The organism is Rhodococcus sp. T9N, assembly GCF_024436645.1.
In the GTDB taxonomy this organism is placed as follows: domain Bacteria; phylum Actinomycetota; class Actinomycetes; order Mycobacteriales; family Mycobacteriaceae; genus Rhodococcus_F; species Rhodococcus_F qingshengii.
Genome location: NZ_JAMSKS010000033.1, coordinates 1 through 42,841 on the forward strand (window position 1 = coordinate 1; position 42,841 = coordinate 42,841).

37 protein-coding genes and 1 riboswitch are annotated in these 42,841 nt (G+C 62.1%); of the genes, 16 read left to right on the forward strand and 21 right to left on the reverse strand.

What is annotated here, in order from left to right:
• The first annotated feature begins 146 nt into the window (after positions 1-146).
• The gene (locus M1L53_RS31310; protein ID WP_020906029.1) at positions 147-674 is read left to right on the forward strand and encodes a carboxymuconolactone decarboxylase family protein; all 528 of its coding nucleotides are present in this window, start codon (positions 147-149) and stop codon (positions 672-674) included.
• Entirely contained in the window at positions 658-1,980 is a 1,323-nt protein-coding gene (locus tag M1L53_RS31315) for an MFS transporter (protein WP_198165741.1), read from the forward strand. Before M1L53_RS31310 ends, M1L53_RS31315 begins: the two co-directional genes overlap by 17 nt.
• Positions 1,981-2,058: 78 nt before the next feature.
• Here the strand turns inward: M1L53_RS31315 and M1L53_RS31320 are convergent, their stop codons facing one another.
• Positions 2,059-2,337: a YHS domain-containing protein gene (locus tag M1L53_RS31320; protein WP_054187870.1), complete on the reverse strand. Its 279-nt coding sequence runs from the start codon at positions 2,335-2,337 to the stop codon at positions 2,059-2,061.
• A 273-nt stretch (positions 2,338-2,610) separates the two neighbouring features.
• Here M1L53_RS31320 and M1L53_RS31325 point away from each other — a divergent pair, with 273 nt between their 5' ends.
• The gene (locus M1L53_RS31325) at positions 2,611-3,570 is read left to right on the forward strand and encodes a DMT family transporter (protein ID WP_054187869.1); all 960 of its coding nucleotides are present in this window, start codon (positions 2,611-2,613) and stop codon (positions 3,568-3,570) included.
• Here the strand turns inward: M1L53_RS31325 and M1L53_RS31330 are convergent.
• Entirely contained in the window at positions 3,560-4,234 is a 675-nt protein-coding gene (locus M1L53_RS31330) for a TetR/AcrR family transcriptional regulator (RefSeq protein ID WP_054187928.1), read from the reverse strand. The genes M1L53_RS31325 and M1L53_RS31330 overlap by 11 nt on opposite strands.
• A 158-nt stretch (positions 4,235-4,392) precedes the next feature.
• Here M1L53_RS31330 and M1L53_RS31335 point away from each other — a divergent pair, with 158 nt between their 5' ends.
• On the forward strand, positions 4,393-5,895 hold the full coding sequence (locus M1L53_RS31335; protein WP_050655929.1) for an MFS transporter: 1,503 nt from the start codon (positions 4,393-4,395) through the stop codon (positions 5,893-5,895).
• Positions 5,896-6,250: 355 nt separating this feature from the next.
• Here M1L53_RS31335 and M1L53_RS31340 read toward each other — a convergent pair whose 3' ends face one another.
• Positions 6,251-7,858: an ABC transporter substrate-binding protein gene (locus M1L53_RS31340; RefSeq protein ID WP_042450529.1), complete on the reverse strand. Its 1,608-nt coding sequence runs from the start codon at positions 7,856-7,858 to the stop codon at positions 6,251-6,253.
• 134 nt (positions 7,859-7,992) lie between these two features.
• Positions 7,993-8,571, reverse strand: a complete 579-nt coding sequence (locus M1L53_RS31345; RefSeq protein WP_054187868.1) for a CGNR zinc finger domain-containing protein — start codon at positions 8,569-8,571, stop codon at positions 7,993-7,995.
• 63 nt (positions 8,572-8,634) lie between these two features.
• Here M1L53_RS31345 and M1L53_RS31350 point away from each other — a divergent pair, with 63 nt between their 5' ends.
• Both M1L53_RS31350 and M1L53_RS31355 read left to right on the forward strand, forming a co-directional pair.
• Complete coding sequence (locus tag M1L53_RS31350; RefSeq protein WP_050655926.1) at positions 8,635-9,012, forward strand: hypothetical protein; 378 nt, start codon at positions 8,635-8,637, stop codon at positions 9,010-9,012.
• 93 nt (positions 9,013-9,105) lie between these two features.
• Positions 9,106-9,450: a hypothetical protein gene (locus tag M1L53_RS31355; protein WP_042450522.1), complete on the forward strand. Its 345-nt coding sequence runs from the start codon at positions 9,106-9,108 to the stop codon at positions 9,448-9,450.
• Here M1L53_RS31355 and M1L53_RS31360 read toward each other — a convergent pair whose 3' ends face one another.
• Positions 9,451-10,662, reverse strand: a complete 1,212-nt coding sequence (locus M1L53_RS31360; RefSeq protein ID WP_054187867.1) for a saccharopine dehydrogenase family protein — start codon at positions 10,660-10,662, stop codon at positions 9,451-9,453.
• Entirely contained in the window at positions 10,655-11,653 is a 999-nt protein-coding gene (locus M1L53_RS31365; protein WP_029254370.1) for a S9 family peptidase, read from the reverse strand. The genes M1L53_RS31360 and M1L53_RS31365 overlap by 8 nt, the downstream gene beginning before the upstream one ends.
• A 143-nt stretch (positions 11,654-11,796) precedes the next feature.
• On the opposite strand from M1L53_RS31365, the gene M1L53_RS31370 reads away from it, so the two are divergent.
• Positions 11,797-12,675, forward strand: coding sequence for a DNA-binding transcriptional regulator (locus M1L53_RS31370; RefSeq protein WP_054187927.1), 879 nt, complete (start codon positions 11,797-11,799; stop codon positions 12,673-12,675).
• On the opposite strand, the gene M1L53_RS31375 is transcribed toward M1L53_RS31370, so the two are convergent.
• The 8 genes from M1L53_RS31375 to M1L53_RS31410 all read right to left on the reverse strand — a co-directional run bounded on the left by M1L53_RS31375 (position 12,654) and on the right by M1L53_RS31410 (position 22,597).
• Entirely contained in the window at positions 12,654-13,268 is a 615-nt protein-coding gene (locus tag M1L53_RS31375) for a hypothetical protein (RefSeq protein WP_054187866.1), read from the reverse strand. The genes M1L53_RS31370 and M1L53_RS31375 overlap by 22 nt on opposite strands.
• 210 nt (positions 13,269-13,478) lie before the next feature.
• Positions 13,479-14,804 carry an aminotransferase class V-fold PLP-dependent enzyme gene (locus M1L53_RS31380; RefSeq protein WP_054187865.1) on the reverse strand — a complete coding sequence of 442 codons (1,326 nt, stop codon included), beginning with the start codon at positions 14,802-14,804 and terminating at the stop codon, positions 13,479-13,481.
• Positions 14,805-14,857: 53 nt separating this feature from the next.
• A riboswitch (SAM riboswitch) is annotated at positions 14,858-14,972 on the reverse strand.
• Between the two features lie 60 nt (positions 14,973-15,032).
• Positions 15,033-16,568 (reverse strand): CdaR family transcriptional regulator, encoded by a 1,536-nt coding sequence (locus M1L53_RS31385; protein ID WP_054187864.1) that lies wholly within the window; start codon positions 16,566-16,568, stop codon positions 15,033-15,035.
• Positions 16,565-17,623 carry a DUF917 domain-containing protein gene (locus M1L53_RS31390; protein WP_054187863.1) on the reverse strand — a complete coding sequence of 353 codons (1,059 nt, stop codon included), beginning with the start codon at positions 17,621-17,623 and terminating at the stop codon, positions 16,565-16,567. The genes M1L53_RS31385 and M1L53_RS31390 overlap by 4 nt, the downstream gene beginning before the upstream one ends.
• A 6-nt stretch (positions 17,624-17,629) precedes the next feature.
• Positions 17,630-18,739 carry a DUF917 domain-containing protein gene (locus M1L53_RS31395; RefSeq protein WP_054187862.1) on the reverse strand — a complete coding sequence of 370 codons (1,110 nt, stop codon included), beginning with the start codon at positions 18,737-18,739 and terminating at the stop codon, positions 17,630-17,632.
• The gene (locus M1L53_RS31400; RefSeq protein ID WP_054187861.1) at positions 18,736-20,316 is read right to left on the reverse strand and encodes a hydantoinase/oxoprolinase N-terminal domain-containing protein; all 1,581 of its coding nucleotides are present in this window, start codon (positions 20,314-20,316) and stop codon (positions 18,736-18,738) included. Before M1L53_RS31400 ends, M1L53_RS31395 begins: the two co-directional genes overlap by 4 nt.
• Positions 20,317-20,346: 30 nt before the next feature.
• On the reverse strand, positions 20,347-21,714 hold the full coding sequence (locus M1L53_RS31405) for a cytosine permease (RefSeq protein WP_054187860.1): 1,368 nt from the start codon (positions 21,712-21,714) through the stop codon (positions 20,347-20,349).
• A gap of 151 nt (positions 21,715-21,865) precedes the next feature.
• The gene (locus M1L53_RS31410; protein WP_042922757.1) at positions 21,866-22,597 is read right to left on the reverse strand and encodes an SDR family oxidoreductase; all 732 of its coding nucleotides are present in this window, start codon (positions 22,595-22,597) and stop codon (positions 21,866-21,868) included.
• A 244-nt stretch (positions 22,598-22,841) separates the two neighbouring features.
• Here M1L53_RS31410 and M1L53_RS31415 point away from each other — a divergent pair, with 244 nt between their 5' ends.
• Positions 22,842-22,982 (forward strand): hypothetical protein, encoded by a 141-nt coding sequence (locus M1L53_RS31415; RefSeq protein ID WP_003941170.1) that lies wholly within the window; start codon positions 22,842-22,844, stop codon positions 22,980-22,982.
• Here M1L53_RS31415 and M1L53_RS31420 read toward each other — a convergent pair.
• On the reverse strand, positions 22,970-23,434 hold the full coding sequence (locus M1L53_RS31420; protein ID WP_372447551.1) for a hypothetical protein: 465 nt from the start codon (positions 23,432-23,434) through the stop codon (positions 22,970-22,972). The genes M1L53_RS31415 and M1L53_RS31420 overlap by 13 nt on opposite strands.
• Before the next feature lie 3 nt (positions 23,435-23,437).
• Between M1L53_RS31420 and M1L53_RS31425 the strand changes: the two genes are divergently transcribed.
• The 6 genes from M1L53_RS31425 to M1L53_RS31450 all read left to right on the forward strand — a co-directional run bounded on the left by M1L53_RS31425 (position 23,438) and on the right by M1L53_RS31450 (position 33,598).
• Positions 23,438-23,740: a ribosomal protein L7/L12 gene (locus M1L53_RS31425; RefSeq protein ID WP_232319041.1), complete on the forward strand. Its 303-nt coding sequence runs from the start codon at positions 23,438-23,440 to the stop codon at positions 23,738-23,740.
• 428 nt (positions 23,741-24,168) lie between these two features.
• Complete coding sequence (locus tag M1L53_RS31430) at positions 24,169-26,022, forward strand: BCCT family transporter (RefSeq protein WP_054187858.1); 1,854 nt, start codon at positions 24,169-24,171, stop codon at positions 26,020-26,022.
• 122 nt (positions 26,023-26,144) lie between these two features.
• On the forward strand, positions 26,145-30,038 hold the full coding sequence (locus M1L53_RS31435; RefSeq protein WP_054187857.1) for a Pls/PosA family non-ribosomal peptide synthetase: 3,894 nt from the start codon (positions 26,145-26,147) through the stop codon (positions 30,036-30,038).
• An 11-nt stretch (positions 30,039-30,049) separates the two neighbouring features.
• Complete coding sequence (locus M1L53_RS31440) at positions 30,050-31,351, forward strand: M1 family metallopeptidase (protein ID WP_054187926.1); 1,302 nt, start codon at positions 30,050-30,052, stop codon at positions 31,349-31,351.
• 148 nt (positions 31,352-31,499) lie between these two features.
• Positions 31,500-32,015: a DUF1449 family protein gene (locus M1L53_RS31445; protein ID WP_054187856.1), complete on the forward strand. Its 516-nt coding sequence runs from the start codon at positions 31,500-31,502 to the stop codon at positions 32,013-32,015.
• Positions 32,016-32,026: 11 nt separating this feature from the next.
• On the forward strand, positions 32,027-33,598 hold the full coding sequence (locus tag M1L53_RS31450) for a flotillin family protein (RefSeq protein WP_050655914.1): 1,572 nt from the start codon (positions 32,027-32,029) through the stop codon (positions 33,596-33,598).
• A 45-nt stretch (positions 33,599-33,643) separates the two neighbouring features.
• Here the strand turns inward: M1L53_RS31450 and M1L53_RS31455 are convergent, their stop codons facing one another.
• Positions 33,644-34,918, reverse strand: coding sequence for an MFS transporter (locus M1L53_RS31455; protein WP_054187855.1), 1,275 nt, complete (start codon positions 34,916-34,918; stop codon positions 33,644-33,646).
• Positions 34,918-35,562 carry a GntR family transcriptional regulator gene (locus M1L53_RS31460; protein WP_007727164.1) on the reverse strand — a complete coding sequence of 215 codons (645 nt, stop codon included), beginning with the start codon at positions 35,560-35,562 and terminating at the stop codon, positions 34,918-34,920. Before M1L53_RS31460 ends, M1L53_RS31455 begins: the two co-directional genes overlap by 1 nt.
• 175 nt (positions 35,563-35,737) lie before the next feature.
• Here M1L53_RS31460 and M1L53_RS31465 point away from each other — a divergent pair, with 175 nt between their 5' ends.
• A complete protein-coding gene (locus M1L53_RS31465; RefSeq protein ID WP_054187854.1) occupies positions 35,738-36,859 on the forward strand; it encodes a GGDEF domain-containing protein in 1,122 nt (373 codons plus the stop codon).
• Positions 36,860-36,873: 14 nt separating this feature from the next.
• On the opposite strand, the gene M1L53_RS31470 is transcribed toward M1L53_RS31465, so the two are convergent.
• From M1L53_RS31470 to M1L53_RS31485, 4 genes are all read right to left on the reverse strand, one after another.
• The gene (locus M1L53_RS31470) at positions 36,874-37,671 is read right to left on the reverse strand and encodes an SDR family NAD(P)-dependent oxidoreductase (RefSeq protein ID WP_054187853.1); all 798 of its coding nucleotides are present in this window, start codon (positions 37,669-37,671) and stop codon (positions 36,874-36,876) included.
• A 77-nt stretch (positions 37,672-37,748) separates the two neighbouring features.
• Positions 37,749-38,447, reverse strand: a complete 699-nt coding sequence (locus tag M1L53_RS31475) for a class F sortase (RefSeq protein WP_054187925.1) — start codon at positions 38,445-38,447, stop codon at positions 37,749-37,751.
• A 129-nt stretch (positions 38,448-38,576) separates the two neighbouring features.
• Positions 38,577-40,022, reverse strand: coding sequence for a hypothetical protein (locus M1L53_RS31480; protein ID WP_231782875.1), 1,446 nt, complete (start codon positions 40,020-40,022; stop codon positions 38,577-38,579).
• Between the two features lie 620 nt (positions 40,023-40,642).
• The gene (locus tag M1L53_RS31485) at positions 40,643-41,101 is read right to left on the reverse strand and encodes a carboxymuconolactone decarboxylase family protein (RefSeq protein WP_007727180.1); all 459 of its coding nucleotides are present in this window, start codon (positions 41,099-41,101) and stop codon (positions 40,643-40,645) included.
• A gap of 47 nt (positions 41,102-41,148) precedes the next feature.
• Here M1L53_RS31485 and M1L53_RS31490 point away from each other — a divergent pair, with 47 nt between their 5' ends.
• Entirely contained in the window at positions 41,149-42,543 is a 1,395-nt protein-coding gene (locus M1L53_RS31490) for a PLP-dependent aminotransferase family protein (protein ID WP_083471194.1), read from the forward strand.
• Positions 42,544-42,841: the final 298 nt, after the last annotated feature.

Here is a 42,841-nt window from a genome sequence, read left to right on the forward strand (position 1 = left end):
AAACCCCGGTTCGGGGTTGCGTGCCCCCCCGGCCCCCAAGCCTCCCCCTTACAAACCCACGAAAATTAGGCCCCCCCCCGGGGGGGGGGGGGGGGGGGGCCCCCCCCCCCCCCCCCCACCACCGGCGGAACCACTTAGGACTCGTTATGTCGCGCCTTGCTTCTCTCACGCCCACCACCGCTGTCGGTGCATCGAAAGACCTTCTCGCCGAACTCGTCAACCGTCACGGACAGGTCGGTGACATGGTCGCGGCGATGGCTCATTCGCCCGCTGTGCTGGGCGGCTATCTGCAACTCAGCCGAGCAATGAAGCGAGCGAAACTGAGCCGCAAGATCACCGAGCGAATCTCTATCGCTGTGCAGGTCCAGCAAGGTTGCGCTGTTTGCCTCGAAGCCCACGTGGCCGCCGCGCACGCCAACGGCGTCGAGGCGGACGAGATCGAGCGTGCCCGCGCGGGCACCTCGGCCGATCCCGCCATCGCGGCAATGATCGACCTCGGGCTTCGCGTCTATCGGGAGCCTGCCTCGATTTCAGACGAACACATCACGGGCCTTCGAGCGCACGGCTACGGTGATCGCGAGATCGCCGACGTAGTCGGAATCGTCGCCCTCAATGTCCTGACCGGAGCTTTCAATCTTGTCGCGGGAGTGAAACCAAATGAACCGGATCGCTAACTCCGCACCGGAACGGAACAGCCTGCGTCTGTTCTTGATTCGCGACTATCGCCTGCTCTTCAGCGCCCAGATCATCGCGCTGTTCGGCACCGGGTTGGCGACGGTTGCGCTGGGTCTACTCGCCTACGAACTCGCCGGACCGAGCGCCGGAGCTGTGCTGGCCACCGCGCTGACGATCAAGATGTCCCTGTACGTCGTGATCGCTCCACTCGCGGCGGCGTACGTAGACCGGTTGCCGAGACGGGCTTTCCTCGTTGCCCTCGACGCCATTCGTGCAGCAGTCGTGATCGCATTGCCCTTCGTCAGCGAGATCTGGCACATCTACGTGCTGGTGGGCGTTCTCCAAGCTGCGTCGGCAGCGTTCACTCCCACGTTCCAAGCGGTCATCCCTGACATCGTGACCGACGAGGCCGATTTCACCCGCGCACTGTCGGCATCGCAGGTCGCTTACACGATGGAAAGCCTGCTCAGCCCTGTTCTTGCCGCAGTCGCACTGTCCTTCATGACATTCAACCTGTTGTTCGTCGCCACCTCCGTGGGCTTTGCGGTCTCGGCACTGCTCGTGCTGGCCACCCGAATCCCCAACGCTCGCCGAAGTACTCACCGCAAGGCGTGGGATCGGATCGCGTCGGGGGTGCGGATCTTCGTGACCACGCCTCGACTGCGCGGCATCATGGCACTCAATCTCGTGGTGGCAGCAGCCGGATCGATCGTGGTGGTCAACACCGTCAACTACGTCCGCGACGAGCTCGGTGGAACCCAATCCGACGTGGCGTGGATGCTTGCCGCGTCAGGCACCGGCACGTTGGTGACCGCGCTTCTTCTTCCACGCGTTCTCGACAGAACCGCTGAACGTACTGTGATGACAGCAGGTTCCGTCGTCCTGGTCGTCAGCGCCGGCGCGGCAGCAGCCCTCGCCGTGGCCGGTGTATTCACGTGGATGCTCACTGCCGCAGTGTGGGCGCTCGTCGGCGCCGGGATGGCCATGATCGTCACTCCGACCGGAAAAGTACTTCGACGCTCCGTCGAACCCGCAGGTATACCGGAGGTGTTCGCAGCCCAGTTCTCCCTGTCGCACCTTGCCTGGCTTGTCACCTATCCGATCGCCGGATGGGTTGGTTCGAGCGCGGGATTTGCGGTCACCTGGAGCATCCTTGCAGCGCTTGCCGCAGTGGGAACCGTTGCAGGATTTGCACTTTGGCCTCGGGAGACGGTTGCTGAATTGCCCGTCCAAGCGACGTACGAAACCACGCGAGGCGAATGCACCTTGGCGGCTACCCAGTGCGCGTGCGCTCGCACCGTCTGATGTCGACGGTCCGACTGCCCCCGATTGGGCCTCAACGAAAGTGGTGGTGCAGCCATCGCCTGCACCACCACTTTTCGCTCAGCTCACGTCGGCATACTTCCTCGGATTTGCGTCGAACCGAGGACCACATCCCTTGCAGCAGAACCAGTACCGATTTCCTTCGAAGTCACGAAACAGGCCTTCCGCTTCGGCACGCACCTTCTCGATCACGCTGCCCGGCATGACCCGACATTCGACGAGTTCACTACTGCCAGCGGTGAGTAGGTCTTTCCCACCGGTCAGCATCGCCGAACCGACAGCGCCGACATCGCCTTTGGCGTCAGACTTCGGGGTGTTGCCACAGCCACAACTGCTCATTGGGATTCCTGTTCTTTTGCGGGACGGATGCGGCCCGCAAAGCGAGCCCGATACAACCGCCAATATACCCCCTATGGGTATATTTTACTGAGCCTGAGGGTGCGTTCAGTTGACACATCGCCGTATAAACCAGTGCGGGAGAAAGAATATACCGTCGCGAGATCCCCGCTCGCCTGCAGCATCATGACACAGCCAACCCTATACCTACTGGGGGTATAGGGTAGGTCTGGCATCGACCATCCATGTCCGCGAGGTCGTCGACGAAGAGGAGCAATGAAGAACTGGAAAGCAATCGGCAGCAGCCGATTCGCCGTAGTTGGAGCTTTGCTGTTGGTCGGCATGCTCTGGGGAAGCTCGTTCCCCCTGGTTGCTGTGGCAGCACCAACTCTCGGCGCCGTCGGCACGACGCACGGCCGCTTCATTGTTGCAGCGTTGGTTCTCGCGCTGATAACTGCTTCCAGCAGATCGACCTGGCGCGCGGTCCGTCATCGGTTTCCTGCATTCCTACTGCTGGCTGCCCTCAATGTCGCTGGGCCCCTGACACTTGTCGCAACTGCGATCGTCGGCCTCAACTCGTCGACGGCGTCGATCCTGAATGCCACGACTCCGATGTTCACAGTATTCGTCGCCGCTTTCCGGCTTCGACAAAAGATCACCTGGCGAAAACTCTCGGGGGTCGCGATCGGCATCGTCGGCGTCTCGGTGCTTGTCGGCGGAATTCCGTCAGCGATCGACAGTCGCGCAATGCTGGCCATTGGCGCATCTTTGACCGCGGCGCTGCTGTACGCAGTCGGAGGTGTCTACGCACGAAAGTCGTTCCAGGACACTCCACCCCTGACGCTGGCCCTCGGCCAGCAACTTGCCGCGGTTGCCCTCTTGGTGCCGGTGTCCGCCGTCGCTCCCCCACCGGGGCCCATAACCGTGGGTCCACTCATCGCCGTGGCAGCCCTGGGGCTGGGGGCTACCGCCGGTGGCTACCTGGTCTACTTCTGGGTAATTCGTCAGGCGGGTCCAGTCGCGGCATCGGCCGTCACTCTTCTCGTTCCGATTTCGGCATCAGCCATCGGAGTGCTGTGGTTGAACGAGCCTGTTACCTTCGCGCTCATTGGCGGTCTTGTCATCATTCTTGCCGGAGTGGGCTTGCTCCTGGATCTTCCGCCGACGCGAGATCCATCCCGCAGGGTTGCCCCGGGGCGGGCGGCTAGCGCGGACAAACGGCCGGTCAGCGGCTGATCGGAGCAGTCCAAAGTCCGACCAGCGCGTCGACGAGGTCGGTCGTGAAGTCCTCCCATGACGTGACCGCGTCCGGCCCCTCTTCGGCAAGCGTGCGCTCACGTTCGGCGAACATGTGCACGATCGCATTGCGTCCGATGTCCGCGCGGGCGCGTCGAACACTCATCGGCATGTCGGCCAGACAGTCAGAGAGTCCCCGAAGCGTCTCCTGCAGGGTGGGCGAGGCCAGTACCTCGTCGTAGACGATTTTCCGCAGGACCGGGTCGGTGAGAATCTGCGCGCTGAACCGCGCATACCAGGTCGGGCCACCCATTTCGGCGTAGTGATCGGTCGACGCCCGAACCAGACACGAAATCCAGTCACGAACATTTGTGGACCCTTCGATCTCACGCAGCAGTTCGCCACGGTTCTTCTCGACCTGCTGGGAATGCTTGTTCACGATCGCGCGGACCAGATCGGTCTTGGTTCCGAAGTGATATCCGACGGCAGCATTGTTGCCCTGACCTGCCGCGTCGCTCACCTGACGGTTCGAAACCGCGAAGACTCCATGTTCTGCGAACAACTGCTCGGCGACGGCGAGAATGCGGTCTCGGGTTGCAGCAGAGCGCGCGGAATTTGCGGCGCCGCCGACATCGGCCGACGCGTCCTCAGTCCTCGTAGTCATGGACACCATCATCCTCGACCATCCGAAGCTGCTCGGCACCGGAGATATTCGTCACGATCGGAGACACAGCCTTCCGTTAAGTCAGTCACTTGATTTAACTTTAGTTCAAGCAACTGACTTAAACCATTATTCGTTCTTCCTCCGATGGAGTTACCGCAATGTCGTCAACCACTTCACCACCACCGACAACGCCGCCACAGACAACGAAGTCGCCAGCCACCACCGCAGTGGTGGCTGTTCTGGCGTTTTCCGGCATCGTCGTCTCGCTCATGCAGACGCTGGTGATCCCGATCATCCCGCATCTGCCCGAGTACCTGAACGCGCCGGCGTCCGATACCGCGTGGGCTGTGACCGCCACGCTGCTCGCAGCTGCCGTCGCCGTCCCGACCATGGGCCGCTTGGGCGACATGTTCGGCAAACGGCGTCTACTCCTGATCAGCATGGCGCTGTTGGTAACCGGTTCGGTGGTCGGAGCACTCAGTTCGAGCGTTATCCCCCTCGTTGCCGGCCGAATCCTGCAGGGCCTTGCTGCCGGCGTCATTCCGCTGGGCATCAGTGTGATGCGCGACGTGCTTCCGCCCAAGAAGCTCGCCGGCGCTGTTGCGATGATGAGCGCTTCACTGGGAGTCGGTGGCGCTCTAGGTCTTCCGATCGCGGCTTTGATCGCCGAGTACGCCGACTGGCACGTCCTGTTCTGGGCGTCAGCCGTCCTCGGCGCTCTTGCGGCCGTTCTTGTTGTCGTCCTGGTCCCCGAATCGACGGTTCGCACAGGTGGCACGTTCGACTTCGGCGGGGCAATCTCGCTCTCAGCCGCCCTCATCGCTCTACTACTGGCCATTTCCAAGGGTGGCGACTGGGGTTGGACGAGCACGCTCACGCTTTCCCTGTTCGGCGCCGCGATCCTGATATTCGGATTCTGGGCTTGGTGGGAACTACGCACCCCCAAGCCGCTGGTGGATCTACGCGTATCCATCCGCCGCCAGGTGCTCTTCACCAACCTCGCATCGATCGTGTTCGGGTTCGCGATGTTCGCCGCCAGCATGGTCTTTCCCCAGGTAGTCCAGTTGCCTGAAGTCACTGGTTACGGCCTAGGCGGTTCGATGCTCACCGCGGGTCTGGTCATGGCTCCCTCCGGCATCATCATGATGCTGATCTCTCCGCTGTCCTCACGTATCACCAATTCGCACGGCCCCAAGGTGACGCTCATGCTCGGCGCCGTTGTCGTCGCAATCGGTTACGGCATCGGCATTTTCGCCATGCACTCGATTTGGGAACTGATCGTGATCGCCGTGATCATCGGCGCCGGTACCGGTATGGCTTACGGCGCGATGCCCGCTCTCATCATGGGGGCTGTTCCTCCGTCCGAGACCGGTGCAGCCAACAGCTTCAACACCCTGATGCGCTCCCTCGGTACATCATTCGCCAGCGCCATCGCGGGTGTCGTCATCGCCCAGATGACCATGTCCATCGGTGGGGCAACGCTGCCGTCGGAGAACGCTTTCCGCGTCGTCATGGCCCTCGCTGCCGGATCCGCCGTCGTCGCACTCGTCCTGGCCGGTTTCCTCCCTCGGTTCAAGGGCTCCAACTCCCGCAAGGAGATTGGTAGCCAGCACACCGATACGTCCCCGACCACGTCGAAGGAATCCGTTCCGACACACTGAGCCAGCGCGCAATACACACTGCGCTGTACACACAGCCCGGCCCCGGCGGAGTCCAACTCCGTCGGGGCCGACGCGTTTCACACATTTTGCTGTTGATACACCTGCGGACGACAGTTTCGTGACATGCTCCGTTGAGATGGGTGCTCGTTCGATACTCGGGGAAAGGATGCCGCGATCGCCGCTCCTCGTGCTGACGTAGCCCTTGCTGTCGCCGCCGCTGCCGTCCTGGGCATAGGCGTCGGTGTCCTTCTTGCCGATGTCGTCGCCGGCCTGGCTGCAGGTGCGGGTGCTGCGGTGGTATTTCGGTTTGCTCTTCGGATGATCAATACCCGAAAGTGAGCGTTTGCCGAGGGTCCTACTTCAGGACACGGATCGCCGAGCCCGGAAGGATTCCGCTCGATGGCGGATAGATCGACGTTGCCCCGTTGAAGAACATGTGAGCGGGAGTCGTGGATACCGGCAGCAGGTCGACGTCCTTGAACAATGCCCGCTCACTTTCCTCCCAGACCTTGCAGGACTCGTCACCGGGAAGAAGCGAAGCCTCAGTGGACAATTCGATGTACTTCTTGTTGTCGAGGGAAGCGAAGTTCACTCCTTCAGGCTTCGGTGGGCCGGTGAAGTACTTCGCAAAGATACTCGGCGTATCGCTCCCCAGCGTCAAACCGATGGAAACGTCCCACGACGACAGGTCGGTGGTGCTGAATGTGTTGGCGATGACAAAACTGTAGTCGCCGCCGGTCAGTTTCACTCTCGCGCCCAGTCCTTCCCACTGTGTTGCCACGTATTCCGCGGCGGCAGAGTTCGTATCGCGTGAGTTGTTGAAAATCACGTTGAGGGCAAGCGGTCGACCGTCCTTCGTCAGGATGCCGTCGGGACCCGCCTTCCAACCTGCGTCGGACAGCGTTTTCTTTGCTGCATCGACGTCGAAATCGGGGATCGTCCCTTCGACACTGTTGTAGTCGCAGGCAAGGGGTTCCGAAACCGCGAGGGCGCGTGCGCGGGTTCCTTTACCGCCGGTGGTGATCTCGGTGTAGTCGTCCAGGTCTACTGCCTGCACGAGGGCCTGCCGTACAGCACGGTCTGCCGTGGGTAGGGCCGCGAAATGATTGAAGATGAACTCGCCGGACAACGTGGTGTAAGTCTTCGAATCCAGACCCGCGGCCAAGACTCGTTCCTCGTCCGAACCGGTGACCGCTGCGGCATTCACTCCGCCGGTGAGAACAAGATTCGCCGTCGTACTGGGATCGGTGACAATCTTGATCGTCACTGTTTTCGGCACTCCGAGAGTGTCGGAAGTGGTCTCGCCGTTCGGACTCCAGGTGTAACCGTCGCGGCGTTCCATCGTGATGTGATCGTTCGGAACAACTTCGGTGACCTTGAACAGACCCGTTCCGTTGCTACTCGAACGGATGCTGGCCGGGTCTTCGAGCGTCGCAGCGCACGGAAGCCGCAACGCGCCGATTCGAGAGAGCAGGAAGGGCGCTGGTTCGGCGGTAGTCACCGTCAGTTCGTCACCGTCCGCTGAGGCCGAAGTCGACATCGGCACAGTGGATCCGCGTAGCGGTGAAGCGTTTTCAGGATCCATGACCCAGTTGATGTCATCGGCCGCGGTCTGTGCGGTGAAGGAAGTGCCGTCGGCACAAGTGATGCCCTTCTTGAGCACGAACTTCAGCGTGTTCCCTTCTTCACTCCAGCTCTCCGCCAGATAGGGACGCACAGTGCGTGTTTGCGCGTCGATGTCGATCAACGAATCGTACGAGTACGCGTTCACGATCTGAGTCGACGTAAGGTTGGTGATCAGAGGGTGCAGATTTCCGGGATCGGCGTTGATGACAGTCGTGAAACTGCCGTCCTTTGCATACTCACCGACTGAACCTTCGGGACTGGATGCGCCGCCACACCCGGCCAGGGTGAAAACGCCAACGCTGATAACTGCTGTCGCGGAGACAGAACGGGCTTTCATACGAGCCGCCATCTACTAGGAGTTGCCATGGCGACAATCGTGCGGGACTGACGTGGTCTGTATCTCGTTGAAGTTCCCCATACAGTCGGCCGTACTCTGTTCGATTGTCACTATCGACCGGGCAAGCGCAGACGCTAAGTACGACGCTGCCGTTGACGGTGATTCGCGACGTTGATTCGGTTGCCGCACAACGCCGGCATGCAGTATCGGCGTCGCCCTCCCCTGCTCGTATCGACAAACACCCCGTTGCACGTCGGCGATGCGCATGGACGGAATCGTTCGTACCCCAATGTGCGCAGAGTCCCCAGCAACGAGTATCCGATCAACAACGTGAGTTCACCCGCGAGATCGATTGTGTTGTCCGGTACTGCATTCCACCGATAGCCGTTCTGGGAATCTGGCGTAAGTCGAACGTGATGCGGGACGGCCTGGAGAAGTTGATGAGTGCGATCGACTAGTTCGCCGGCAGTCGGAGCATCGAGAACCGAACGAATTTCCTCTCTGAGCCCCTGAACGTCCGCAAGTTCACCGCTGGTCGGCCCGCGTCCGTTGCGGAGTGCGTCCGGCGAGAGTCCGTGTTCACTCAGTAGATCCTGAAGCGTCTGGGAGTCTGGCAACGCGTCACCAGCCTCCACCCACACTCGGGGTGAGGTGTTGACCAGGTCCGTCGCAAACGACGCACCGGCGACGTAATCGTCTAAAACTACTTGCATCCCTTACCTCCCTGCTTTACCGTAATTGAATAACCTAACTTTACACCTTACGGAGGCGGCGGGATGGAACACTGCGCAGACCACGGACTGCCCGAGATACTCCTCGACACCCACAACCGATTACGCCGCGCCGGCACCGTGGCGTCGGGGACACCCGTCGTTGCAGCCGATCTCTACTGGTCGATCGGAGCGCTCGCCCAATGCCTGACCGCGATGGACGAGGTCATTTCACAACTGGGAATCAACGCCCGAAAGCAGTTGCGAGCTGGAAAGTTCGATGTCGAGAGCGGACCGTTCGAAGGACAACCCGACGCTGCCCTGCTCACCGCAGTTCTTGCGCTCGCCCGAGCATCGAGCAGTTGTGAACCAGTTCAGACGGCAATCGGCAATGCCCAGATCGCGGTGAGCGATCTCGTCGTCTCAAGGCCCACCAGCGCTTGACGCCCGCGCTCGCAGCCTGTCCCAATAGAGACTGTATGGTTGGTTTTCAGGCAGCCATCGAGAGCATCGACCAGCAGGAACCGGGTTATCACTGTGAGTGCAGGAACATCGACAATCTACGAGGACCGAACCGTCCGGATCGACGATCAGGGCGTCACGATCCGCCACTACTACTTTCCGTTTGTCAGCAAGTTCGTCCTGTACTCGCAGATCGAATCCGTCGACCTCGGAGTCATGTCATGGCTGAGCGGACGCCTACGAATCTGGGGAACAACAGATTTCAGCTCGTGGTACAGCCTGGATCTTTCACGCCCGTGGAAGGAGACCGCGGTGGTACTCACTCTCGCCGGCCACGGATCGCCTTCGTTCAGCCCCAAGGACGCCGATCGCGTCGAGACCGAAATCCGCAGTCGCATCGGATCACACGCCGCGAACTGACTAGCGGAACTCGGATTCGACGGTGACGATCTCACTCCAGTCGGTTCGATCGAACAACCGCGCCAGCGCAGTGAACAGAACTTCCGGGTCGACGACGCTCTCGGGTGAGTGCACACCGATCCGATCCGAAATCGTTCCGTCGGCGAGCCGGGACACCACCTGAGCAAGGCCGAGCGCCAAGGGGATTCCGGTTGCACCGGCCATGTCCGACAGCAACTCCGACACCGGTGAATCGTCTGCAATCCGGGCCACGACGCGCATCGCTCTTCCGTCGAACATTCCTGTCGCCGAGGCGAAGAACAACGGCAGGGATCCGTGGCCGGCGCGCGTGAGCATTCGAGGCGCAGCACGGATCATCCGTCCGAGCGAAGGCTTGCCCAATTCTTCGGCGGCCGAGTCGAGATCGATTCTCCCCTTGTCGATGTCGGCGCGGAGAACGTCGAGAAACGCCACGGTTTCCGGTGTGATGACCATCAGATTTGCCGAATGCCCCGCAGGATTGATGGTCCGATGAAACATCACCGGCTCCGGATGCCCGACCACGTAAGCGTTCCCCCGACGTCCGCCGGGCAGTTCGAGTGCGATGGAACGCAACGGTTCTTCGTTGACGATTCGCCCCGCACGAACCACCGGAACCTGGCCGCTGATCTGTTGCATCCAGTGAACGGCGGCTGCACTCAATGTGTCCACCGACTCGTCCTCGCCCTCGACATCAACCGGCCAGGCTGTATACAGATCGTCGACCACGTCCAATCGCGAGACTGCCATCGCGGCCAGGAGGTTACTCATCCCGGGACTTGCGCCCATGCCGACTACCGCACAGATTCCGGCTCCCCTCGCGGCACAGTCCAGTTCCAGCATGTCGACGGCCGGCTCCCAGTCGTCGCAGATGTCGAGATAGTGAGTCCCGGTCTCGATCGCTGCCTGGAGAATGCCGACGCCGAAACGGAAGAACGGTCCGACCGTATTGACGACCACGTCTGCGCCGTCAAGCAATTCACGTAGCGTGCGACCGTCCGTGACGTCGATGCTGCGCGCCTCGACTTCCGCTGACGCCTGCGCCAGTTCAACTGAAAGACGCTTCGCAGCATCGATATCGCGATCCGCGACTACTACCTTGCCGATTCCCGGCAATGTTGCGGCCAGACGAACTGCTGCCGAGCCCATGGCACCGGCACCACCCAGTGCGACAACCGTGATTCCGTCAGCCATGAATTCCCTCCAAAAATGCAGTCTGATCCGCTAGATAGCCGGGAGCGAAGATCGAACGGGGAGCAAGAACGGCCACCAGAGCCGACATCAATTCCGAGTCTTCGAGGTCCTTCTCCACAATCGAGTGAGTGGCGTCGGGGTACTTCTTGACCACCAGTTGCCCTGGCGAGTCGAGTAATTCGCGGTACACCCTTTCGGTATCAGCCACGTCGACGTTGACGTCTTGTCCGCCGATGATCAAGAGCACCGGAACCTTCACGGTTTCGAGATCGGCTCGCGCATCCGAGAGGTAGTTCTTTCGGATGAAGTTCCACCGGTCTTCGGTGAGACCGTCGGCCTCGCCGGAGGCCACGAGATCGTCGAACGATGCATCACGGGCCAACTGATCCAAGTTCTTCGCACGATCGACCCGCGCTTTCTCGAACTCGTCGGCCGACGCATTTCTCTCGGAAAGTTCGGCTAGGGTATTGAATTCGCCTTGTTGGAGCCAGTTGATCGCGGGACCCACGGCAATGACGAACGCTACGTCCGGGTCGAGGTTCACCACCTTGGGCATCACCCACCCTGCCTGGCTTGCACCCCACAGACCGATCCGAGACGGATCGATATCCGAACGTCCCCGCGCCCACTCGATTGCCGCTTCCGTTTCTGCCGCGCGATCGTCCATGCTCTGGTCGAGCCAATTGCCCGGTGCCCCATTCACCCCCGGCTTGTCCCAGGAGAGTGACGCGTACCCCGCCTTTGCGAACGCCTCCCACACCGGTCGATAGAACGTCTCATGTGTTGCATCGACCGGGCCGTCTCCGTGGACGAAAACCACGAGCCCGAAGGGACCGTCACCGTGTTCGGGCAGTGCAAGGACTCCCTGGAGCGGCACCGATCCCCCGGTGATCGTCACTTTTTCCTCACGGATGTCATAGGTGTTCTGGTACAGCGTCCAGCCCACCAGAGTCGCGATCAGAACAACGACCACCGCCAGGGAAGTAACCATCCACCTGCGTAAACGAGGCTTACTCTTGCCCTCGCTCATCGATTCCGCTGCCATCTTCCCGCCCTAACGTACGAATTTGAAACGATCGTATTGCATTCGATAGTACAGTTGTGGGCGAAGATGTCGAGAAGCGAGGAAAGGACATGGCGATGACCGACAGGGACGTCGATGTACCCACGAGGATCTTGATCGAGGGACTACTGCGCACGGACGGAACTGTCGACGGGCACACCCTCTATGCCACCGCCGACGCCCTCGGCAAAACTGATCAACAGGTTCGGCTGTGCATCAAGCGGTTGGTCACCGAGGGGAAGTTCACTCAGGAAGGTCGCGGGCGACAGGCCACGCTACGAGCAACGCCGAAAGCCCTGCGCGAGATGGAACCCGACGTCGAATTCGTTCGGCTGGCCTATCGACAAGACCGCGACACTGTGACGCCGTGGGACGGGTACTGGCACCTGGCCGGATTCGCAATTCCGGAGTCGTCACGGAAAGGGCGAGATGCGCTGCGCACCAGGGTCGTTTACCTCGGCGGCGCGCTCGTCCAGGGCGGTCTGTACGTCTCGCCGCACGCCTGGGAACCGTATATTCGCGATGCGGCCGCCGAACTCGACGTCGAACAGCACCTGTCTTCTCTCACCACTCGAGATCTGAAAGTGGGCACTCTCGAAGACCCCGTGAAGATTGCCGCGCAGTTGTGGCCACTGGACCAGATCGCTGACGGATACGAACGGCTACTCGACGTAGCGACCGCACGCCTACACAAACTGCAGAACAGTCCGGGTACCGATGCTGTCACGATGACCATCGAACTCGCGGCGGAATTCACGCGAGCCATGGAACCGGATCCGCTGTTGCCGCCGGAACTACTGCCCACCAACTGGATCGGCACGAGGGCTCGGTCGATCACTGCGCAGTGCTGGACGCTTCTGGCACAGGTGGACGGTGCCGACGAATTACCGTCGCTGTTCCACCTGTACGCAGATGCAATCGGTGACGATCAGGACGCAAGCGTGCGCTGACGGGGCGGCAGTCCGAAACGCCCGAGAACCTCGTCGACTGCGGTGGACGGTGTGACAAGTCCGCGATCCTGAAGCCACGGAATGGTGCTGTCCACCAGATGCTCGAGCGCGCGAGGCAATGCGAGAGGCAGCAACGTAACGCCGTCGGCGACCTCCGCAGCTCGGATATCGGCGATCAAACTGCCGAGACCGGAAGGCGTTCCGACGTAATGAAGCGAAACGGGAACCCGCGGCGAGGTCAACGCGCTGTCCAACTGCGCAAGCTCCTTACGAGCGGAGCGAGCCTCCGGCGCGATCAGAATCTCGAGATCGACCAGCACTGCGACGCTGTCGGGATCGCGTCCTTCTTCGGCGACGGCAGCGCGTATCCGTGCGCGTTCGAGCTGTGCCTCACGCAGATCCGCAGCGCGAATCCGAACCACATTGGTAGGGAATGAAGCCAAATCGAGAGCCTTTTCACCCTCGGTGAGGTCCACCCAGTAGTCGCCGCCGATGATGGGCAGGTTGCCGGGTGCGCCCTCAGCGGCCGGATGGTGACCGGATCCGGTCAACTCGACCGCTACGTGCAGAGAATGCGAAGCGAGTGAAGACATGTGAGACCTCCGAAAATCAGAAAAGTATGGGATGAGCGAGACGAATCGTCAGCTCGAACACATTCCTGAAGAGGTGCGGCACAGATCGACATGGCGACGGCACCACTGACCGAGAGTGATGCTCACTCTCGAAGGGGTGGCGGGAAAATCCGCTGGTGCCATGGCTGCCATGCTAGTTGTCCGTTCGAGTTTTCGGGGACCGAGCTCAGCTCAGACGCACTCGGCTGCGCCGGCATTGTCGTCTGCGGCTCCGAGGAAGGGGCGGGTCTCGGGCACAGGGTTCCACGCACCTGCCGTCTTCGCGTACTTCCAATCACGCTGATTCGAAACCAGGATGTTCACGGCGTCGACCAACCGCGTCACGTCGTCCGAGCTGCTACCGAGGCCGAGGCTGGCGCGAACTGCACCGCCGGAAAGGCCGAGGCGCGCGAGAACCGGATGTGCGCAGAAGCGACCGTCGCGAACTCCGATGCCGTGCTCGGCGGAGAGGAATGCGGCGATCTCGCCCGCTTCGAATCCGTCGACGGTGAAGGTGACGATTCCGACGGCGTCGGGAGCGTCGTTCCACAGTCGCACGAGTGAGACGCCCTCGATGGCGGACAAGCCGTCAGTGAGCTGGGCGGTGAGCGCCTTCTCATGCTCGGCGATCACGTCGAAGTCCAGGGCGTGCAGGGTTTCGCAGGCGGTCGCGATGGCTGCCGCACCGAGCACGTTGGGGGAACCCGCCTCGTGGCGTGCGGGCGCGCAAGCCCACTCGGTGGATTCGACGGTCACCTCACGCACGGCGCCGCCGCCGGCGAGGTACGGCTGAGCTTCGTCGAGCCAGTCACGGCGGCCGACGAGAACGCCGGCGCCGAAGGGCGCGTACAGCTTGTGGCCCGAGAACGCTACGTAGTCGACGCCGCATTCCTGCAGGTCGATGCGACGGTGGGGAGCCAACTGAGCAGCGTCGACGAGGATACGTGCGCCGCAACGGTGAGCGATGTCAGCCAAACGTGCAATCGGCAGGATCTCACCGGTCACGTTGGAGGCCCCGGTGATTGCGAGCAGCGCGGCAGGCTTGGTGCACAGTTCACCGATCAGACGCTCGATCGTTTCTTCGATGGTGTCTGCGGCGGTGACGATACGAGCGTCGTTCCACGGCAACAGGTTTGCGTGATGCTCGACGTCGAGGACGACGGTGCTGCCGGGGACGCACTGCGCAAGCAGGTTCAGCGAATCGGTGGTGTTCCGGGTGAAGACGACAACCTGATCGTCGGCACAGTTCACGAAACGAGCAACGGATTCACGAGCGTTCTCGTAGGTGAGCGTGGAGATCCGGGACGCATAGCCGGCACCGCGGTGGACGCTGGCGTATGTCGGCAGCAACTCGGCGATACGGTCGGTGACCTGGGCCAATGCCGGCGCACTCGCGGCGTAGTCGAAGTTGGCGTAGGAGCATTCGCCACCCTGAACCAATGGAACCTGCAGGTCGGAACCCGAAACCTTGGCAATCGCGGTGGTGCAGCAGGTGTCGGCACTCAATACAGCAGTCATCGAAGACAATCCTCACGTTCAAGGACTCGTTCGTCGGGAGATGGCCCCGGAAGAGTCCGCGCTTGCCGCATTCGTTTTCGAACGCAGCCGGGTCGTCACCCGGAGCACCCCACCGCGGAGGAGGGTTGCCGACCAGCAAGCCGGGGCTGAACACTGGTACTCGTGACCTGGCAACGAGGATGGCAGGAACCTCCCGTGCTTGTCAAGACGAAGCCGCGAAGATCTCCGTCAGGGCGCGATGGTCCGGCAAGCAAGGTGGAGCGCGAGTCTCGTTTCCGGATCTGCGAGATCCACCGAGAGAAGGCGCTGAATTCTATCGATCCGACTCGATACGGTGTTGCGGTGCAACCCCATTCGGGTTGCGGTGTGAGCCAGAGACGATTCTTCGTCGAGGTACGTCGACAGAGTCTCGAGCAACTCTCCATTGGAATCGCGTAGCGGTGCGAGCAATGCGGCGGCCGCAGGCTGGAAGGTGTCGGTTCGCGTCCACGCCAGCAGCAACTGCGCCAGCCCGAGGCGGTCCACGTGCAGGAATCGACCTGTTTGAGATCGGGAACCGGCGAGCCGAGCGGCATCCCCGGCCTCCGACAGGGACGAACCGATTCCAGCCGGACCGTCGTGTGCGCGTCCCACACCTACCCAGGTCTCCATCGTGGGTTCCAACCTGGCCTGAGCTGCACGGATGCACTCGGCGATCCTGGTGATCGCCTCCGGTCGCGGCTCGCCTGGCAGAGTCGTCCACGCCGCCCAGCCGTCAGCCTGTTCCACGACATTGGCGTCGATTCCCTCGGCGGCGAGAGCATCTGCAACCTCGCTGCGTCTTGCCACCAGGTCGACCTCACCGACCGCCAGGACTTTGATGCCGATGTGCCATCCGTCCAGCATCCAACCCGCGTCGAGTGCGCGCCGGAGCAGTCCGGGTGTGGCGTCTGCTGACGTGTCGATCAGTTCACCGAGCAACGCGCTACGCCGGCGCGCTTCACGCTCGTCGACCATGCGCGCAACGGCCAGTCGGTGCCCGGCAGCCAACGAGGCCACGTCGAGAACCACTGAGAGAGAAGCCTCTTCGACGCTTTGACGCACCGGGAGTAGCACCGCCAGCCAGGGCTCTCGGGCTGCGCCGGACATCACCGGGCACGCAATCAGGACCCCGCCGGAGTCCAATTCGACCGTGGTGGGCGCCCCGCGACCCGACAACATACCGGCGGCTGCTCGATCAGTGTCTGACAACAGGTCTGCGCCGGTCATCGGACGTCCGGACGAGTCCAGGAGAAAGAATGAACGCTGAAAAGTGTTCAGTAGCACCGACAGAAGATTTTCGACGCTTCCTCCGGCTCGTTGGCCCGCGTGTGTCGCCCGCAGTACTGCGTCGGCCATCACCGCCCGCGAATTCGAGAGAAGATCACGAAGATCCACGCTGAACTGCCACGGGTCGGATACTCCGAGCACCACCAGTCCGAGCCGATCGGCAAGCAACGAGAGATTCGCATCCTCCGCCGCAGTGCTGTGCACAGCGACCACCTGGCAGCCGGTCGCCGCTGTGCGCCGAAGGAGAGCGTCGAATCTCCACTCCCCGATGTCGATACGATCGAGAATCACCAGAACTGATCCTGAACTCGCCGCATCCGACACGGCCTCGGCCGACTGTGCCGATTCCCCGGTGAGCGCTCCCACTGTCGTCACGACGGGATCACCCTCCCCGGCAAGTCGATACAGCCCGACAAAGGCCGGGTTGTTCAGCAACGCCGAAACACTCGCGCTCATCGCGCCTCCATCAGCACTGCGTCGTGGTCGATCCCGAATGCCCGCGGGCCGACAACTTTCAATCTGCCCACTTCTTCCGCCCACCACTGTGGACCGGGAAGAACCAACACGGCCACATCGTGCCCCTGGTGCACGGATTCACACGAGACGAAGGCGCCGGTCCGCACGTCGAGCAACGTCACGATGTCCGGGCACGTTGCAATCATCTCGCCGTCCAACGCGACGGTCAGGAACTCACTCTCGAATTCGACTCGTATCACCGCGGAATCGTGTTCGAGAATCACGCTGCCCCGACGATCGCCGGTGTCCGGACGACTACGACGGACCGCACGCACCCGGCCAGTCCCCATTACCAGGGCCCCGGAGCTCTCCGCGATCTCCTGCCAACTGCCCAGGGCCCCGATGTGCTGACCCAGTTCGTGTGCTCGGGAGAGAGTTCCCGGAATGCACGCCTCCTGCACCGTCCGCGCATCGATCGACGCGATCGCCAGAGCGCCCCAACCGCTGGTTCTCCCGATCAACGACCGCACTGCTACCTCGGCGCCGAGCACATCCACTCCGTCGACGACGGTAATGAGGCCGCCGGGCTGGGCGAGTGTGACCGGGCACAATTCCAACCCGGCTGCGGCGAGAGAGAAGTGATCGAGCCGCGGCATCGCTCGACCCAGCAGGTCCGCGTCGACCACGGGAATTCCCAACGCCAACGCCGCCGCAATTCCGGAGAGAGCGTTGAGCCCACCGCCTTCGAAAGTCATCACCGCGGTCGGACGCTTCCCGGTCCAGCGCGTCAAAGCTGCTGCAGTATCTGCAAACTCACGCCCGGAGGGCAATTGCTCCTCCAAGGCCAGGGCCGATCCGACGATTCCCACCGGCATCACCAATGCCTCCTCCGGCAACTGGTCCGGCGCGATGACCTCCACCGAAGTAGACGTCATCAGTGGACGCAGCATTTCCACGAACAGGCGTGGATCGCCGCCCCCGCCGCAGCCCAGGACCACCGCCCCCGCTGCGATCGCGTCGAGGTCGGCCTCCCGGACCGCGTGCAGCCTGCTCACGGCTCGCTATTCTGCCAGTACAGGTTGCTCGAGTGTCTCCACCGGCAGGAACGGGCGATCGAGCCCGAAGCTAGCCGGGCCGAAGACCGCCAGTGCCTCCGGGGTTCTCATGATGGGTGGGGTCGCGATCCCGATGACCGCAACGCGCTGCCCGTACCGCAAGCCCTCGGTGGTGATGGGTTCGGCGGTATCGGCCTCGACGATGCAGATCAGGTCTGGCACGATCGCCACCATCACTCCGGATTGGACGGCGATCAGATTTTCGTTCTGGAACTGAACTTCCAGCTCTTCGTCTCCGACGCCGGCGATCCGCACCGAACCGCGAGCGAACCCCTCATCGGTTCGCCGGTCGACATCGATCACCCTGCCGTGAAAGAGAACTCGCCCGTATCCGTAGAGCGTGTCGGCGAGACTGTCGACAAGCGCCTGCACCGGGTCCACCCGCTGCTCACGTGAAAGTCTGATGGACCGGCCGATGGTCAGGGCCAACGACAGAGTCCGTGGGATCGCCGTCCGCTTCACATCTGCACCCGTCATCGAGTACTGCGCGATGTGCGCCATCCCACCGAACCTCGACGTCACCCCGCGGGCGAGGCCCTCCAATCTGCTGTTGTCGCTGCGGGTGTCGAAGATCGCCACCTCGTCGTGCTCGTTCGCCATGGCGAGCGGACTCGCCGAAATCCCGTACACCGAGAAGGTTTCCATCTCGAGCTGAGGAAAGGCTCGTCCCATCCCGTCGGCGTCGACAACCGGCAGTCCGCGCCGCGCTGCCACCAGCAACGGAATCATCGAATTGATCCCGCCGCACTCCATCGGCATCGTGGCATCTGCAGTTCGCCCCGTGTGCTTCTCCAATGTGATCAGCGCCAGCTCGGGTTCGGTTCCGCGCGGCATCTTCTCGACCACGACGGTCGGTGCACCCATCTGCGCGACGGGGATCACCCACGCGTCGTCGTCGAGCTCCTCCGGATCCAGAATCGTGATTTCACCGGCCTCACCGAGCGCCTGCGTGACCAACATCTTGCCGACGAACGGATCTCCCCCGCCGCCGGTGCCCAACAAGGCTGCGCCCCTGGCGAGGTCGTCGAGATCCGCCGTTCGTAGTGTCCAACTCATCGTGAGCCCTCCTGACCGGTGGAGACCAAACCACTGTGAAGTGCCAAGTCACCGACTGCCTTCACTCGAATACGTGTTGCGTTGCCCGGCAGATACGGAATCGGGACCTCGTCGAACTCCACGATCTGCACCGACTCGGGCCGTGCGCCTGCGGCGACTGCCCGATCGATCGCCTCCTGGCGAGCATCGTCGGCAAAAACCTGCCGGTGCCCGTCCCGCACCGCTTCGACTCGATCTACCTCACCACTGACCTGCGCGATCGCAGCGCCGATCGCATTGGCAACATCGAAGCGCTCAGGACGAATCACCGTTCCCAGGCCCGGGAGTTCACGCTCCAGCAGTACCGATCCCCCGCCAACCGCCACAACGGGAAGTGGATCCGACGTGGTCCGCATCTGTTCCACGGCGTCGGCGACTCGGCGCGAGATCCGGTCGAGTGCCGTCGACACCAGGCCGCGGTCGAGGTGCGCCACCGCACTGCGATCTCCGACGTCGGCCAAGCCTGCCGCGACGGCTATGTCGGTGGCCGTCAACGTGTCACCGCCGAATACGAGTGCCCGTGAACCCAATTCGTATCCCACAGATTCGGGTCCGACTGTGAGTCCGTCTGCATCCACCAGCGAACCACCACCGATACCGATCGAGAAGACGTCCGGCATACGGAAATTGGTCCGTACCCCGGCGACCGTCACCTCCGTGGTGGCTTCTCGCGGGAAACCGTTGGTCAATACGCCCACGTCGGTAGTGGTACCTCCGATGTCGATCACCGCACAGCTGGCCAGACCGGACAGCACAGCGGCGCCTCGCATGGAGTTGGTCGGCCCCGAAGCGAAAGTCGCCACCGGATAACGCCTCGCGTACTCGATGTCCATCAAGGTTCCGTCGTTCTGGCTCAGGTACAGCGGCGCGACAATGCCGTGCTCGACCAAAGATCGGGCAAGACCGTCGACGATGTGATCGGCGAGCTCGCGCAGCGCAGCATTGATGATGGTCGCGTTCTCCCGCTGAAGTAGACCCACTCGACCGATCTCGTGCGAGAGCGAAATTGCGACGTCCGGGCCGAGTTCCTCACGCACGATCTCCGCGGCGGCCGCTTCGCATTCGAGATTGACCGGAGAGAACACCGAAGATATTGCGACCGAACGAGTACCGCTGCGAGCCATATCGGCGGCATGGCGGCGAATCTCGTCGGGGTCCAGCGACGAAATACGACGACCGTCGAACTCGTGCCCACCGTGAGCGAGGTAGCGCCTTCCTTGCACAGCGGAGACCAGGTCTCGCGGCCACCCCACCATCGGCGGAAGCGCCGCGGTCGCCGGAAGCCCCAATCGCAGAGCCGCTGTCGGTGCAAGTCCGCGTTGCTCGATGAGAGCGTTGAGAAAGTGCGTCGTGCCGATCATCACTGCTTGAACAGCGCTGGGAGAGAACGAGTACTGCTGCTGCAGCGCCGTCAGAGCTCCGCCGATTCCGCCGGTGATGTCCTTGCTGGTCGAGTGTTTGACATGCCCGATGACGGTGGTCCCGTCCATCAGGACCGCATCGGTGTTCGTACCACCGACGTCGATTCCGATTCGCATCGCGAACTCCCTTCTACAGTGTGTGCCGTGCTAGTGCGTGAGCGCAGATTTTCCCGAAGTCTCTTGCGGCGCTTCGGTGGCGGTGCGTCCGACTCCGCGAATCAGGCCGAGTCGACCCGCGACGACGTAGAGAACGAAGGCCGAGGCCACCGCGTTGATCGACGGCAGGCCGAAGGTGCTGTAATGACCGATCAGCGCCGAGACGATCCAGATCACCAGCGTGGCCGGTACCCAAGTGGGTGCCGAGTTCGGGAGGGTACCCGCAGCTCGACTCTCCTCCAGATCCTTGCGCCATGTCTTGACGATGAAGTATTCCGCCACCATGATCCCGGCGATCGGCGGGAATCCGACGCCCAACAGGATCAGGAAGTCGGTGAACGAGTTGAGGATTCCGGCAGCCGCGAGGACCGAACCGGTGATGCCGACCACAGCGGTGACGACGGCGCGATTGATCCGTCGACCGAACACGACGTCGATGAAGTTCACGACGCCGAGCCCCGAGCTGTACAGGTTCCAGTCGTTGATCTTGAAGGTGCCGAGAACGATGATCAGAACGCCGACCCAACCGACCGACGAGAGAATGATCGTGGCGATGTCGGAACTGCGAACGGCATGGGCAAGAAGAACACCGGTCAGCCCGATCACGTATTCGCCCAACGTTATTCCGACGAGCGTCTGCTTCACGACATCGCCTGCCGTGCGGTTGAAGCGCGTCATGTCAGGTGTGATCACTGCTCCGGCAATGAAACCGCCTGCGACGATGGTAGTTCCGGCGAGGAAGCTGAGCTCCGGCCCGGCTGGAGCAGATGTCATCAGATCTGACAGCGAGTGATTACGCAGTTCGGCGACGACGGCCCAACCGACCAGGATCAGGAACAGCGGAACGGTGATGTTGGCGATCAGTTGCATGGATCCGAACCCGCGAAGGACTATCGCGGTAATCAGGAGACCGAAGGCCAAAGCCCACGCCCACTGCGGCAGAAACGGCATGATTCCGTGCAAACCTGATGCAGAGACAGCAGATTGAATGCCGAACCAACCGATCAGGCTGACCCCGATCACCAAACCGATCACCGCGGAACCTGCGTGCCCGAATCCACACCAGCGTGCGACCACCGATGTGTTGAGCCCTTCACGAACCCCGATGATGCCGATGAAAATACAGACGACCTCGAGAATCACCGCCCCGACTGTCAATGCCCAGAAGGCATTCCAGAACGTCATACCGTAGCCGAGCGTCGCACCGAGCAAGAACTGTGCGAGTGCCGATACCTGACCGAATCGCTGTACTGCCACCGAGAACCACGAATATCGTGCTTCGTCGGGAACGCGGGTGAGCGCGTAGTCGTCACCGTCGGACACTTCACCGCCGGCGGCGGTCGCTGACGTGTTTTTCATGACGGACTCCTCGAATAGTTGGGAAGTGTTCTCGGAGAAGACGGTACGAATGTGGCAGGGGTCACGCCTATGGGCGAATTGGCGTTTCTTCGTGTTACGACAATGCATTTCGCACAGTCGTCATTTCACACAGTCGCCAAATGGCACGGGTCTAACGCAACGCGTACCCGCCGTCGGGGTACAGCGTGGAACCCGTTGTGTACGTGTTGGTGAAGAGATAGAACACCGCTTGTGCAATCTCGTCTTCGTTCCCGACGCGGCCGAGCACGTTGTTCTCGGCACTCCAGGTGAACGCGGCCTCCCGAACCTCCGCCGGGCGCTGAGCCCACAGATGCCCGTCGATGGTTCCGGGAGCGACAGTGTTGACGCGGATCGGCGACAGTTCGACCGCCAGCCCCCGCCCGAGCCCCTCGATTGCCGCGTTGGCTGCAACGTATGCCGCGGCAGCTGCGGGTGGCCGCACACTGGCAGCGCCGGACATGAGGACCACCGATGCGGTGGGTGTCAGCTTGTCGAGCGCAGCGTGCACGACGCGGTACTGCCCCCAGAACTTGGAGGTGAACGGCGACGCCGCTTCCTCGACGCTCTGTTCACGGAACGAGCCGACCTGGTAATCGGCAGCCGTGGTGAAGAGCGCATCGACGCTGGGGATGTTGGTGAAGAACGCTTTCACCGAGTCGTCGTCGGAGGTGTCGACGGTGAACCAGTGCGCCGCCTCACCCAGCTGCGCGGCCGCTGCTTCGAGCTTGGATGCGGTTCGGCCGCCGAGAACTACCTGCGCACCGGCGTCGACGGCAAGCTGCGCCACTCGCAGCCCGATGCCTGTTCCGCCGCCGATCAGTACGACGGTCTTGCCTGAGAGAGGAGAAGGTGTCGTTGTCATGCAGCGACTGTAGGGCTCACCGAATTGTCCCGACATGTGCAGAACGCACAGATTTCACTACGGCACAGTGCTAAGTATCGAGACTTAGCTGTTAGAGGACACCGCCCCCGGGGATCTCGCTTGACGACGTTTGCTGCGTCGAAACTGCCTTCACATGTACTCCTCCTTCGAGTTCGCCTGTAACAAAACAACTCCCACGACCGAAAATGTCGGTGAACCACAACAGCGAAGGGAAGTAACGACTATGGGATCAGCAGACGTCATGGCCTGGCTCGCCGAGGGTTACCTCGCCGGCGATCCGATTCGCTATCCGCTCTACGTCGGATCGATGTTCCTCGCGATGCCGTTCCAACTGATCGGCGTAATTCTGGGTCACCCCTTCTGAATCGTCACATCAGGCCAGGGCGGACGACGTAGAACGGCCAGAGTTGCGATCACTGCGGCTGCCAACCCGATGAACTCCCCCATCAAAGCCGCCCTGGTGTGATCGACGGCCGGTGACCACGACGGCTCACCCTCGTGGATCGAGAACACTCCCACTGGCACCGGTATCGGGTCGCGGCGCCACCGCCGGTGTAGACGCGAAACCGTGATGATCGTCGATCCGTCGCTGGTCTGGTGCGGTTCTCCGAAGATCGTCGAGGTCCCTGATTCCCCTCGAAATCGCTCCACCGCATCACGAATCTCCATGATCTCCATCGTCGCATCGAAACAGCAGCCCTGTGCGAGTATCGACCGATGGCCGAGTGGTGGGTACCGAGCAGGCGCGTCGAGCGATGGGGCCAGACGATTGGCCTCGTCCTGCTCGTAGTCGTAGTCGGTCCGAGCACCATCCATACAGTGGCCACGGAACCGACAACCGGTAATTGGGTTCGCCTGGCAATCTGGCTTTTCGCGACGGCCGGATTTGCCTACGGAACCGTCCAGGCCTGGCGAAACAGGAACAAACCTCAGTCGGTGTGGTGGGAAGGGACAACTGCCCCCACCGAAATCCCTGCCGACGACGTCCGTAGCGCACTCGCGTCGACTGACGACCGTATTCCGGCAATCAAGGCACTACGCGAACTGCATCCGGGCTTGGGTCTGAAGGATGCGATGGATCTGATCGACGCTCAGCGGGGCGAACAGGGCCCGCATCACTGATAGTTGCGACCATCACAATCACAGTTAGGTATCGACACCTGACCGCCACGATCGGGCAAGCACACCAGGAGTTAACCACCTGACAGACAGGCTGTTTCGCCGAGTTTGACAAATGTGGTCAATCGGTGAGCGTCGACTCGACCGATTCAACTCACCGTACCAATCGAATTCGCCGTTCAGCATTCCACTCATGGCCCAATGCCACTATTACCCAACGATTTACAACCGGAACTACGGTATCCAGTGAGAACTTTCGCGACAGTGCAGCATCTTTCGTCCAGTTGAGTTGACCGAAACTTGACGTTACGTTGAATTTCAAAGCAATAGCCCGGTCTTGACCTGCGATGGTGTGAGCGCAACGCCCACCTACGCGTGACACGTGGCTGCCCGTATGGGCGCTGTGAATGCCTGAACGTTCGAGGAGTGGAATGACTGCGGTCAAAACTGCGTGGCGTGAACTACGGAAACCCGTGTTCATCCCCGCGTCGATAGTGATCTTTGCCCTGATCGCCTTTGCCGTGATCTATGCGGGAACCGCTGCGGATGCTTTCGAAACTCTCAACAACGTGATCAGCGACGGCGTCGGCTGGTGGTACATCCTCTCGGCTACCGGTTTCGTGATCTTTGCGCTGTACTGCGGAATCAGCCGCATCGGCAACATCCGATTGGGGCGCGACGACGAGCAACCCGAGTTCGGCATGCTCTCGTGGTTCGCGATGCTCTTCAGCGCCGGCATGGGCATCGGGCTCGTGTTCTACGGAGTAGCCGAACCACTTTCGCACTACGTGACCCCACCTGTCGCCGGGCAGATCGCCGGATCCACGGACGCCGCAGCCAATCAAGCAATGGAACTGACGCTGTTCCACTGGGGCCTTCATGCATGGGCGATCTACGTCGTCGTCGGCCTTGGTCTGGCGTACATGACCTACCGCAAGGGTCGTCCGCTCTCGATCCGTTGGTTGCTCGAGCCGCTCCTCGGACGGGCTCGCATCGAAGGAAAGATCGGCCACGCCATCGACGTCGTCGCCATCGTCGGCACGCTGTTCGGTGTCGCGACGTCGCTGGGCTTCGGTGTCCAGCAGATCTCGGCCGGCCTCGACTACCTCGGCTGGGTGGAGACCGACAACTGGTTGGTCATCACCATCATCGTCATCGTGACGGGCATGGCCACCTTCTCGGTCGTCTCCGGCGTCACCAAGGGCCTCAAGTGGCTCTCCAACATCAACATGATGCTCGCTGCCGCGCTGGCCCTGTTCGTCCTGATTCTGGGACCGACGCTGTTCCTCATGCAGTCGTGGGTGCAGAACCTCGGCGGATACGTCCAGGCCTTGCCCGAACTGATGCTGCGCACGTCCCCGTTCGCCGAAGACGGCTGGCAGGGCGCATGGACCATCTTCTACTGGGGTTGGTGGATGAGCTGGGCACCGTTCGTCGGCATGTTCATCGCGCGCATCTCACGCGGCCGCACCATCCGCGAATTCGTCTTCGGTGTGCTGCTGGCTCCGACGCTGGTTGGTTCGTTGTGGTTCACGATCTTCGGTAACTCCGGCATTCTGCGTCAGCGCAACGAAGGCACGATGCTCGACGCATCCGGCGCAGTGGACACCAACACGTCGCTGTTCACGCTTCTCGACGGACTTCCGCTCGGAACGATTTCGAGTGTTCTCGCGATCGTCGTGATCGTCTTCTTCTTCGTCACGTCCGCGGATTCCGGCTCGATCGTCATCGACATCCTTGCGACCGGTGGCAGCTTGGAGACCTCCAAGATCACGCGTGTCTACTGGACGTTCCTCTCCGGTGCCGCGGCCGCAGTTCTCCTCATCGTGGGTGGCAGTGGATCGCTCACGGCGCTGCAAACCGTTGCCATCGCCACGGCGGTACCGTTCTCGGTCATCATGGTGCTGGCATGTCTGTCGATGCTGAAGGCGTTCCGATACGAGGTCGCTTCGGCACCGCGCTACCTGCGGGTTTCTACAAATACCTCGGCATCGACCGACGTTCCGCAACCCACCGAAAAGCGGCTCCGCGATCTGAAGATCTCGTCGACCTTCGCCGGGCTCACTCCGTCACAAAGCGGGATCATGACGGATCCCTCCGACGCCCACATGCTCGTCGCGGTCCACGAAGTTCCCGCCCATGCGGTCAACATCGACCCGGATACCGGCGCCGTCGACTTCTCCGAGGAATCGAAGGTCGTCGATCCGCTGGGCGGAGAGGTGTTCGACACACCCGAGTTCGCCGACTCGGCAGAAGGCCACGCGCAAGCTGCCAGTACGGACTGACCGGCACGTTCGGCATGTTGCATTAGGCATATCTGTTCACCAACTCGCAAACTTGTCATGAGACTTTCAACTCGACAGTTCGCAGGACTCTAAGTTTCGTGAGTAGAACAGGACCAACGGGTTTGCCACTCCAGTCGCAGTCGGAGACGGAACAATCTTTCGGGATTCCGTCCGTATTCCTACGGTCGGCGCATGCACCTGCGCCGCGCACGCTCATCGACATCGTGCGGGCCTCAGCCGAGGCCAACCCGGAAGCACCTGCCATCGACGACGGCGACACCACACTGTCGTACTCGGAGTTGCTCGACGAGATCGAGCTCGGTGCGCGCTGGCTCGGTGATGCCGGCGTCGGCGCAGGTGACCGCGTCGGAATCAGGATGCCGTCAGGTTCGCGTTCGCTGTACGTCGCGATCCTGTCGATCCTCGCGGCGGGCGCCGCCTACGTTCCCGTCGACGCCGACGATCCGGAAGAGCGCGCCGAGTTGGTGTTCGGCGAGGCGCAGGTAGCGGCGATCATCACCGGCGACGGAATCCAGCCGGGGACGGCGCCGAAGCGGCTCGAACATCCACCGGTTCGCGAACCCGAACCCGAGGACGACGCCTGGATCATCTTCACCTCAGGATCCACGGGCACCCCGAAGGGCGTCGCGGTCACTCACCTCAATGCCGCTGCCTTCGTCGACGCCGAGGCGCGCATGTTCCTCCAGGACGAGCCCATCGGGCCTGGTGACCGCGTCCTCGCGGGACTCTCCGTGGCATTCGACGCGTCCTGCGAGGAGATGTGGCTCGCGTGGCGCCACGGCGCCTGCCTCGTCCCGGCTCCTCGTTCGCTGGTTCGCAGCGGCATGGACCTCGGCCCGTGGCTGGTCTCGCGTGACGTCAGCATCGTCTCCACTGTGCCGACGCTTGCGTCTCTGTGGCCGGCCGAGGCCCTCGAAGCCGTTCGACTCCTGATCTTCGGCGGCGAAGCCTGCCCACCCGAACTGGCCGAACGCCTGGCCGTCGAGGGCCGCGAGGTCTGGAACACTTACGGCCCCACCGAGGCAACCGTCGTCGCCTGCGGCGCACTGATGGACGGCAAGAGCCCCGTCAGCATCGGCCTCCCCCTCGACGGCTGGGACCTTGCCGTCGTCGACGCCCAGAGCAATCCCGTCGCGGTCGGCGAGGTGGGCGAGCTGGTGATCGGCGGCGTCGGCCTCGCCCGTTACCTCGACCCCGCGAAGGACGCCGAGAAGTACGCGTCGATGCCCTCGCTCGGGTGGGAACGCGCCTACCGAAGCGGCGACCTGGTCCGGCTCGAGACCACCGGCCTGATGTTCCAGGGCCGCGCGGACGATCAGGTCAAGCTCGGCGGCAGGCGCATCGAACTCGGTGAGGTCGACAACGCCTTGCAGAACCTGCCGGGTGTGAGCGGCGCTGCCGCAGCCGTGAAGAAGACGGCAGCCGGCAACCAGCTCCTCGTCGGATACATCGCCAGCACGGATCCCGACTTCGATCTCAAGGCCGCTCATGCGCTGCTCAGCGAGCAGCTACCAGCAGCCCTCGTGCCGCGTCTGGCGTTGATGGACGAACTTCCGACGCGTACGTCAGGCAAGGTCGACCGCAATGCGCTGCCGTGGCCGTTGCCCGGCGCCGGTGAAGATGCGGGGGCCGCGTTGGGCCTCGACGGCACCGCTGCCTGGGTTGCCGGCCTGTGGGGATCGATCCTGGGCGCGCAGATCACCGGACTCGACGACGACTTCTTCGAAGTGGGCGGCGGATCCCTCTCTGCGGCTCAGCTGGTAACCGCCCTGCGCGAGCGGTTCCCCGAAGTGACCGTCGCACAGCTCTACGACCACCCACGGTTGGGATCGCTCGCCGAATATCTCGACGAATTGGCACCCACCGAAACTGTGGAGCCGCGCATCGTCGCTCCGACACCCTTGAAGACTCAGCTCGCGCAGATCGCCGTCACCGTTCCGCTCACGACGCTCACCGGACTGCAGTGGGTGACGTGGCTGGCGATCGCGAACAACGTCCTCGGCTGGTTCGTCGACGTCAGCTGGGCGCCCACGGTCTCGTGGTGGTGGATCCTGTTGGCATTCATCCTGTTCATCACACCGATCGGCCGTATGACCATCGCCGTCGTCGGGGCGCGCCTGCTCCTACGCAAGTTGGAGCCAGGAACGTACCCGCGAGGTGGTAGTGAACACCTGCGTCTGTGGATAGCGCTGCGACTCACCGAAGCCAGTGGCGCAGCCAACCTTTCGGGCGCACCGTGGATGCTCTACTACGCCCGCGCCCTCGGCGCCGACATCGGCAGCGGCGTCGATCTCCACACACTTCCTCCCATCACCGGCATGCTCGAACTCGGTGACGGCTGCTCCGTCGAACCCGAAGTCGACCTCTCGGGCCACTGGATCGACGGCGACGTCATCCACATCGGCGAGATCAAGATCGGCGACGGCGCCTCCGTCGGTTCACGCTCGACGCTTCTGCCCGGCGCGCGTATCGGTCGCGACGCCGTCGTCGAACCCGGATCTGCGGTGTTCGGCCGAGTGAAGGCAAACCAGCAGTGGGCCGGCTCCCCCGCCACCAAGGTCGGGAAAGCGAATCATCCTTGGCCGGCCGAACATCCGAAGCGCGCACCCGGCTGGGTGCCGGTATACGGCGTCACCTCGGTCTTCCTGGCCGGTATGCCGATCTTCGCTCTGATGGCCGGAATCGCCTTGATCGGTTGGTGGATCCGCGACACCGACACGCTCGCGAGTGCAGTGCTCCAATCGCTGATCATGCTTCCCGTCGCGACCATCCTGAGTTTGCTCGTCTTCGCAGTCATCACCCTTGTGGCCGTTCGTCTTCTCTCGATCGGGCTGACCCCCGGCTACCACCCTGTCCGCAGCCGCATCGGCTGGCAGGTGTGGGCGACCGAACGCCTGCTCGACTCGGCCAGAACCTTCCTCTTCCCGCTCTACGCGAGCCTGCTGACGCCGGGATGGCTCCGCCTCCTCGGCGCCAAGATCGGCAAGAACGTCGAAGCATCCACCGTGCTCCTCCTTCCCAAGTTCACGACGGTCGCCGACGGCGCATTCCTCGCCGACGACACCATGGTTGCGAGCTACGGCCTCGGCGGCGGCTGGATGCACATCGAACAGGCCAAGATCGGCAAGCGTGCGTTCCTCGGCAACTCCGGTATGACCGCCCCCGGTCGACGCGTCCCCAAGAACGGTCTCGTGGCGGTTCTGTCGGCCACCCCGTCCAAGGCCAAGTCCGGATCATCGTGGCTGGGTAGTCCACCGGTACGTCTGAGAAGGGCTGCCGGGGACACCGACGCCGCCCGCACGTTCAATCCGCCGATGCGACTCAAGATCGCCCGCGGAGTGGTCGAAACCTGCCGACTGATCCCCGTGATGGTCACGTTCGGCATCGGTCTCGGTGTTCTGTTTGCACTCGAAGCACTGGTCGGCGCCGTCGGATTCTGGTTCGCGGCTCTGTTGAGCGGCGTAATTCTGCTCGTCGCCGGAGCAGTGGCGGGCGCGATCACCATCGCCGCCAAGTGGATCGTCGTCGGGCGCATCGCCAAGGTCGAGCATCCGCTGTGGAGTTCGTTCGTCTGGCGCAACGAGGTAGCCGACGCGTTCGTCGAAACCGTCGCGGCGCCGTGGTTCGCTCGCGCAGCGACTGGTACTGCCGTACTGAACATCTTCTTGCGTGGGCTCGGGGCCAAGATCGGCAAGGGCGTTTGGTGTGAGTCGTACTGGCTACCCGAGGCAGATCTTGTGACTTTGGGCGACGGAGCGACAGTGGAACGGGGGTGCGTCGTGCAAACTCATCTCTTCCATGATCGGATCATGTCCATGGACACCGTCACCTTGGGAGCAGGAGCAACGCTGGGACCGCATTGCGTCGCGCTACCCGCAGCCGGCATCGGCGCGGGAGCGACGGTAGGGCCTGCATCTCTGGTGATGCGAGGTGACACCGTTCCGCCCTCCACCCGCTGGCAGGGCAATCCGATTGCACCGTGGGTGGCGTCGTGAAGCCGAACAGAATGCTCGAGGAGCCGCTCGATCCGTACCTGCCACACAACGGCAACCGCGGGTACCGCGTGTCTCGGTACGAACTGGAACTGACGTACAAGGTCTTCAGTAACCGTCTCGCCGGCAAGGCAGTCATCACCGCTGTCACCACCGAGAGCCGATCCAAGTTCAGCTTCGACCTCGCGCAGAACCTGCAGGTGTCCAAGGTGTCCGTCAACGGTGCCCGCGGCACCAAGTACGCGCACTTGAACAACAAGCTGATCATCACGCCGTCTACCAAGATCCCCGCGGGCGGTGCCCTGTCGGTCACCATCGCGTACAGCGGCAACCCCGAGCCGATCAAGAGCCTGTGGGGCGAAGTCGGCTGGGAGGAACTCGACGAAGGAACTTTGGTCGCAAGTCAGCCCAACGGCGCGGCGTCCTGGTTCCCGTGCGACGACCATCCGATTTCCAAAGCGTCGTACCGCGTCTCGATCACCACCGATTCCCCGTTCTATGCCCTCGCCAACGGCAAGCTGATCCGCAAGCAGACCCGTGCGAGTCAGACGACGTGGGTCTACGAGCAGACCGAACCGATGGCAACCTACCTGGCGACGATTCAGATCGGTCAGTACGAGCACCGACAGGTGAGCGCCGGGCCGGTACCGGTCTTCGCCGTTCACCCACCTCGGCTGCGCGCAGCGTTCGACGTCGACTTCGGGCGCCAACCCCAGATGCTGGAGGTCTTCGGAAAGCTGTTCGGCCCGTATCCCTTTGCCGACTACACCGCTGTGGTCACCGACGACGAACTCGAAATCCCCATCGAAGCGCAGGGACTCTCGATCTTCGGAGCCAACCACTGCACGGGTAGGCGCGGTTCCGAACGTCTTGTCGCACACGAGCTTGCCCATCAATGGTTCGGCAACAGCCTCACTCTCGGGCAGTGGTGCGACATCTGGCTACACGAAGGCTTTGCCTGTTACGCGGAGTGGATCTGGTCCGAGAATTCCGGTGGCCCATCCTCGAACCAACTCGCGACCAACGCCTATCAAGGGCTCGGGCGTAAATCTCAGGACTTGATCGTCGCCAATCCCGGGCCTGCCCTGATGTTCGACGATCGAATCTACAAGCGGGGCGCCTTGACTCTGCACGCCCTGCGCGGCGTTCTCGGAGACGAGAAATTCTTCGAACTGATCCGCCAGTGGACCACGAAGCATCGGCACAGCACGGTCAGCACCGAGCAATTCACCGATCTCGCTTCACGTTTCACCGACACCCCACTGCGCCCTCTCTGGGATGCATGGCTGAATCAACGCCCGCTACCTCGGCTTTGACGCTTTCCCCCAGCCGTAGCACCACGCCGAAACATTCCGAATGCGCCGATTATCTTTGTCTTACCTTTACTATAGAGGTGGGCCGAGGGACGACCCCGACAACACAATTCTCAGGGCACGCTTCCTCGACAGGTAGATCGGGGGATCGATGTTCGTTGTATTCACAATATGTTTCGTGATCGGGGTCGTCGCCCTGATCGGAGCCTTTGCCGTCGGCGAGGTTGCAGATCTGGGCGGCGGCCACGCAGACGGGCTGCCATTTCTGAGCCTGACAACCTTGGCCACAGCACTTTTCGGCTTCGGCGCCGGCGGCGTAGCTGCCACTCTCGCGGACGCTCCGACATTGGTAGCGGCGATTGCAGCACTCGCACTCGCCGCCGTTCTCGTTGTCGTCACGCGCGGCCTACTTCTCCCCTACCTCCTTGAGCAACAAGATAATTCGCACATCGGACGAGCTTCGTACTCCGGGCTATTGGGCACGGTCACCCTCACCATTGCAGCCGAAGGTTGGGGAGAAGTCTCGTTCGTCGACGCCGAAGGCAATCGCGTGCAGGCCAAGGCCGTCAGTGCACAGCCGATGGCGCTCACCACCGGCACCACCGTCTACATCGCCGATGTAGACGATCAATACCTTCACGTCGTCACGGTTGACGACGCGATCTAAGGACTCGATACATGCTGCCAATCATCATCATTGCGGTTGTAGTCGCAGTAATCATCTTCATCGTTCTCCCCGCGATCTACGTGAAGAACTACGTCAAGGTCCCGCCGAACGAAGTGGCGGTTTTCACCGGACGAGGCAAGCCGAAAGTCGTCCGCGGCGGAGCCCGGTTCAAGATTCCGGGAATCGAACGCGTCGACATCATGTCGCTCGAGCCGTTCAACGTCAGCATCAATCTCAAGAATGCACTCTCCAACGACGGTGTTCCGGTCAACGTCGAGGCAGTCGGCCTGGTACGAATCGGTTCCGCCGACGAAGCGGTTCAGACAGCGGTGCAACGATTCCTGACCTCCGACCTGGACGAACTCCAGCAGCAGATCAACGAAATCCTCGCCGGCAGTCTGCGCGGAATCACCGCGACCATGACGGTCGAGGATCTGAACTCCAACCGCGATTCGCTCGCACGCAGCGTGGTCGAGGAGGCAGGTGGCGACCTCGCACGCATCGGCATGGAAGTCGATGTCATCAAGATCGCGGGAATCTCCGACTTCAACGGCTACCTCGAATCGCTCGGTCAGCGCCGCATCGCCGAGGTCAAACGTGATGCCGCGATCGGAACTGCTGAAGCAGAGCGTGATTCGCAGATCCAGTCGGCAAAGGCGCGACAGGCAGGCTCCGTCGCACAGGCCGAGGCCGACACTGCGATCGCGAGTGCAAATCAGAAGCGCGACGTCGAACTCGCTCGCCTTCGAGCACAGACCGAAGCCGAGAACGCCGAAGCCGACCAGGCCGGACCACTCGCGCAGGCAACGGCCGAGAAGGCCGTCGGCATCGCACGTGAGCAGGCCGAGGCGGCCCGCGTCGAAGCTCGCACCGAGGTCGAGCGTCGTCGCGCCCAGCAATCGGAAGCGGCATTGCAGGCAGATGTCATTGCACCGGCCGAGGCCGAACGCCAAGCCTCCATCGCACGCGCAGAGGGTGAGCGACAGGCCGCGATCCTCCGCGCCCAGGCACAGGCCGAGTCAGCAAGGCAGGCCGGCGGGGCTCAGGCCGATGCACGAAAGCTCGTCGCCGACGCTGTTCGCTCCGAGCAGCAGGCTGATGCCGACGGCCTTCGAGCACGTCTGGAAGCCGAAGCTGACGGCCGCAAGGTAGCGGCCGACGCCGTTCGCGCCGAACAGCAGGCCGAAGCGGATGGTTTGCGCGCCAAGCTCGAAGCCGAAGCTGCCGGTAAGCGTCAGATCGCCGAGGCGCTCAATTCCTACACCCCGCAGGCCGCGCAGTTGCTCACTCTGCCTGACGTTCTGGCAGCACTGGTCGACGCCACCGCAGCAGCAGCGAAGCCGGTCGGCGACATCGATCGGATCTCCATCGTCGGCGGCAGCGACGGGGCGCAGGGTTCGATCGGCTCGATCCTGGGCATCAGTCCCCAGGTGATTGCCGGTGTCATCGAAACTCTCGAAAGCTCAGGCGTCGATATCACCGGTTTGCTCAACGGCCTGAACAAGACCGCATCGGTTCCGGCTGGTTCGGTACACAATTCGGTCCACAATTCGGAAAACGGTTCCGCAACCGTAGACGCGTGATTTCGCCCCGGTCCGCCGACTCTCGCAGGAGTCGGCGGACCGGCTTCACGCGCTCGGAAGGTGTGAACGCGACTTGAAGAGAATCAGAATCAAGCAGGCAGCGGCGGCGGCTGATCCGAACAGAAGAGTCACCGTGTAGCTCAGCGCCGGAATGCTTTCCGACAGCATCGCCAGCAACGCAGGCACCGCGAACCCGATGTAAGTGATCGAGTAGAACACCGCGGTCAATCCTGCCAGATCGTCCGGCCCCGCGATTCGCTGGATCTCCAGCAACCCGGACACCAGTGCCATGCCGTACCCGCAACCGAGGATCGCTGCAGCCACGATCGCGATCGCCACGGTCAGCGTCGACGCAACCAGAGCAGCACCGGCCATACCGACCACCAGAAACACCAGAGCCACAACGGCGCCACGAGCACTGCGGTCGGTGTCGATCTTGCGCCCCAACGACTGAATCGCGAATCCGCATGTCAGCGCGACCATGCACAGCAGAGCCGAAAAAGCCACGGGCGCATCGCCACTGTGCCCGGTCATGAGCGCCGGAATAACTGCATACGCGACACTGGCGGCACCGAACACCCACGGCGCCAACGGAACGACGACGTAGAGGAATCTGGGGTGACCTGCCGAGGGGATCTTGAGGTCGTCGATCAACCTGCGACGGTCGGATTTCGCCTGTGCCGGTCGTGTTTCGGGCGCACGCCACAGCGCCATGGCGGCGAGGACGGTGATCGCGATGTGCAACAAGTACGCCAACACACTCGGCATGGGCGCCCACTGCGCCAAGATTCCCGCAGCACCCGCTCCCAAGGCGAAGCCCGCGGTCAGACTCATCGCTGCTCGCCGAGCACCTGCGCCTTCCGACGCCGTCGGGTCCCAAGGTTGCGTGGACAACTCCTTGACCCAGGAGCCGCCGACGGCCATACCGATCCCCAAGGCAATGCCACAGAGGATTCTTCCCAGGATGAGAGCAGCGGCGGAGTCCGCCCCGAAAGCGAGCAGCGTCGAACCGGCGATCGCGATGATCGGCGCGGGGAGCATGATCGGGCGTCGACCCAATCGATCGGACAGCGGGCCGCCGAGCAGCAGGGCCGGCACAATTCCGACGACGTAGGCGAAGAGGAAGAAATCGACCATCACCGGCGAATAGCCGTGGTCGAGTCGGTACATCACCAGCAGTGGGGTGAATTCGTTTCCGCCCCAGGCAGCGGCGAACATACTGGCGGCAACGGTCAGCCACAGCCACTTTCCGCCGGAGAGGCGTTCACCCTCGAGACGAGTTTCGGCCGCGGTCCCAGCGCCGATCGTTTGGGTGCTCATCACAGAGTTCCTTCGAAGCCGAGGCCGTGGACCTGGCGCATGTGTGTGAGGACGGCAGTGTTGTATCCGTCGGCATCGCCTGTGTCGACGAGGTCGGTAAGCGCGGTGTGATCGGCAAGGATGCGCGAGAGTTGGCCGGGGTCGCGTGAGATCGACCGGGCTGTCATCCGTCGTTGCCTGTCGCGCAGACTCGCGTAGAACGAGTCGAGCAAAGGGTTCCCGCCGGCGGCAACGATCATCTTGTGGAAGTCTGCATCGATTGCGCTGAACGCGGCCACGTCCCCGCGATCAGCAATCTCACGTTGCTCGATCAGATTCGCGCGCAACGCTGCGACAAGCGCTTCCCGTGCGTGCGGTCGGACCGACACGACTCGAACGCTCTGAGTCTCGACGAGCTGTCTGGCACTGACTACGTGTTCCGCTTCCCCATCCGCGACCGGGACGATCAGCGCCCCCTTCTTCGGATAGAGGCGCATCCAACCTTCCGACTCGAGACGCAGAAACGCCTCACGCACCGGCGTTCGGCTCACATTGGTCCGTGCAGCGATGTCACCCTCACTGATCAGCTCCCCGCCGGCGAGCTCGCCGGAAAGGATCAGCTCCTTGACTTCGCGGAAGACGGTTTCGGAAGCGGAATACAACATAGACACAAGATGTATTTATACTCCACGCTGGCGCAACGCAGACATCCGGGTCGCCGATCCGAACATCTCGGTCCGATGCGGCATCGATCCAGTTAGCATTGCAAGGTGCCAGACAGAAGAGGAATCAGTTCGCGATGAATGGCGCACGCTCCAGCCTTCGAGGACTGATGCACTCATGACATCGCAGATGAAGTCGATGAGGACGCTGACCCGCGAGTGGTTGATTCTTCCCGATCAATACGACCGCTTCACTCGCTATCTCCGCGACAACGGCCTCACGACCGCCACCCGGCTATTACTTGGCATCATTGTCATCGGACTGGGAGTGTGCGCACTACTGAACAGATTCAGCCCTGCCGGTCCGACAAGCACGATTGCGCTGTTCTTCAATACTGTTGTCGTGATCTCGTGCTTCGTAGTCGGAGTCTCATGGTGGGTCTTCGGCCCCACAAAGCGTCGCTCGTTCGGTTTCGTGGTCTTCTGCGACATCGCGGTCACGATCTCCGTCGTTGGAGATTCCTCCCAGCTCGCACGATTGCTCACCTGTGTCATTTTTGCTCTGGTCGGCATCTACATCGCCTACTTCCACAACCCGAAGTTGCAGATCGCGCACATAGCTTTTTCGCTTCTTGTGATCGCGGTGGCTGCGCAGCCAATTCTGTTCGGGCCGGATCGCGATCCAGCCCTTGGTGTTTCGAAAGTACTGGTCGTCATCACCGCGTTGGTGGTCTGCGCATTCATCTCGCAGATCGTGCTGACGATGCTCAGCATGGATGCTTCCAGTTCCGACCTCGATCCTCTCACCGGCCTCTTGAACCGTCGTGGCCTCGACCGCCACGTCGAGAAGGTACTCGAGGGGTTCCAGCGTCAAGAATCTGCGGCTCTACTCGTGATCGCGATCGACATCGACCGGTTCAAGACGATCAACGACGTGCACGGCCACGACGTCGGCGATCGCATCATTCTCCGGGTATCGCAGCGGTTATCCGCCTGGGCACACGCTGATGCTGTCGTCGCGCGGGTCGGCGGCGACGAATTCATCCTCGTTCAAAGACTTTCCGTGCCAGCCATCGGACCGATGCTCAACTCGATCGGACCGGCAATGCACTCGAATTCCGACGAGATACCGTCGACTTCGAGCATCGGAATCGCCGTGCGTACCCACAAATTCGTCGCCGGAGAAGACCGCGCAGCAGCGTTCACGGACATGCAGAAAGTCGCCGATTCGGCGATGTACGAAAGCAAGAGACTCGGCGGCGGACGCGTTCACACGATCGTCACCACCGCCGGCAGGTAGCAGTACGCACAATTTCAGTAGTAGACCGGCCCTGGCACTCCTCCACCCGCTGCCACTGCGTCACCGGTGATCGCGATGCTTCGCGGCGATGCCAGGAAGGTCACGACGTCGGCTACTTCTTCGGCATCGATGATCCGATGTATCGAGTTCGTCGCGATACCACGCTCCACCTCTGCCTGCGAGCGGCCGGATTCTTCCGACTCGCGCGTAATCCGTGCGGTCAACCTCTCGGTCCTCGTCACGCCCGGATGGACGACGGTGACGTTGATTCCCTTGGGGCCCAGCTCGTCCGCAAGATTCTTGGTCAGTGCAGACACACTGACGTTGCGGATCGTGTGGGCGATCGAAGTGGCCTGTCTGGCACCCAAACCGCTGATGTTGATGATCCGACCCCAACCCTGATCAATCAGATACGGCGCCACAGCGCGCGCAGTTCGCAGGTACCCCAGCACTTTCACTTCGACTTCGTCTCGCACGACGTCGTCGGTGGTCGCCTCGAAATCCGTCGGCTTTCCGGCGCTGAACGGCGTCGCTGCCGAATTGACCAGAATGTCGACACCGCCGAACTCCATTACCACTTGCCGCACCGACGCCTGAACCGCGTCGTCGTCTCGCGTATCCGTCACGACTCCGATCGCACGAATTCCGAACTCCGAAACCAAATCTCGTGCAACGCTTACGACGGTTCGCTCAGTGCGCGCGAGTATCGCGATGTCGACCCCTTCAGCGGCCAGACCTCTGGCGATTGCCAGACCGATCCCCTTGCTACCACCGGCAACGATCGCACGCTTTCCAGACAAGTGAAGATCCATACCTGCGACACTATCCAACAGGCGGTCCCCGATCTCTACGAAGAGGGATCGGGGACCGTCGGAATCATTCCTGTGTCTCAGACCATCAGATCCGCGTACAGGTAGACGTTGTCGGCGTAGTTGCCCACACCGTCCTCGAATTGCAGTTCGCCGCCGCAGGTTACGACTGCCAACTTACGAGGGCCTTCCGGGCCGGCCAGCACGCTTTCCTCCACACCATCGGCCTTCGGGCGCGTCGTCACCGCAGTCACCTTCCACGACGTGCTCTTACCCGTCGCGTCGGATGTACGGATCACTTCACCCGGCTCGATCGTGCCCAGGTCGAACAGCGCGCCGTTACCCTGGCCGGTCAGATTGACGTGTCCGGCAATCAAGGTCGTGCCGGTGGCGGAATCGAGAGATGCACCGTCGAGCCAGATTCCGACGTTCTTGACGTTCTCCGGCGGAGTGAGAACTCCTTCCGGCACGGTGGCGTCCACGATCGGCGCCTGAACACCGACCGGGTCGAGCGAAAGGGTGTTGGGAGTCATCAACGCATCCGTAGGCGTTGCCGGATTCGCGGAGTGCGACATGACAACTCCCGGACTCGGCGGGATCGCAGCATCGCCATCGGAGGATCGCAGGCCGTCGAAGGCCATGGAAGCACCGGCGGCCAACACCGCGATGAGAGCCAGAATGAACGCGACACGACGCCCTTTGCCTGGACTCGCGGGCTGATCGTGGTTGGGATCGTCGTATGGATTGGATGGATTGGGATCCGACTCGTACATGGTCATCGAACTGTCTCCTGCGGGATGAGGCGCCCCCGGCACCTCGTGCGAATTGACGCCCCCTGCGTCTGATCAATGTCGGCACCGATCACACGAAGCGTGATCGGTGCCGACGTCTACTACACGTGCCTGGTGTCAGGATCGCTTGCGGCGGAGAGCAACTGCTCCGGCAGCAGCCATTCCGACAAGCCCGAGGCCCGTCACTGCGACGGCGACGTTGCGGCCTGAATTCTGTTCAGCAGCACCACCGTCGATGGCAACCGGGCGGGGGCCAGTGGCCGGCTTCGGAGCCGACGGCGCCGGAGTTGCGGGAGTTGCAACCGGCTGCGACGGAACAGGTGCACCCGGAACTACAGGCACAATCGGCACGATGGGCACGATCGGAACAATCGGCACGATCGGAACGACCGGGGTTGCAGGCGTCGTGGTGGCCGGTGTGGTCGTTGCCGGTGTCGTTGTTGCCGGCGTGCTCGTTGCCGGTGTCGTCGTGGGTGCTGCTGCATATCCGACGCTGGCAGATGCATTCATCGAAGCCGGCCGAACGGTGTCGAACGACGCGAAGATCTGGCACTGTGCGCCTGCCGTGTTCCAGTGCAGGTTCTCGACCGAATCCGGAATGACGCTTGCAGTCACCGAGTAGTCCCCGCCGGCCGCAGCGGTGAGGCAAAGATCAACAGCAGTCGGTGCGTCGCCGCGGCCGTCGACCGTCAGTTGGTTTGCAGTCAACGTCGCCTTGGCGTTGTCACCACAGACGGTCAGTTCGGTGCCCGCCGAGGACTGAACAGTGATCGGCTTCCGGTACATATTCGTATTCAGGGTGAAAACGGCAGTCTCGCCGGCCTTCAGAGTCCCCGTCGCGGGTGTCTTGCGAACGAGGTCGAGCGTCTGCGTGACGTTCATGATCTCGACGATGCGAGCTCGCTCGTCGTCTCCGATGTTCCTGTCGCACAGGCTTTTGAAATCGGCCATCAGCGGATTGTCGTAGTCCGAGACACACCACACAAGCGTCTGCCGCGCCGAACGTGCATCCTCGCTGCCATTTCCCGAAACGACACCGTCGAGTTTGGCGGGATTCTGCAGCAACCAACTGATGACAGCGAGATCGTCGGCTGACAGATCGGGATTGCCCGAAGACGGCACCGTCGCACCCATCTCGTCGTTGTGCTTGTCAACCGGCAAACCGTTCTCGTCGACACCGGCACACGGATCGAGATCGAAGTCCGTGCAGTACATCCATTCCGACTTCGCAATTCCGTCGACGTCGCGGACACCGCAGACCGGAGCATCCACCGCGGCCGAGGTACCCCGATCGGTGGTGCCGTACATCGGCACGATGTTGCCGTCGTTGTAGTGATCCAGCCGAATGCCGGAGATGTCGAGCATCTGCTCCGAGGGCGTGTACTCGGTGCCCTCACACAACCCGGCGGTGAACGCCGGAGCGGCCGCGGTTCGCACCGGCATCGGCGCGGACACAGCTGGCGAAGCAAAAGCAACGCTACTACCGGCGACCGTTACGGCAATAGCTGCAGTTAGCGAGAGCCGGAGAACAAGCGGCCTACGCCGTGAACCAGACACAGTCATCAAAGCTTCCCTTTCAAGACATTTCGGTAGCGGGACGGTTGCCTGGATTCCCAATACCACGCCACCCAGCGCTCACTTCCGAGAGGATCAGCCGATCACTTTTGGCAATCAGCCAGTTACTGAATGGCAATGTAGTGCATGTTTCAAGAAAGATCACCCAATCGTCGAGCACCCAGGGCGCAGCTTGGACATTCGGATGACGAGTTAGCCATGAAGATGACTGAACCTTTGTCCAACCGCACAACAATCGCGATCCCCCCCAAATCTGCTCATCCAACCGCGACGTTCCCGACATTTCGCCAACGCTAGCCAGTCGGTAACTTGGACATTCTGGGGAAACTCACAGGAAGGGGCGTTTTCAGCTCGCGCGCAAAAGAAGGGGCCCGCTATGCGGACCCCTTCGCCGGAAACTTCCGATCGAGACTGCTTTGTCGGGATTCGGGCAACTTGTAGATGCCCCAGAACAATCTCCACTCACATTATGTGATTTGCCTCACATTCAAAGAATCTGTTGGTTTTGTTCACACCCTGAACCAATCTTTTGGTCCTCTTTGCGTCGATTATCCAGATCTCCGACGGCGGAACCCTGCCCTGCCGGAGAGCGGAGCACGAGCCTCGGATCAGTCTCGGACCGGAGGCGCCTTCCTCGTAGTAACCGCAATGCGATTCCACGCATTGATCGTCAAAATGACGCTGATGAGCTGAGCCAGTTCCACGTCCGAGAATTCGCCGGCAGCCTCGCTGTACACCTCGTCCGGAACGAAACCGTCGGTGAGGACTGTCACGGCCTCGGTCAAGGCGAGCGCGGCACGTTCACGATCGGAGTACATCCCTCGCGCTTCTTCCCACGCGTTCAGTAGGTAGAGCTTCTGCTCCGTCACGCCGACCTTTCGGGCGTCGCGAGTGTGCATGTCCAGGCACCATGCGCAATGATTCAGCTGCGACGCACGCGTGAGGACCAGCTCGACGAGCGTCGGCTCCAGCCCCTTGCGTGCAGCGGCATCCAACGCAATCATCGCCTTGTAGACCTCGGGCGCCAGCTTTGCGATATCCAGTCTTTGTCCTGTTGCTGTAGTCATAACTCAAACGGTAATCCCGGAAAGACCCGGAAACATGGTTCAATCCGGTGGTGAATTCGTGGGCCAATCTTGGGTTCGATCTGCATATCGAGCTGCCACAGGGAATCGGGGTTCGCGCTGCACTGCTTCAGACCCTTCGCGACGCGATCGACAGTGGACTGCTGAAGCCCGGCACCAGACTCCCACCTTCCCGCACCCTCGCGCTCGACCTCGGAGTTGCCCGAAACACCGTTGCAGACTGCTATGCCGAGCTCGCCGCGGCTGGGTGGCTTGTCACACGGCCTGGTTCCGGGACCCTGGTCGCCACGCTCGCCAGCACACACACCCGCGAGGTCGAGCCATCACCGACTCGACGACGCTGGACCTACAGTCTTCTCCCTGGATCGCCCGACGCGTCGGCGTTTCCCCGCACTGCATGGATTTCGTCCGCCAGACGTGCTTTGACCACCGCGCCGACCGACGCGTTCGCGACTACTGATCCCAGAGGCCGAGTCGAACTCCGAAACGCCCTCACCACATACCTGAGCCGCACCAGAGGCGTTCGCGTCGATCCGAACTGCATTGTGATCAGTGCCAGCTCGGGTCACGGGATCTCCCTCCTTGCCCGCGCACTCGGAGGAACGATTGCGGTCGACGCTTTCTGCCTTCACCTGCACCGGCAGTTGCTCGCCGACGAAGGGCTGCTGACAGTTCCCATATCGGTTGACCAATCAGGCACTTGCACAGACGAATTGGCCTCTACATCTGCTGAAAGTGTTCTGCTGACGCCGACCCATCAGTTCCCTCTCGGCGGTCCCCTCACACCGGCGAGGCGCGCGACCGCTCTCGAATGGGCCACGACTACGGGCGGCGTCATCATCGAGGACGACTACGACGGCGAATTCCGTTACGACAGAAAACCTGTCGGTGCACTCCAAGGAATCGCACCGCAGCACGTTGCGTACCTGGGCACTGTCAGCAAGACACTGTCGCCGGCAATTCGCATCGGATGGATGGTGTTGCCGGACAGGCTGATCGAACCTGTCCTCGCAACAAAGGGACCCTACGAACGCTGGGTAAGTTCAACGGATCAATTGACCTTGGCGGACTTCATCGAATCCGGAAGATTCGACAGCCATATTCGAAAGATGCGCACCTCGTACCGACGACGACGCGATCAACTGGTTGCGACACTTGCGCAGCAAGTACCCCAGGTCAGGGACGAGGGGATCTCCGCGGGACTTCACGCTGTGATCCGTCTGCCCTCCGGCACCGAACAATCTGTTCTTGCAGCGGCCCAGGCGCGCGATCTCGGGCTCGAAGGGCTTTCGGTCTTCCGACATCCCGACGTGTCGTCAGTCGGCGGTGACGGCATCGTCGTCGGCTACAGCACGCCGACGCAGTCGCAGTACTCGAGGACGCTGGACGTGCTCTGCGAGGTGCTACAGGCAGCTCTGCCATAACGCCTGTCGGATCTGCCCATCCGCTCACCTGCCCTGCCCTGCCCTGCCCTGCCCTGCCCTGATGGAGTGAACGTACCGTTCCCCTCGTCCAAGAGGGTGAGCGTGTCGTTCGCTCGGTCCCGGACGGGGTGGTGAGTCGGCTGTGCTCGCGCCCCTGATGGTGTGAACGGTACGTTCGGTCGATCTGAGGCGACGAACGTACCGTTCACTCGATCAGAGGGTGCCGGCGACGGGATGTTTCGGGGGGTGTTTTGGGTACGAGAAAGCCCCCCAACCAGTACTGGTTGGGGGGCTTCTC

Excerpts from the sequence above, each read along its gene's own strand:
- M1L53_RS31310 (WP_020906029.1), top strand. The coding sequence starts at position 147 with ATGTCGCGCCTTGCTTCTCTCACGCCCACCACCGCTGTCGGTGCATCG.
- M1L53_RS31315 (WP_198165741.1), top strand. The coding sequence starts at position 658 with ATGAACCGGATCGCTAACTCCGCACCGGAACGGAACAGCCTGCGTCTG.
- M1L53_RS31320 (WP_054187870.1), bottom strand. The coding sequence starts at position 2,337 with ATGAGCAGTTGTGGCTGTGGCAACACCCCGAAGTCTGACGCCAAAGGC.
- M1L53_RS31325 (WP_054187869.1), top strand. The coding sequence starts at position 2,611 with ATGAAGAACTGGAAAGCAATCGGCAGCAGCCGATTCGCCGTAGTTGGA.
- M1L53_RS31330 (WP_054187928.1), bottom strand. The coding sequence starts at position 4,234 with ATGACTACGAGGACTGAGGACGCGTCGGCCGATGTCGGCGGCGCCGCA.
- M1L53_RS31335 (WP_050655929.1), top strand. The coding sequence starts at position 4,393 with ATGTCGTCAACCACTTCACCACCACCGACAACGCCGCCACAGACAACG.
- M1L53_RS31340 (WP_042450529.1), bottom strand. The coding sequence starts at position 7,858 with ATGAAAGCCCGTTCTGTCTCCGCGACAGCAGTTATCAGCGTTGGCGTT.
- M1L53_RS31345 (WP_054187868.1), bottom strand. The coding sequence starts at position 8,571 with ATGCAAGTAGTTTTAGACGATTACGTCGCCGGTGCGTCGTTTGCGACG.
- M1L53_RS31350 (WP_050655926.1), top strand. The coding sequence starts at position 8,635 with ATGGAACACTGCGCAGACCACGGACTGCCCGAGATACTCCTCGACACC.
- M1L53_RS31360 (WP_054187867.1), bottom strand. The coding sequence starts at position 10,662 with ATGGCTGACGGAATCACGGTTGTCGCACTGGGTGGTGCCGGTGCCATG.
- M1L53_RS31365 (WP_029254370.1), bottom strand. The coding sequence starts at position 11,653 with ATGGTTACTTCCCTGGCGGTGGTCGTTGTTCTGATCGCGACTCTGGTG.
- M1L53_RS31370 (WP_054187927.1), top strand. The coding sequence starts at position 11,797 with ATGGCGATGACCGACAGGGACGTCGATGTACCCACGAGGATCTTGATC.
- M1L53_RS31375 (WP_054187866.1), bottom strand. The coding sequence starts at position 13,268 with ATGTCTTCACTCGCTTCGCATTCTCTGCACGTAGCGGTCGAGTTGACC.
- M1L53_RS31380 (WP_054187865.1), bottom strand. The coding sequence starts at position 14,804 with ATGACTGCTGTATTGAGTGCCGACACCTGCTGCACCACCGCGATTGCC.
- M1L53_RS31385 (WP_054187864.1), bottom strand. The coding sequence starts at position 16,568 with ATGAGCGCGAGTGTTTCGGCGTTGCTGAACAACCCGGCCTTTGTCGGG.
- M1L53_RS31395 (WP_054187862.1), bottom strand. The coding sequence starts at position 18,739 with ATGAGTTGGACACTACGAACGGCGGATCTCGACGACCTCGCCAGGGGC.
- M1L53_RS31400 (WP_054187861.1), bottom strand. The coding sequence starts at position 20,316 with ATGCGAATCGGAATCGACGTCGGTGGTACGAACACCGATGCGGTCCTG.
- M1L53_RS31405 (WP_054187860.1), bottom strand. The coding sequence starts at position 21,714 with ATGAAAAACACGTCAGCGACCGCCGCCGGCGGTGAAGTGTCCGACGGT.
- M1L53_RS31410 (WP_042922757.1), bottom strand. The coding sequence starts at position 22,597 with ATGACAACGACACCTTCTCCTCTCTCAGGCAAGACCGTCGTACTGATC.
- M1L53_RS31415 (WP_003941170.1), top strand. The coding sequence starts at position 22,842 with ATGGGATCAGCAGACGTCATGGCCTGGCTCGCCGAGGGTTACCTCGCC.
- M1L53_RS31420 (WP_372447551.1), bottom strand. The coding sequence starts at position 23,434 with ATGGATGGTGCTCGGACCGACTACGACTACGAGCAGGACGAGGCCAAT.
- M1L53_RS31430 (WP_054187858.1), top strand. The coding sequence starts at position 24,169 with ATGACTGCGGTCAAAACTGCGTGGCGTGAACTACGGAAACCCGTGTTC.
- M1L53_RS31440 (WP_054187926.1), top strand. The coding sequence starts at position 30,050 with ATGCTCGAGGAGCCGCTCGATCCGTACCTGCCACACAACGGCAACCGC.
- M1L53_RS31445 (WP_054187856.1), top strand. The coding sequence starts at position 31,500 with ATGTTCGTTGTATTCACAATATGTTTCGTGATCGGGGTCGTCGCCCTG.
- M1L53_RS31450 (WP_050655914.1), top strand. The coding sequence starts at position 32,027 with ATGCTGCCAATCATCATCATTGCGGTTGTAGTCGCAGTAATCATCTTC.
- M1L53_RS31455 (WP_054187855.1), bottom strand. The coding sequence starts at position 34,918 with ATGAGCACCCAAACGATCGGCGCTGGGACCGCGGCCGAAACTCGTCTC.
- M1L53_RS31460 (WP_007727164.1), bottom strand. The coding sequence starts at position 35,562 with ATGTTGTATTCCGCTTCCGAAACCGTCTTCCGCGAAGTCAAGGAGCTG.
- M1L53_RS31465 (WP_054187854.1), top strand. The coding sequence starts at position 35,738 with ATGACATCGCAGATGAAGTCGATGAGGACGCTGACCCGCGAGTGGTTG.
- M1L53_RS31470 (WP_054187853.1), bottom strand. The coding sequence starts at position 37,671 with ATGGATCTTCACTTGTCTGGAAAGCGTGCGATCGTTGCCGGTGGTAGC.
- M1L53_RS31475 (WP_054187925.1), bottom strand. The coding sequence starts at position 38,447 with ATGACCATGTACGAGTCGGATCCCAATCCATCCAATCCATACGACGAT.
- M1L53_RS31480 (WP_231782875.1), bottom strand. The coding sequence starts at position 40,022 with ATGACTGTGTCTGGTTCACGGCGTAGGCCGCTTGTTCTCCGGCTCTCG.
- M1L53_RS31485 (WP_007727180.1), bottom strand. The coding sequence starts at position 41,101 with ATGACTACAGCAACAGGACAAAGACTGGATATCGCAAAGCTGGCGCCC.